Below are 46,448 nucleotides of genomic sequence, written 5' to 3' on the forward strand. Positions count from 1 at the left end.
AGTCCCCTGTGGGAGCTGTCGAGCTTTAGCGAGGCTGCGAAGGCGGTGGCACTGTTGATAGAGGTGTTGGCTGAACCACCGCTTTCGCGGGCAAGCCCGCTCCCACAGGTGATTGGTGTGGATGCGCTGTCGATGTTCGACTGGAGATCCCCGAGGGAGCAAGCTCCCTCGCCACAGGTCCGGTGTTCCAAGCAACGTTATGTCGGAACCTGAGACGCGTCAGGCTGCCAGGCCGCGTCCCGCACGTTCCAAATTGCGCCATAGCCACGGCGGCAACACATCCGGGTCCAGGCTATCGATCAGGTTCTTCAACCCCAACCCCAACTCCGTATCCCCCTCAATCACCAACCGCCGGCGAAAAAACAGCGTATCCGGATCTTCCTGCCGACTGGCCAATAACAAAAACTCACGCCAGTTGCCGCTGATGGTCACCTGGGCCTGGGCCTTGTCGGCAATGCGCAACCCATCCCGCGCCAGGGTCAAGTACCAGCACAACCCCAGGTCGGGGATGCGCAGGCACATCCAGCGCCCGCGCAGCAGGTCGAAGCCACCGTCGCGCAAGGGCTCGGCCAGGCAGCGGTTGAGGCCTTGCTGCAACGCCAGGCGCTGGACCCGGAACGGCACGCGGCGCAGCAGTGGCAACAGACGGTCGGCGCCCTTGAGCAGCCATTGTTTGCGATTCAACATAGCCCCACCTCCTCGACCCGCAACATGCCGGCCTGGCCATGCCAGTAGCCGTTGCAACCGTCGACAAACAACGGCGGCGTGGCGCCCTGGCGCACCTGGTCGTAGGCACGCACCACATCGGCCATGCCTTCGGCCCTGGGGCTCAGACGCAGCAGATCGGCACCGCAGGCGACCAGCCCCGGGTAGTCGGCGAGCAGGTTGGTGACGTCGGCGGACATCGTCTGAATGCCGTTCAAGGTAAACAACGCCTGCCCTTCCTGGCTGGTCAAGGCCATGCCGTCCGGGTAGTTGATGCAGCAGAACTGGCAGTCGTCCTTGGGCCGGTTTTCCGCACGGGCAGTGAAGCAGCGCGCCGAGTAGGCCAGGGGCAGATGACCGTAGGCGAAGATCTCGACCTGGGGCAACGGCCGCCCCAGTTCACGTACTTGCTCCAGCACATCGGCGATCAAGCCGCGGGAGCATTCCACCGGCGGCACCCAGCGTTGCATGCCGGCATCGAGCAATTGCACCAGGGCGTGGCCGTTGTAGAGGTTGAGCGCCGGGCCGCCGACGAAGGGCAGCTTGCGCTCCATCAGCAACTGCACCGCGCCCATGTCGTTGGCTTCCACCAGCAACTGGCCGTTGTCGCACAGGCGACGCAGGCTGGACAGTTCCGAGGCGGCCTCAATCAAGGTAAGGCTCGACAACACGATCTGCGCCGAACTGCACGCCTGCAATTCACGCCCCAGGCCCAGCCATTGATCGAGGTTCAGGGCGCGGCGTTTGGAGCACACGGTCTCGCCCAGGTAAATCACGTCCAGGGGCAAGTCGGCCATGTCCGCATAGAAGCGCCCGAGGTGCTCCTTGTCCCAATAAAACAGCACCGGTCCGAGGCTGAGTTTCATCTGTGGTTCCTCACTGCCATGCACGATGGTAAGCACCCAGGGTGGTCTGGCTGCCTTCGGAAAGCCCCGCCAACACCTGCCGCCATTGGTCCTTGACCACAAAGTGGGCCGGGCTGGCGCGGTGGGCGTCGAGGGCGGCGCGCCAGACGCGGGTGACTTGCTCGACATACGCCGGGCTGCGTTGGCGGCCTTCGATCTTCACTGCTTCCACGCCGATGGCCGTGAGCTCTGGCAGCAGGTCGAGGGTGTCCAGGCTGGTGGGTTCTTCCAGCGCATGGAAGCGCTTGCCGTCCACCAGGAAACGGCCTTTGCACAGGGTCGGATAGCCGGCGGGTTCGTCCGGCGTGTAGCGGTCGATCAGCACCTCGCTGAGGCGCGCACTGAGGCCGTCGGCGTCATCGCTCCAGCGCACGGCCTTGGCCGGTGAGCACACACCGCACAGGTTGGGCGATTCCCCGGTGATGTAGGACGACAAGTGGCAGCGCCCTTCAGCCATGATGCACAGGCTGCCAAAGCCGAACACTTCGATGGGCACCGTGGCGCTGGCCGCCACCTGTTTGACCTGGGCCAGGGACAGCACACGCGGCAGCACCGCACGGCGGATATCGTAGCGTTCGACGTAGAACTTCAGCGCCGCCGCATGGGTGGCCGAGCCCTGCACCGACAAGTGCAAGGCCAGGTGCGGATGACGCTGGGCGGCGTAGCCGAGCACACCGGGGTCGGCGGCGATCAGCGCGTCGATGCCATGATCGGCGGCGCGGTCCACCGCCCGTTGCCAGCGCGGCCAGATCTTGGGTTGCGGGTAGGTGTTGACCGCCACGTAGAGCTTGCGCTGGTGCTGGCGGATATGGGCGACGGCGGCGTCGAACTGTTTGTCGTCCATGTTCAGCCCGGCGAAATGCCGGGCATTGGTGTCATCGCGAAACCCCACGTACACCGCATCGGCGCCTTGGCGCACGGCGGCTTTCAGCGCAGGCAAGTTGCCTGCCGGGCAGACCAGTTGCATGGTGGCTCCTTATTGAAAATCGGCAAAGGACAGGAACGGCACCGCCGCCCCCTTGGGCACCTGCTGTCCGCGTTCGACAATCACCAGGCCGTCGGCCCAACACGCGGGCGCGAGCATCGCCGAGCTTTGCTGCGGGTGCAGGATGGCGCGCAATTGCCCATCGATGCCGGGGCTCAAGCGCGCACGCAGGTATTGGCGGCGCTTGTTCGGCTTGGCCCAGTCAAACCCGGCCACCACGTTGATCGGCACCGGCAACACCCGCTCGGCCCCCTGGGCGCGCAGCAGGAACGGGCGCACCACCACCAACGCGGTGATCAGCGCGGCGGTCGGGTTGCCCGGCAGGCCGATCCACGGTTTGCCCGCGACCTGGCCGAACGCCAAGGGCTTGCCGGGCTGGATCGCCAGGCGCCAGAACTCGACCTTGCCGAGCGCCTGGATCGCCTGCTTGAGGTGGTCCTCCTCGCCCACCGACACACCGCCGGTGGTCAGCAGCAGGTCGCATTCGGAAGACGCCAGCACCAGCGCATCGCGGCTGGCCGCCAGGGCGTCGGCCATCACGCCGTAGTCGTGCACGTCCACGCCCCAACCGCGCAGCAACGCCGCGAGGAGGTGGCGGTTGCTGTTGTAGATCTGCCCGGGTGCGAGCGACTCACCCGGCTCGCGCAATTCATCACCGCTGCTGAGCAGGCACACCCGCAGCGGCCGATAGACCTTGACCCGCGGGATGCCCGCTGCCGCCAGCAGGCCGATCTCCTGGGCACGCAGGCGCTTGCCGGCGCTCAACACCCGTTGCCCGCGTTGCAGCTCTTCGCCGCGCTTGCGCACGTGTTCGCCCAGGCGCACGGGTGGGCACCAGATGCGCGGGCCATACACCCGGCAACGTTCCTGTGGCACCACGCTGTCGGCGCCCGCCGGCAACGGCGCACCCGTAAAGATGCGTACCGCCTGCCCGGCCTGCAACGGCACGTCGCTGCTGTGCCCGGCGGCGATGCGCCCGGCCACTTCGAGGTAACCACCCTGCTCCGGCACGTCAAATGCGCGCAGGGCGTAGCCGTCCATGGCGCTGTTGTCCCAGCTTGGCAGGTCGAGGGGTGAAAACACTTCGTCGGCGACGACCCGCCCAAGGGCCTGGGCCAAGGCAATCACTTCAGTGGAAGGCGGCGGCGGCGCCTGTGCCAGCAACTGTTCGATGGCCTCCTCTACCGGCAGCAGGTCGCCGCTGTCACACACGTTCATGAGCGTGCCTCACAGGCCGCGAGCGCCTGGTCGAGTTGTGGCTTGAGGTGCGGCGCGAAATTGCACGGGCCGGTGCGGCTGTCCAGTTGACCGACGAGAATCTGGTCCCAGGCGGTGCGGCACGCGCCCGGCGAACCTGGCATGCAGCACACCAGCACACCGTTGCTGAAACCGGCCAGGGCACGCGATTGCAGGGTCGACATGCCGATTTCGGCAAGGGACACCTGGCGAAACAGCTCGCCAAAACCGTCGACCTGTTTGTCCAGCAACGGCAGCACGGCCTGGGGCGTGTTATCTCGAGCGGTGAAGCCGGTGCCGCCGGTCATCAGCACCACTTGCACCTGGGGGTCGGCGATCCACTGCGAGACGCGCGCGCGGATCTGGTAGATGTCATCCATCACGATGCCGCGGTCGATCAGCATGTGGCCAGCGGTTTGCAGGCGGTCCACCAGGGTGTCGCCGGAGGTGTCGGTGTCGTAGGTGCGGGTGTCGCTGATGGTCAGCACCGCGATATTCAGGGAGACAAAACTGCGTTGGGTCAGATGGGCCATGATCCAGGCTCCAGGCGTTGAAAAGATGGTTGCAGCCTGCGCCGCAATGGGCGCAGGGCCTATTCCTCGGAGGAGGTATGCCGTTAGGGGGCCAGGCGCGTGCGTTGCCAGTGGCCGTCGTGCAGGCGGAAGTCGAGGCGGTCATGCAAACGATCCGCACGCCCCTGCCAGAACTCGATGCGCTGCGGTTGCAGGCAATAGCCGCCCCATTGCTCCGGCCGTGGCGGTTGGCGCCCGGCGAAACGCTCGGTGACTTCACGCAGGCGGCCTTCCAGCTCGCTGCGATGGGCCAATGGCTGGCTCTGCGGCGAGGCCCAGGAGCCCAGTTGGCTGGCGGCCGGGCGGGCGTCGAAATAGTCGTCGGACAGTTCGGTGTCGGCCTTCATCACCGGGCCTTCGATGCGCACCTGGCGCTCCAGGCCGGGCCAGAAAAACGTCATGGCGGCGTGGGGGTTGCTCGCCAGTTCCTGGCCCTTGGCGCTCTGGTAATGACCGAAAAAGAAAAACCCTTCGGCGCTGAAGCCCTTGAGCAACAAGATGCGGCAATGGGCGTGGCCGCTGCTGTCGACCGTGGCCAGGGCCATGCTGTTGGCCTCGGCGGGCGGCACTTCCGTCTTGCGCGCCTGGGCCAGCCACTGGCCGAACAGCTCCAGCGGGTCGTCCTGCTCGCAGTCATCACGCAGGCCATAAAGGGTGTAGTTGCGGCGCAATTGCGCAAGGGACAGGGGCATGACGCGGTCCTCCGGAAAGTTCGCCACAGTGTGGGAACTGACGCCGAATGATCCCTTGACCGCGATCAACAATTGGCCGTGGCATGACGCCGCATGGCAACTGTGTACAACATCACATTCCTGCACCCTGGCCTTGAACACTCTGTAGTGCGCGGGCTTGCCCCGCGCCGGGTGGCGCAGCCGCCCCAACAAGGACGCCACGGTGTTTCAGACAAACCAAGGTGCCTGGGTTTGGGGCGGCTGCACCACCCAGCGCGGGGCAAGCCCGCTCACTACAAAGGCGGTTGATGCAGGGGTTACCACAGGGATTTGGCGAGGATCACGATCAGCACCATGTGCCCCAGGATGCTGCGCCGTATCCACAGTGCGCGCTTGGCACTCAGGCGCTTATGGGTCAGCCAGTACGCGAGCAGCAGGTAGTGCCCGATGATGCTCAGCGCCAGGCTGACTTTCAGGCTGAACAACAGCGTAAAACGAGCGGTCCACGGCACGTTCCAGTAGTGCCACGCCAGGCCCAGGCCCGCGCCGTACAGCACCACCACGACCCCGTGCAGCACCCGCCGCGATCGCCGGGCGATCGCCTGGTCCGAGGTGAATTGCGCCGACCAGGCCAACTCTTCCCGGGCGCTGTGCCAGATCACCAGTTCAAAAAACAGCGTGCCGATAAACGCGATGGCCGCCAGCAGATGTACGATCAGCAACAGTGAATACATGGCTGCCTCCTACCCTGGATGCCCGTCGACCCGCGCCTGCCAGAGCATCGGGCCATAACGCCACAGGTACAGCCCCAACCCGACGCACCAGCACGCCCCCGCCAGCCACAGCGCCGCCACCGGCCACACCAGCACCAGCAGTACCCGGCACACACACGCCAGGTTCAGCAGCGCAAACGCCAGGCTCATCCCACCTGGCGGTTGCAGCGAGCGGCCAGTGTGGCCGAGGCTGACCCGCGCGATCATCGCCAGGATCAAGCCCCCCATGGCCCCCACCGTCAGCGCATGCACCGCCAGGCTGGGGTTCAACGGCGCGCCGAAATGCCACAGCGCCATGCCCAGGCAGGCCAGCGCCAGCCAGGCGTACGCCAGGTGCAGCGACCACAACAGTGGCACCTGCCACAGGCCGCGCGCGTGCCAACGCACCAGGCGCAGCAGGTGGCCCACGCCAAGTGCGGCAAACAGCACGCCCAGCCAAAGGCGCGGCGACAGGGCCAGCCCGCTGGCATAGAACAGCGCCACCAGGATCGAGCCGCCCAGCAGCAGATGATCCAGCCACGGCCACGGCTTGACCGCCTCGACCCGGCCCAGGCCGCGCTGGGTGAAAAACGGGATCACGCGGCCGCCGATCAAGCCCATCATCGCGGCCACCAGCCATAGCCCGGTGAGCACCGCCTGGCGTTGCAGGCCGAGGTCATACAGCGACAACCCATCCGCCACGGCCAGCAGCACCAGCACCAGCACAATCGGGTAGTTGCGCCGCTGGCGTACCTGCCACAGCGTCCAGCCCATCACCCCGGCCACCGCCAGCGGAAAGCTCAGTTCCAGCAGCGCCAGCAGCGGCCATGGAATATCCAGCAACCAGCCCAGGCGCGCCGCCAGCCACAAACCCGCCAGCGCCGCCAGGGGCGCACCGCTGAGGCCCGGGCGGCCGGTCCAGGTCTGCACCGCCGTCAGCAGGAACCCGGCGATGATCGCCACGCCAAAGCCAAACAGCAGTTCATGCCGATGCCAGACAAGCCAGCCGCCGGCCGGTTGCCAGTTGCCGGTCATGCCTCCCAGGGCCAGCAGCCACAGGGGAACCGCCAACGCCGCCAACAGGCACGCGCCGAGGAAGAACGGCCGGAAGGCCAGGCGAAACAACGGGGTAATCGACAGTGCCTTGCGCCGATCCAGAACTTGCATGCTGCGGCTCCTCAACTCATTTTCTGTGCCGATGGTGCGCCTGCGCGCGCGTCTTGCCCTTGTCGCAGATCAAGCTGTGCCAAGGGTAGTCGGATTAACCTTGAGCCCCCCTTCCCCTTTGTGTCCCGAGGTATTGATGGTGCTCCATCGTGTCCATCACCAGATCCTGCGCAGTCACCACCTGTTCGAGCCCATGGACGAGGCCCAACTGACTGAGCTGATGAGCAACAGCCAACTGCTCAATGTCGACAAGGGCGAGCCGCTGTTCCGCCAGGGCGAACCGGCCGAGGCGTTTTACTTTGTGATTGCCGGCGCGGTGAAAATCTACCGCCTGACCCCGGACGGCCAGGAGAAGGTGTTCGAGGTGATCGGCGAACGCCAGACGTTCGCCGAAGCGATGATGCTGATGGACACGCCCAACTACGTGGCGTGCGCCGAAGCGGTGTGCCCGAGCCAGGTGTATCGGCTGTCCAACGCCACCTACATGCGCCTGTTGCACAGCAACAGCCGCCTGACCTTCGCCCTGCTCGGCACGTTGTGCGTGCGCCTGCACCAGCGGGTCAACGAGATCGAGACACTGTCGCTGAAGAACGCCACCCACCGCGTGGTGCGCTACCTGCTCACACAACTGGTGCGCCAGCAGAACACCGAAACACGCTTCGAACTGCCCATGGCCAAGCAGTTGATCGCCGGGCACCTGTCGATCCAGCCGGAGACGTTCTCGCGGATTATCCGGCGCTTGATCGACGAAAAGATCATCACCCAGGACGGTCGTCATATCGCCATTCTCGACCGCCCGCGCCTGGAGCAATTCGAGTGAAGACCTGCCTGTACTGCCAGCGGCGCAACCCCGAAGCACGCGTCACCTGCGCACACTGCGCCATGCCGCTGCCGGCGTCCGAGGCCAGCAAACAGGCCCTGCGGCTGAGCCGCTTTCAGTGGTTCTGCGTGGGCCTGGCGCTGTTTTGCATCGCGATGTTCTTCTGGCTCCCCCGGGATATTTACTGACCCTCGGTCAACTGCCGGTACAGCTGCGGTAGCCGCTGCGGCAACTGCTGTGGCTGGCGGATCAGGGTGAAGCCGTTCGCGCCGAACATGTACGGCAGGTAGTCACCGGCCTGCTTGTCGATAGTGATGCAGAACGGGATCAAGCCCTGGCGCCGCGCTTCGAGCACCGCCTGGCGGGTGTCTTCCACGCCATAGCGGCCCTCGTACAGATCCAGGTCGTTGGGCTTGCCATCGGTGAGCAGCAACAACAGTTTGCGCCGCTGTGGGCAGGCCCCCAGCAGCCGGGTGGCCTGGCGGATCGCGGCGCCCATGCGCGTGTAGTAACCCGGCTTGAGCGCCTGGATCGCACCGCGGGTGTGGTCGTCATAGGGTTGCTGGAAGGACTTGAGCACCTGCATGCGCACCTGCTGGCGACGCAGGGACGAAAACCCGTACAGCGCAAAGCGGTCCCCCGCGCCGGCCAGGCTTTCGCCGAACAGCAGCAGGCTGTCGCGAATCACGTCGATGACCTTTTGGCTATCGTTCAGGTGCGCATCGGTGGACATCGACAGGTCGGCCAGCAGCAGGCAAGCGAGGTCGCGGTGGCTGTGACGTTGCTCCATGAACAAGCCGCGCTCGGCGCAGGCGCCGTGCTGGCGTTGCACATGAAAATCCAGCCAGGCGTGCAGGTCGAGTTCGCTGCCCTGGGGTTGCTGGCGCTGCCATTGGCGGTCGGTGCGCAGGTGCTGGAACTGGCGACGCAAACGCCGGGCCTCGGCATGCAGGCGCACGGGCAAGGGTTGCGGTGGCGCGTCGCGTAGCTGCATCAGTTGCAGGTTGACGAAGGCGTCTTGCAGGCGCTGCTGGCGGTAGTCCCACTCCGGCAGCTTGATCCCTGCGCCGAGGGGGATGTCATCAACGTCGGCGGGCGGCAGGTCGAGGTGCAGTTTCAGCCCGCCACTTTTGCGCACACGCTGGCGTGACAGGCTCAGTTGGTCGAGGTCTTCGGCCACGCGGGCGGCGTCGGGGTCGTCGCTGTCGTCGCTCCAGCGGTCGAGGTCGACGTGTTCGGTCCAACTGAACAGGTTTTCCAGGCGTACCACCAGCAGGCCGCCGTCGCGGCTCTGGTCATCCAGACGCGTGGCGCGCTTGGGTGCGCCGTGTTGTTCACTGGGCGCTGCTGACAGATCGTCGCCGCTGTCGTCGAGGTCGGCGCTTTGCGGCGTGTCGAGGTGCAGCGGCGGGTACAACCACAACGGCAACGGCCACGGCGCGCGCTCGCTGCGTGGCAGATGGCGCACACTGCCGGGCTCGCGCAGGGCCTTGCGCAGGGCTTTTTCCAGCGCCGCTTCGTCGGGGCGCAGGCTGGCGGGGTCGGGGCGCAAGGCGATGTGCGCATCCACCAGGCGCCGGTAGCTGGGGCCCATGGCGGGGTAGCGTTGCAGCAGCAGCCAGGTCCAGCGCTGGTTGTCCCGCGCCCAGTGGGTCATCGGGCCGGACTGTGCGGCAAGCAGGGCCAACCAGCGGTAAAGCTCCAGGTTGAGGCTGGCGTGGGGGAACACCGCCAGGCGGGACGGCAGGCGCAAACGGTTGCCGTCGCAGGACGCCAGCGGTGCCTGTTTGCAAGTGCCGGCAATACGCATCAACAGGTTACGGCGCAGCAGCAGGTCGCGTTCGCCGGCGGCTTCCAGGGCGATGCCTCCGGCGCCGCCGAGGGCGCGAAACAGCAGCGCCAGGCTGCGTTGGCGGTCACTCAAGTGGACCTGCGCCGCGGGGAAATCCACGCTGGCGCGACGGGTGATAAAGCGGTGCCAGGCGCTGCCGACCCACTCTTCCAGTTCCAGGGTAAAAGCCATGGGCATTGCTCCAAACGTAAAACGGCCCGCTGAATCAGCCGGGCCGCCCTCTTGGGGATTAACGATCAATGCACAATCGGCACCGGTTCACCGGCCACCGCGCGGCGTTGCCGGAAGCTGTACAGGTAGCAGAGCAGTCCGAGCAGGAACACCACGCCGCTGGCCAACCGCGCCCAGAACAACCCGTGCAGATGTTCGGTGGTGGCCATGAACGGCAGCGCCACGCCGTCCACCGGCCAGCGTTGCAGCCACACCTGTACGGCGCCGGCGGCGGTGAGGAACAGGGTGATCATCACCATCGACAGCACCATCAGCCAGAAGCCCCAGACCTCGATGGTCTGCGAGCGGGCATCCGGCGCTTCGCCGAGGCCACGCAGGCGCGGCATGGCGTAGCTGATCAGGGTCATCACGATCATGGCGTAGGCGCCGAAGAACGCCAGGTGACCGTGGGCCGCGGTGAGCTGGGTGCCGTGGGTGTAGAAGTTGACCGGGGCCAAGGTGTGCAGGAACCCCCAGACTCCGGCGCCGAAGAACGCTGTCACCGTGGTGCCCTTGGCCCATAACGTTGCGGCACGGTTGGGGTGCTGGCGCCGACGGCGTTTGACCATGGTGAAGGCGAACATCACCATCGCCAGGAACGGCAGCGGTTCCAGTGCCGAGAAGATCGAACCGACCCACAACCACACCTGCGGCGCGCCGATCCAGAAGAAGTGGTGCCCGGTGCCGATGATCCCGGTGATCAAGGCCATGGCGATGATCACGTACAGCCATTTTTCCACCACCTCACGGTCGACGCCGGTGACCTTGATCAGCACGAACGCGAGCATCGAGCCCATGATCAATTCCCACACGCCTTCAACCCACAGGTGCACCACCCACCACCAGTAGAACTTGTCCCGCGCCAGGTTGCCGGGGTTGTAGAAGGAGAACAGGAAGAACACCGCCAGGCCGATCAGCCCGGTCATCATCACCATGCTGACCGTGGTCTTGCGGCCCTTGAGCAGGGTCATGCCGATGTTGTAGAGAAAGCCCAGGCATACCACGACGATGCCCATCTTGGTGATGGTCGGTTGCTCCAGGAACTCACGGCCCATGGTTGGCAGCAGTTCGTTGTGGGTCAGCTTGGCCAGCGCCGCGTAGGGCACCAACAGGTAGCCAAGGATGGTCAACACCCCGGCCACGGCAAACACCCAGAACAACAGGATCGCCAGTTTCGGACTGTGCAGCTCGCGGTCCGCCTCCTCGGGCACCAGGTAATAGGCGGCGCCCATGAAGCCGAACAGCAGCCATACGATCAACAGGTTGGTGTGGACCATCCGTGCCACGTTGAACGGAATCAGCGGGAACAGGAAGTCACCCACCACGTATTGCAGGCCCATGATCAGGCCGAACAGCACCTGGCCGACAAACAGCATCAGGGCAAACACAAAGTAGGGTTTGGCCACGGCCTGGGATTGGAATTTCAGATAGGGATTGACGCTGCGCATGGCTCAGCCCTCCTTGTTCGGTGGCCAGTTATTGGTGTCGATCTTCAAGCTCCATTTGAGGAACTCGGCCAGATCACCCACCTCCTGGTCACTGAGATTGAATTGCGGCATGGCCCGGCGCCCGGGCACGCCCAGGGGTTGCATCTTCATCCAGGCGTGCAGGAACGGCTTGAACCCTTCTTCACCGCCCCGGCGCTGGAACACATTGCCCAACTCCGGCGCAAAGTACGCGCCCTCGCCCAACAGGGTGTGGCAGCCGACGCAGTTGTTGCGCTCCCACACGCCCTTGCCGCGCACCACCGCTTCGGTGAGCTGGTCGACGTTGCTGCGAGTCGGAAAGGTCTGTTCGGTGTGGTAGGTCAGGGCCAGGAAAATCAGGAAGAAGAACACGCTTCCTCCGAAGTAGATATTCCTGGCCATGCCCTTGGTGAAGGTCTCTGACATGGTCGTCTTCCTCATGGCTTGGCGGGGGCCATGATAGGAAGGCGGGGTGTGAAAAGTGATTGATGGCGATCAAGAAGTGCGGATTGTGGAGGAGCTTGGCCCTCCCACACTCAGTCACCCCATAAACCTGCTACTGACGCGCTTGTAGTGAGCGGGCTTGCCCCGCGCCGGGTGGCGAAGCCGCCCCAAATCCCGGCACCTCGGTATTCCTGAAACACTGCGGCGGACTGTTTGGGGCGGCTTCGCCACCCAGCGCGGGCAAGCCCGCTCACTACAAAGGCGCGCTCAGCAGATCGCGCCGACAAGCAGCGCCAGCACCACGGCCCATCCCAACAGCATCAGCCGCCACCCCCAGGGCGCATGCCGCAATTCCATGAACCCGTCCGCAATCAGCCACGCCTTCGAGACCGCCAACAGCAGCACCGCCCACCACACGCCTGCAGCGCCCGTGAGCACCGTCCCGGCACTCAGCGACACCAACACCGCCCAACACACCAGCAACCCCTGCGACGTGCTCATCGATCCTTCACCCCATCACATACACCACCGGAAACAACACCACCCACACCAGGTCGACCATGTGCCAATACAACACGCCCGACTCCACCCCGCTTATCGCCACCCTTCCCCGCCAGCATCCCACCGCCAGCCACCCGAGGATCACCATGCCCAGCAGCACATGCAGGAAATGAAACCCCGTCAATACCCAGTACAAAGTGAAAAACCGGCTGTATTCCAAGCCCAGCCCAACCCCCGCCAGGTGGGCGTATTCCTCCAGCTTGATGCCCACGTAAATCAACGCTGCCAACAACGCCGCACAAAACCACCCGGCACCGCGCCGCGATGGCTGCCCACGCACTTGCTGCAACCCCAGCGCGGCGCACAATCCGGCGGTCAGCAGGCTCACGGTCATCGCCAGCCCGGTGGAGCTGTCCAGCTGGCTGCGGCCCAGGGCAAACACTTCGGGTTCAAGGCGCTGCGTCACGGCAAACGTCAGGATCAAAATCGCAAACACCGTCAACTCGGCGAGGATGAAAAACCACATCGCCAAGTCGCCCGGCAGGCGCCGTGATTCAAGCAAAGTGCACGTCCACCACGTCCATCAGCGCCGCGACGGTATGCGGGTCGTCGCTCAAGGCCTGGGCCAGGCAGGCCAGGCAGGCTTCACGCGGTGGCATGCCGGCGGCGATGAGGCGGGCGGTGAAGATCAGCAGGCGCGTGGAGGCGACTTCCTCCAGGTCGTGTTGATCGAGACGCCGCAACGCCTGGCCCAGGCGCACCACTTCGGCGGCCAGCGTACTGTCCACCTGGGCCTCCTGGGCGACGATACGCGCTTCATCGGCTGGCGCCGGATAGTCGAAGCGCATCGCCACGAAACGCTGGCGGGTGCTGGGTTTCATACCCTTGAGCAGGTTCTGGTAGCCGGGGTTGTACGACACCACCAGCATGAACGACGGCGGCGCCTTGACCACTTCGCCGGTGCGTTCCAGGTACAGCTCGCGGCGGTCGTCGGCCACCGGGTGCAGGACCACAGTGGTGTCCTGGCGCGCCTCGACCACTTCATCGAGGTAGCAGATGCCACCTTCGCGCACCGCACGGGTCAGCGGGCCGTCCTGCCACCAGGTGCCTTGGGCACCGATCAGGTGGCGGCCGACCAGGTCGGCGGCGCTGAGATCGTCGTGACAGGCCACGGTGTACAGCGGCAACTGCAAGCGGTGCGCCATGTGCTGCACAAAGCGGGTTTTGCCGCAGCCGGTCGGGCCTTTGATCAGCACCGGCATGCGGTGGCGCCAGGCATGTTCGAACAGCAGGCATTCATTGTCGACGGGTTGGTAGAAAGGTTCGCTCATGACACAGGTCCACAGCTGATTTGCGGCCACGCTAAGGGCGCCTGCGACAACCTGGCAAGCGCTACCCAAAGCAAACTTGATCGCCGTCAAGCGAGCATTCCAACACCTCGCCATAGTCTGGCCAGGCACTAAGAACCTGCGCCCGCACCCCGTTGCGCGGCACCGCAAAGGTCTCGCCTGAGGAGTAAATGGAATGCTGACTCGCAACAGAACCACCTTCACCTTGAGCCTCGCCAGCCTGAGCTGCGCACTGGCCCTCGCCCTGCCCTTGAACGCCCATGGCGCGGTCACGCCTGCCGTGGTGAAAACCGCCGGCGCGCCGGACATGAGCCAGGCCGACTTCGACACCTCCAAGCAGATTTACTTCGAACGCTGCGCCGGTTGCCACGGTGTGCTGCGCAAGGGCGCCACCGGCAAACCGCTGACCCCAGACATCACCCAGTCCCGTGGCCAGGCCTACCTCGAAGCGTTGATCACCTACGGCTCCCCCGCCGGCATGCCGAACTGGGGCACCTCCAATGCGCTGACCAAGGCGCAGATCAGCAGCATGGCCAGCTTTATCCAGCACACCGCGCCCACCCCGCCGGAATGGGGCATGGCCGAGACGCTCAAGACCTGGAAAGTCCTGGTCAAACCTGAAGACCGGCCCAAGCACCAGCTGAATAAACTCAACCTGGAAAACCTGTTCTCCGTAACCCTGCGCGACGACGGCAAGATCGCCCTGATCGACGGCGACACCAAGCAGATCGTCAAGCTGATCGACACCGGCTACGCCGTGCACATCTCACGCATCTCCGCCTCGGGTCGCTACCTGCTGGTGATCGGCCGCGACGCCAAGATCGACATGATCGACCTGTGGCCCGCCGAGCCGACCAAGGTCGCCGAGATCAAAGTGGGCATCGAAGCGCGTTCGGTGGAGACCTCCAAGTTCAAGGGTTTCGAGGACAAGTACACCATCGCCGGCTCCTACTGGCCGCCGCAGTTCACCATCATGGACGGCGAAACCCTGGAGCCCAAGCAGATCGTCTCGACCCGTGGCATGACCGTCGACAAGCAGGAGTACCACCCCGAACCGCGGGTGGCGGCAATCATTGCGTCCCACGAATGGCCGGAGTTCATCGTCAACGTCAAGGAAACCGGCAAGGTCATGCTGGTCAATTACCAGGACATCAAGAACCTCACCATCACCACCATCGACGCCGCGCCGTTCCTGCATGACGGCGGTTGGGACAGTACCCACCGCTACTTCCTCACGGCGGCCAACAACTCGAACAAGGTCGCGGTGATCGACTCCAAGCAGCGCACCCTCACCGCCCTGGTCGACGTCGGCAAGACCCCACACCCCGGGCGTGGCGCCAACTTCGTGCACCCGCAATACGGCCCGGTATGGGCCACCAGTCACTTGGGCGACGGCGGGATTTCGGTGATCGGCACCGACCCGGTCAAGCACGCGCAATACGCCTGGAAACAAGTGGCATCGCTCAGCGGCCAGGGTGGTGGTTCGCTGTTTATCAAGACCCACCCCAACTCCCACCACCTGTATGTCGACACCACCCTCAACCCCGACGCCAAGCTGAGCCAGTCGGTCGCCGTGTTCGACATCAACAACCTCGACAAAGGCTACAGCGTGCTGCCGATTGCCGAGTACTCGGGGATCAAGCAAGGCGCGTTGCGCGTGGTGCAACCGGAATACAACAAGGCCGGTGACGAGGTGTGGTTCTCGGTGTGGAACGGCCAGACCGAGGAATCGGCGCTGGTGGTGATCGACGACAAGACCTTGAAGCTCAAACACGTGATCAAGGACAAGCGCCTGATCACACCCACCGGCAAGTTCAACGTGTTCAACACCCAACACGACATTTATTGAGCCTGATCAACAAGGGAATCTGCCATGAAAAATATGCTCCTCGCACTGCTCGCCAGCACCGCGCTTACCGGCCTGCAACCGGCCCTCGCCCAGGACGGCCCGGCGCTGTTCAAGAGCAAACCGTGCGCGGCGTGCCACAGCATCGACAGCAAAGTCGTCGGGCCGGCGCTCAAGGACGTGGCCGCCAAGAACGCGGCGGTAAAAGACGCGGCCACCACCCTTGCCAGCCACATCAAGAACGGCACCCAGGGCAACTGGGGGCCGATCCCGATGCCGCCGAACCAGGTGACGGATGACGAAGCGAAGACGTTGGCCACCTGGATCCTGACCTTGAAATAACCCGAGGAGCGCGCCATGCAAGTTTCGATGATCGGTGCGGCCATGGCGCTGCTGCTACTCATTCCCCTGCCCGTCGGCGCTGCCGTGGATGCACGCCGCCTGGAACACCTGCTGACCGAGGACTGCGGCGCGTGCCACGGCCTGTACCTCACTGGCGGCCTCGGCCCGCCGCTGACGCCCCAGGCCTTGGCCGGTAAAAGCCGCGACAGCCTGATCGCCACCGTGGCCTACGGCCGCCCTACCCGCGCCATGCCCGGTTGGGCGCCGCTGCTCAACGCCAGTGAAATCGCCTGGCTGGTCGACCGTCTCTTGAGAGGAAGCCTCGCGCCATGATCCGTCCGTTGAGCTTGTCCCTGTGCCTGTTGCTTGGCGCCTGCACCCAGCCCGCCGTGCGCGGCAGCGGTGACCTGGGCCTGGTGATCGAACGCGCCAGCGCCAGTGTGCAAATCATTGAAACCAGCGGCATCACCGCCCTGGCGCGCATCGACGGCCTGGGCGACCTGTCCCACGCCTCGGTGGTGTTCTCCCGCGACCAGCGCTATGCCTACATCTTTGGCCGCGACGGCGGGCTGACCAAGGTTGACTTGCTGGGCCAGCGCATCGATAAACGCATCCTCCAGGGCGGCAACAGCATCGGCGGTGCGATCAGCCAGGATGGGCGCCTGATTGCCGTGTCCAACTACCAGCCCGGCGGGGTCAAGGTGTTCGACGCCGCGACCCTGGCCCTGGTCGCCGACATCCCCGCCACCCCGTTGCCCGACGGCAAGCGCTCACGGGTCGTGGGCCTGGTGGATGCGCCCGGCCAGCGCTTCGTATTCAGCCTGTTCGACACGGGCGAGATCTGGAGCGCGGATTTCAGTCATGGCACCGTGCCCACCATCCGCCGCTTCAAAGACATCGGTGAGCAACCCTACGACGCGCTGATCACCGCCGACGGCCGCTACTACATGGCCGGGCTGTTCGGCGAGGACGGCATGGCCCAACTCGACCTGTGGCACCCGGAACAAGGCGTCAAGCGCGTGCTCGCCGACTACGGCCGTGGCCAGGCCAAATTGCCGGTGTACAAGATGCCCCACCTCGAAGGCTGGGCCGTGGCCGACAACCAGGCCTTCGTGCCTGCCGTGGGTCGCCACCAGGTGCTGGTGATGGACGCACGCAACTGGCAGCAGACCGCCGCCATCGCCGTGGCCGGCCAGCCGATCTTCGTGACGGCGCGGCCGGACGGGCGCCAGCTGTGGGTCAACTTCGCCTACCCGGACAACGACCGCGTGCAGGTACTTGACAGCCAAACCCACCAGATCGTTGCCGACCTGCGCCCCGGTCCCGGTGTGCTGCACATGGAGTTCACCGGGCGTGGCGAGCAACTGTGGTTGTCGGTGCGTGACGGTGAGCAGGTGCAGGTCTGGGACCCGTATCGCCTAACCTTGCTCAAGACCTTGCCGGCCTTGAGCCCCAGCGGAATTTTCTTCAGCAGCCGTGCGCAAAAAATGGGGTATTGAGATGGACCTTGATCTGCTCAGCCAGCAATTGATCGAACGCTACCAGCACGGCATGCCGCTGTGCGCCGAACCCTACCGGGAAATGGCCCAGGTGCTGGGCTGTCGCGAAGCCGAGGTGATGGCCTGCCTGCAACGCCTGGAACTGGCCGGCGCGCTGTCGCGCATCGGCCCGGTGTTCGAACACACCCGCGCCGGCGCCAGCACGCTGGCCGCCCTGGCGGTGCCGCTTGAGCGGCTGGAACAGGTGGCCCATCGGGTCAGCCAGTACCCGGAGGTCAATCACAACTACGCACGCGAGCACCATTACAACCTGTGGTTCGTGCTCACCGGGCCGCACCGCCAGCACTTGGAACAGATCCTCGACGAGCTGGAGAAAGACACCGGCCTGCGCCCCCTGGATTTGCCGATGCTCACTGCCTACCGCATCGACCTCGGGTTCTCCCTGGGAGCGCACCCGTGATCACGCCCCTGAACCACGAACAAATGCTCGACCTGCGCCAATGCCTGGAACGGGGTTTGCCAGTGGTGCCACGGCCCTACGATGCCCTCGCCGAACGCATCGGCGCCCATCACGATCAGGTGCTGCAACAGATGCAGCAATGGCAGGAGCAAGGCCTGTTCCGCCGTGTTGGCCTGGTACTCAACCACCGTGCCCTGGGCTTTGTCGCCAATGCCATGCTGGTGCTCGATGTCCCGGACGCGCTGGTGGATGAAATCGGTGCCCGCCTGGGCCGCGCACCGCGTATCAACCTGTGCTACCAACGCCCGCGCCGCCTGCCGCTGTGGCGCTACAACCTGTTCTGCATGGTGCACGGCCGCGAGCGCGAAGAGGTCGCGGCGCATATCCAGGCGGTGCTGGAGCAGCAACAACTGAGTGACCTGCCCCACCACCTGCTGTTCAGCACCCGCGCCTACAAACAATGCGGCGGGCGTTTTGCGCCGCCACCGTCGCAGGTGTGGGCCCATGGATGACTTCGACCGCCGCCTGATCAACCGCCTGCAACGTGGCCTGCCGCTGGTGCGCCAGCCATGGCAACACGTCGCCGAGGAGCTGCAGAGCCGGCCCTGCGAGGTGCTCGACCGCCTGCATGATCTGCTCGAGGACGGCGTGCTCACGCGCTTCGGCCCGATGTTCGACATCGAGCAGTTCGGCGGCGCCTTCACCCTCGCCGCCCTGGCGGTACCCGAGGCGCGCTTCGAGACGGTGGCCGCGCAACTCAACGCGCTAGTGCAAGTGGCCCACAACTACCGCCGCGAACACCAGTGGAACATGTGGTTCGTGTTGGCCTGCGCCAGCGCGACGGAGCTGGCCGCGACCCTGTCCCGCATCGAAGCCCTGACGGGGCTGACGGTGCTCAACCTGCCGAAGGAGCACACCTACCATGTCGGTCTGTATTTCCCGGTCTGACAACGCCCTGGCCCTGCGCCTGGTCACCCTGACCCAAAGCGGCCTGCCGCTGGTGGAAGACCCCTGGGCATGGCTCGCCGAGCAATTGGGCATCAGCGTCGAATCGACCCTGGATCTGCTCAAGCGCCTGCAAGCCGAAGGCGCGATCCGCCGCATCGCCGCCGTGCCCAACCATTACCGCCTCGGCTATCGGCACAACGGCATGACCGTGTGGGACGTCGTCGACACGCAGATGCCACGCCTGGGCGAACTGCTCGGCGCGCAGCCCTTCGTCAGCCATTGCTACCGTCGCCCGCGCCGCCCGGATTGGCCGTACAACCTGTTCGCCATGGTGCATGGGCGCAGCCGCGAAGAAATCGACAGCTACCGCGATCACCTGCGCTACCTGCTGGGCGATGCCTGCCGTGCCGACGAGATGCTGGTAAGCAGCCGCATCCTGAAAAAAACCGGCCTGCGCCTGAGCCCCTCGCACTGACAAGGAATGCCCCATGCTGCGAATCAGTCAGTACCTGCGCACCTTGGCCGGCCAATGCCCGCCGCCCCGCGCTTCTACCCCAGGCAGCGACCGCCCGCCGGTGGTGATCTGGAACCTGTTGCGGCGCTGCAACCTCACCTGCAAGCACTGCTACGCCACCAGCGCCGACAGCGTATTTCGCGATGAGCTGGACACTGCCACGGCACTGCGGGTGATCGACGACCTGCACGCCGCCGGGGTGCGCGTGTTGATCCTGTCCGGCGGCGAGCCCCTGCTGCGCGAGGATCTGTTCCAGCTCAGCGCCTATGCGCGGGACAAAGGTTTTTTCGTTGCACTGTCCACCAACGGCACGCTGATCGACGAGCAGAACATCCAGCAGATCGCCGATGCCCGCTACGACTACGTGGGCATCAGCATCGACGGCCTCGAAGCGACCCACGACGCATTCCGCCAGCTGCAAGGCAGTTTCCAGCGTTCGCTGCACGCCATTCGCCTGTGCCGCGAGGCCGGGATTCGCGTGGGCCTGCGCACCACGCTGACCCAGGCCAACCACGCGCAACTCCCGCAGTTGCTGGAGCTGATGCGTGAATACGATGTGCAGAAATTCTATCTGTCACACCTCAACTACAGCGGGCGCGGCAAGCGCAGCCGCCAGCTGGACGCACACCGCCAGATGAGCCGCGACGCCATGACGCTGATTTTCCAGCAGGCCTGGCACGACATCGAACACGGCGTGGCCAGCGACTTTGTCAGCGGCAACAACGACGCCGACGCCATCCTGTTGCTGCAATGGGTGCACCGCCACCTGCCCGAGCACTACCCGCAGCTGGAACACCTGCTGCACGGCTGGGGCGGCAATGCGTCGGGCAGCGGCATCGCGAATATCGACAACACCGGCGAAGTGCACCCGGACACCTACTGGTGGCAGCACTCGGTGGGCAATGTGCGCAACCGCACCTTTCGCCACCTCTGGCTGGAGCAGCCCGACCCGTTGCTGTTGCGCCTGCGCGAGCACCCGCGCCAGATCGGCGGGCGCTGCACCGACTGCCGCTGGCTGCCAATCTGCAACGGCAATACGCGCACCCGCGCCTGGGCCGATGGCGACCTGTGGGGCCCGGACCCCGGGTGCTATCTCAGCGATGCCGAGATCGCCCGGCAGTCACCCAGCCTGATCCCGTGCGCCACCCGGTGACACAACCGGGGGCGCCTGCCTGATGATGAACAGAGGACGTCCCATGCACCTTCCGACTGCCATACCCGCGAGCCTGCACAGCCCCTTCCACCCCGGCGAAGTCGCGCTGGTGGGCGCCGGCCCCGGCGACCCGCGCCTGTTGACCCTGCGCGCCTGGAGCCTGTTGATGCAGGCCGACGCAGTGGTGTTCGACCGCCTGATCAGCGCCGAGCTGCTGAGCCTGATCCCCCTGACTTGCGCCCGCCATTACGTGGGCAAGGCCAGCGGTTACCACAGCCTGCCCCAGGATCAACTCAACGCCCTGCTCGCCGAGTTGGCCGAACAGGGTCAGCGCGTGGTCCGCCTCAAGGGCGGCGACCCGTTTATCTTCGGGCGCGGCGCCGAGGAGCTGGAATACCTGCTCGCGCGCGACATCCCGTGCCAGGTGGTGCCAGGCATTACCGCCGCGTCCGGGTGCAGCGCCTACGCGGGCATCCCATTGACCCACCGCGACCTGGTCAACTCCTGCCGCTTCGTCACCGGGCACTTGCAGCGCGACGGCGCCTTGAAACTGCCGTGGGCCAGCCTCGCCGAGCCGAGCCAGACCCTGGTGTTCTACATGGGCCTGTCGAACCTGGCGCTGATCGCCGAACACCTGGTGGCCGCCGGTTTACCGGGCGATACCCCGGCAGCGTTGATCAGCAATGGCGCGCGGGCCGACCAGCACGTGGCCCATGGCACCTTGCGCCAGTTGCCGACCCTGGCGGCCGACTGCGAACCCGGCGTGCCGACCCTGACGGTGATCGGTGCGGTGGTGAACCTGTTTGCCGACGCCGCCCTGCACTACCCCGCGAGCCTGTCGGCGCCCCGCGTCCCGGTGGCGTCGTGAAGCGCCTGTGGTTGCTGCCATTGCTATGGGCCGGCGGCGCCCACGGTACGCCGGCCGAGGACTACCACCAGTATTGCGAGAGCTGCCACGGCCTCAATCGCATCGGCGCCAGCGGCCCGGCGTTACTCCCCGAAAGCCTCGGGCGGATCAAGCCGGACGAGGTGCGCAAGGTCATCACGCAAGGCCGTCCCGCCAGCCAGATGGCCGCCTTCGGGGCCCAATTGAGCGCAGCGCAGATCGACGGGCTGGCGGACTTCCTGCAACAACCGCCCGCCACACCGGCAACCTGGAGCGTGCAGGACATCCGCGACAGCCACCGCTTGCTGGCCGACCTGACGCAGTTGCCAACCACCGCGCAACACCACGCCGACCCGCTCAACCTGTTTGTGGTGGTGGAGTCCGGCGACCATCACATCGACATCCTCGACGGCGATCGCTTCACTGTGCTGGACCGTTTTGCCAGCCACTTTGCCGTACACGGCGGGCCCAAGTTCTCGCCGGACGGACGCTTCGTGTACTTCGCCTCGCGGGACGGCTGGATCAGCCTGTATGACCTGCACAACCTCAAGCTGATCGCCGAGATCCGCGCCGGACTCAACACGCGCAACCTGGCAGTGAGCAAGGACGGGCGCTGGGTGCTGGTGGGCAACTACCTGCCGGGCAACCTGGTGGTGCTCGATGCGCGTGACCTGTCGCTGGTCAAGCTGCTGCCGACCGGGTCGCGGGTCAGCGCCGTGTACACCGCGCCGCCGCGTGACAGTTTTGTGGTGGCGCTCAAGGATGTGAACGAGGTTTGGGAGCTGTCCTATGCCGCCCCACAACCCAGCTTCGAACCCCGGCGCATCGCGGCCCGCGACGTACTGGATGACTTCTCGTTCACCCCCGATTACCGCCAGTTGCTCGCCACATCACGCAAGGCCGGTGGCGGCCAGGTGATCGACCTGGATTCGGGAGACGTGGTCACCGATATTCCACTGGCCGGCATGCCTCACCTGGGCTCGGGCACCTATTGGCGGCGCAATGGCCAGTGGGTGTTCGCCACACCGAATATCAGCCAGGGACAAATCAGCGTGCTCGACCCCGCCACCTGGAAGCCGATCAAGCAGATCCCCACCCTCGGCCCGGGCTTCTTCATGCGCAGCCATGTCAACTCGCGCTATGTATGGAGCGATGTGTTTTTCGGGCCGGACAACGATGCCATCCACTTGATCGACAAACAGACCCTGGAGATCGCCCATACCCTGCGCCCGGTGCCGGGCAAGACCGCCGCCCATGTGGAATTCACCCGCGACGGGCGTTACGTGCTGCTGAGCATCTGGGCCACCGACGGCGCGCTGATCGTGTACGACAGCCAGACGCTTGAGGAGATCAAGCGCCTGCCGATGAACAAGCCGTCGGGCAAGTACAACGTGGGTAACAAGATCGAGTTTGCCGAAGGTACGTCGCACTGAAGCACCGAATTACAGGCTCGGTCTCTCACCACAGGAGTGTGTCGCCCAGGCTGATATGGTCGCAGTCACCATGCACGGTGAACCCTTCGCCGGTTCGGCGCAGTTTGCCGCGCTCCTGGGCCTGGGTGAAATCGTCGTCGCCCCGGGCAAACTGACCCTGGCCGATGTAGTGGTAACCCGCCGCCGCCAGGCGTTCGAAGCTCAGTTGACGCATCGCACCGCTATGGGCCTGGGTGGGTTGCGCGCGATAGCGCCGAGGGGGATCGGCGTAGTCGAACACTTGCAGGCGGTCCGGCTCCAGGGCGATCAGGCTGGCCAGCTTGGCGTCGAAACTGGCCAGGGTCTGCCAGGCGGCGCCGTAGCCCAGGTCGACACTCACCGAGCGGAAATCAAAGGTGCGGGCCGCATCGATCAACGACTGGATCGGTGCCGGGTTGCGGTAGCACGCCTGGGCGGGCTCGGCCGCGGCACGGGCATCCGGCACGCTGATGCAGACGTGGTTGAAACCCAGCTCACGCAGCAAACCCACGCTCGCCCAATCAGTGTGCCGGGGGTCGAGGTCGATGGCGTAGTCGCCACGGTCTTGCTCGAAGAAATTGAAGCGCGCGTGCAGGGCGTGCATCAGGGCCTGTACCTCGGCAATCGCCGCCGCCCCGCGCCACTGGAAATGCTCCACGGGTTGCCGATGGTCAAGGTGACGGCCGACCCATTCGATCTCCCGGATCAGTCGGCGCCGGCAGTCGTCATTCGCCGGGCCGGGCGGCCAGTGCAAGGTCAACGCCAGCGGGCGCTGCCACTGGCGGCTGGTGCGTAGCGCACGCACCACATCGAGGGAAATCACGCTGCACATGAGGGGCTCCGGGTCCGTGGGCGGTGAGCCATTGTCCGGTGCGACAACACGACACCCGTTGATATGCATCAAGGGCTTTACCACGAGAGGTAAAACATGCCCTTGGCCAACAGCACAATCGCGACCATATGCCCGAACAGGCTCAGGTGAATAAAGCGCAGATACCGCGCACTGACACGCCCACGGCGCATGCGCAGCATCGTCAGCAAAAAGTGCAGCAGCACGCTGGTGGCGAGTATCAGTTTGAGGCTGAGCAAGGTGCCGAATGACGTCGCCAGTGGCGCGGCCAGCAGCGGCCGATAACGCAGCCAGACCATGCCGATACCGGCGCCGAACAGCACCAGCAACACCCACGGCATCAGCCTGCGGGCACGCTGGCCGACGCCTTGTTCGACCTGCACCATCACCCGCGCCGGCAAGTGCCGATGCAGGTGGGCCAGGATCAGCACTTCGAAAAACACCGTGCCGATAAAGATCAGCGCAGCGAACAGATGGGCCAGGAGAAACAACAGGTAGAGCATGGAGGCCTCGCAGGTCGCGCCGGGCCTCCAGTGTCGCGTGCTGGAGACGGGCACACCTTGATGCCGGTCAAGCCGTTACATCAGCGGGATGCTGTAGCTGACGATCAGGCGCGTCTCGTCCTTGTCCGCCGTGTCGTTGCCGCGCAGCACCGCGCCACGCCAGGTAAACCCCAGCCCCTTGAGGGTGCCGGTGGGGATTACGTAGTCAACGCGCAGGTCGCGTTCCCACTCACTGTTGTCGCGACTTTTGGTGCGGATATGGCTGCCGTGGATATACGTCACGCTGGAGCGCAGGCCCGGCAAGCCAAGGCTGGCGAAGTCATAGGCATAGCTGCCGACCGTGGCTTGTTCCCCGGCATTCACAAATTTCAGCGACTGCGAATTGGTGATCAGGTAGAGCGAGCGGCCTTGCCCCTGGTTGATGTGGGGGAAGTCACTTTCGCCGGTGGTCTTCTGGTAGCCGAGGCTGAGCGAGTGCCCGCTCAAGGCATAGGTAAACAGCGCGCTCCACAGGCGGTTGTCGACCTTGCCGGTGTTGACGCCGGGCCCGTAGTAACCGGCGCTGACATAGCCCTCGTCACGCCCGGCCGCGCTGGCGTTCTTGCCGTCGGCGGTGCTGTAGAAGTAGCGCAGGTCGCTTTTGAATTGCCCCACCGGCAACTGCCAGTTGTGCACCAGGCCGAGGAAGTGTTGCTGGTAGAAGTTCTCCAGGTTGGCGTAGTAGTACTGCAATTGCAGTTGCTTGCTGACGGTGTAATCCACGCCGCCATAGTAGAACTGGTTGCTGCTCTTGCCCTTGATCGGGTCGTTGGCGCCGGCAATCGACAGGCCCTGGCCGTTGCTGGAGTTACGGTCGACCACTTGTTCAAGCTTGCCGGCGATCAGGCTGACGTCCTTGAAATCCTGGGAGTCCAGTTGGTAACCCCGGAAGGTCTGGGGCAGCAGGCGGCCGTCTTCGGTGGTCAGTACTGGCAACTTGGGTTGCAGGTTGCCGACTTTCATTTGGGTCTGGGCGATGCGCAGCTTGCCGGTGACGCCGGTCTTGCTGAAGTCATGGGCGGCCTTGCCATCGTCCAGCGGGAAGACGCTGCCGGGGGTGTTGTCCTCACCGGCCTTGCCCGCGCGGCCGGAGGCATCCAGGCGCAGGCCGAGCATCTGCTGCAGATCCAGGCCGAAGCCGACGGTACCCTCGGTGAAGCCGGACCTGTAGTTGAACATGAACGCCTGGCCCCATTCCTTGTCCGAGGCGCCCCGGGCGTTGCGGGTGTCCTGGTTGTAGTAGAAGTTGCGCAGATCGAGGCTGGCTTTGCTGTCGTCGATAAAACCCGACGCAGCAACTTGCTGCGCGGCGCCCAGGGAAACGGCGAGGGCCAGGCAAGTCTTGTGATTCATGAAGGCTCCGTAAAGTAAATGAGGCGATCCCGTCGCAGCCCAGCCCTGTTCTGTGAGGCGCGGGTGGTGCTGCATATAACGGGAGCGCGCACGGTATAGGCTCGGCCGCGTGGGAAAAAGCCATGAAAACCGTCATTCACTTTTACCAGTTGCGTAACAATCTCAAGGCACTGGCAGCCAGCGACTGAACTCGCCGCGGGCGTTCAATGGGCACCAGGCGAAGTCCCATTCGGTGCCGGGCAACGCCTGGTGTTCGGCGCTGGCTGAGGGCGCATCCTTCCAATCGAACACCGTCGCGCCTTGCCAGGTCACGACCACACCCTGGGCCCCGCTGGTATCGGTATTGATCCAGCAGGCCGCCGCTGCGGCCATGAACGCCTCGATGGGTTCATCGTCGATTTGCGCGCGGTACGGCGAGGCCAGCAACCAGCGGCACACGTTCAGGTGGTAGGTCCAGTCCAGCGGGGGCCGGTGGCGGTAGGCCCAGGTCATGAAGCTGCGAAACAGGTTCAGGCCCTCGGGCGGGTCCAGTTTGAGCAGCGCCGGGCAGATGTCGAACAAGGTGTGCCAATGGGGCAGCAGGCGTGCATCGAGGTGCACGAAGCAACGGGAATTGCTCGGGTAGTCGGGCAGCGCCGGCTCCATGCGCAGGCGCCGGGACGCCTTGCTGACCAGGCGGCTGGCGCCGGCAGGCAATAGGTGATTCATGAAACGCACTCACAGTCGTGACGATAGAACGCTGCCTGATCACAGGCAGCCCAGGGCACACGTCAGAATGCGGGGGATGCGCGGGGGTTGGCCGAGGGCCAGGAGTCGCGTGGCGGCGCCTTGTTGCGCCGCTCATGGGCCGGGCGCGGGGTTTGCCCAAGGCCGAGCAGCCAGGCCAGACCGATCAGGAACACCAGCGCGACGGTCAACGCGTTGCAGACCGGGCAGGCAAAGTAGTTCGAGATGTTGCTGGAAGCCGTGCTTCCCAACCCTTTGTCGGAAATCGGCTGGCTGCCTTCGACCGAACAGAACTGCCCACCGATACCATTGAGCTCCAGGCCCATCATCTGCCCATGGCCCAAACCGCACACGAACAGGTTCATCAGCACGCAGAAGTACAGGGTCCAGGCGATCAGCGAACGGTCGGAGGGGCGCAATTTCATGGCGGCGACTCTACCACCACAGGCGCACCGAGATGAAGCACGGTGCGCCCCTGTGGCAGAACGTCGCACATTACGCGGGCTGGCTGGGGTTGGTAGACTTGGCGCCCTCCTCCTTACTCCTTTTCAAAGCCTGATGTGTAGATCCAGAGCAATGCAGGCGATTCACAGGATGCGCAGTTGATGAGTACGTTATTCACCCGCCGCAAAGTGCTGACCGGCATGGGCCTGTTAGGCCTGGGCAGCCTGCTGGGCGGCTGTGACTACAGCCCCAAGCTGAACTTCAAGTACGGCAAGGACCTCAGTGACAAGATCATGGGCCGTACCTTCAAGCTCAAGAACACCGACGGCGAGACCGTCACCCTGAGTTCGTTCCGTGGCCTGATGCCGGTGGTGTTCTTCGGCTTCACCCAGTGCCCGGCCGTGTGCCCGACCACCCTGGCCCGCGCCGCCCAGGCCAAGAAGCTGATGGGCCGCGACGGTGAGATCATGCAAGTGGTGTTCATCACCCTCGACCCCGAACGCGACACCCCAGAGATCCTCGACAAGTACGTCAAGGCCTTCGACCCCAGCTTCGAAGCGCTCTACGGCACCCCGGAAGAAATCGCCGTGGCCGCCAAGGAATTCGGGATCTTTTATGAAAAGATCCCCGCCGGCGACACCTATACCCTGTCCCACACCGCCACCAGTTTCGTCTTCGACACCCGTGGCAACCTGCGCCTGGGCCTGCAGGCATCCCTTACCGCTAAAGAGTGCGCAGAAGACCTGCTCACCGTCATGGAGGTCTGCTAATGACTGCCGTTCAACACCTCAAGCGCCTGACATTGGGCCTCACCCTGCTGACCCTCGCGGCACACGCCAGTGCCCAGGTGCAAGTCACCGACGCCTGGGTGCGCGCCACCGTGCCGGGCCAGCCGTCGAGCGGCGCGTTCATGACCGTCACCGCCGACAGCGACAGCAAGCTGCTCAGCGTTGCCTCGCCGGTGGCCAAAGACGTGCAGATCCATGAGATGAGCATGAAGGACGACGTGATGCACATGGGCCCGGTGGACTCGCTGGCGCTGCCCGCCGGCAAGGCTGTCACCCTCGACCCCAATGGCTACCACGTGATGCTGATGGGCCTCACCGGCCAGATCAAGGAAGGCGACCACGTGCCGCTGACCCTGACCGTGGAGAACGCCAAGGGCGAAAAGCAGACCCTGGAGGTGCACGCCCCGGCGCGTGGCCTGGATGGGATGGACCACAGCAAGATGCACTAAGCGCTAGTCCACAATAAACAGCTTCGCGCCGCTGGCGGTGAAAGAGCGGTGCGCCTCCATGTTGTTGCCAACCTGGTAACTCATCCCGGCCGTCAGTGTGAATCGACGGCCGTCCTCCAACTCCGTGTGCAACTCGCCTTCCAGGCACAACAGTACATGGCCACGCCTGCACCAATGATCCGCCAGATAGCCGGGGGTGTAGTCCACCATGCGCACGCGGGTCGTGCCGAAGTGGCAGGTGCGCCATACGGCGCTGCCGGTTTCGCCTGGGTAGGTGACGGGGTCGAGGGTTGACCAGTCGGTAGTGCCAAAGGGTACGGCGGTGAGGTTCATGGGGAGGCTCGGTCGTCAGTTAACGTGGGCAAGGCTAACGAGTGCAAGGCTCGGTCGATAGACACAGATCCTAGGCTTTCGGGGCATACAGAACCGCCTTCGCAGCCTCGCTAAAGCTCGACAGCTCCTACAAACCGTTCGCTCAACACACCAGTCGCTTGGTCATCGGTATACACGCCAACGCCAACCCCGACGGCGAATGGTAAACCGCCTGCTCATCCCCCACGTATCCGCGCGCCCGGTAGAAACTCGCGGCATTCAACGTCGCATCCAGCACCAGCGTGTCAATCGCCAGTTGCCGAGCCAGGTTTTCCAGGTGATCGAGCATGGCCTTGGCATACCCACGCCCGGTGAATTCAGGCAGGACAAATAGCGCTCCCACTTCGTTGTTTTCCTGGTCAAGCATCCCGGTGACGACCGGTTCGCCCTGCACCCACCCCAGGTAAAACGCTTTGTCCATCAGCGCGTTGTAGCCGTCAGCGGCGCTGCCACGGGTCCAGGACATCATCTGCTCGCGCGTATACGCACCGATGCACTGGCTACGAATGGCCAACAGGCGAATGTCGAACGCCGCTTGGGCGTCTTCCGGGGTTGCGGGTTTTATTTGCAGCATTTCAGCCTCCATGGCTTAACAGTTGGACACACCCGCCCCTCTTGCGGATGGAACCCGGTACTTGGCGTTCATCACAACGAGAAACATCCAATTAGGACGTCAAATCGAGGGTTTTTACTATGCAAGGTGTTCAATCTTCTTATTCAGCCCAGCGTTGCAGATGAGGATCAGCGATTTTCAGCGGGAATTCCAGGAACAACCGAGTAAGGCCGGCGTCAGGAACTACGAGCCAGTGGAGTAAGCAACCCCTTCAAGGGCGCCGCAATGGAGCTGGGGACGATAATTATCTAGAATGTCGCCTTCCGCTTTGTCCCCAGGAACACCCATGCCCGCCCTCACCCTGCGCAATGCCCTGCCCGCCGACGCCGCCCGCTGCTTTGAAATCGAAATCGGCGCCTACGAAGGCGATGAAGCCGCGACCCTGGAAAAAATCGCCACGCGCATTGCGCTGTACCCACAAGGTTTTCTGATTTTGGAGGCCGCTGGCGAAGCAGTGGGTTTCATCAATAGCGGCTGCGCCGATGAAGTGGTGATGTCTGACGAGGCGTTCAAGGAACTGGTGGGGCATTCGGCCGAGGCGCCAAATGTGGTGATCATGTCGGTGGTGGTTGACCCGGCACACCAGGGCAAAGGGTACTCCACGACGTTGATGAACGCGTTTGTGCAACGCATGCGCGACATGGGCAAAAAGACCATTCACTTGATGTGCAAGGACCGCCATGTAGCGTTGTACACGCGCATGGGCTATCGCTATGTGCAGCCGTCCGCGTCGGACCATGGCGGGATGGCGTGGCATGAGATGGTCATGGAGCTCTAATTCAGCGCCAATCCCGGACACAGCAGCCGGTAACGCGATTCGATCCACGGAAGGAACCACCTCGTGCCCAACGCAACACCCTTGACCTTTCAACAGGCGTTAAAAAAGAATCTCAAGCGGATACTGAATTTCTGGGCGCCCCTGAGCGTTATCTTCGCGGGACTGGGTACGCTGCTGGGGTTTTACACCCTGTCGACCTACGCATCGGCAATCGGCCGCCCGGACCTGCTGGCCGCAGCGCTGGAGGCCAAGTCAGCCCTGATCCCCTGGCTCGCCAGCGTAATGGGTATGCTGGGCGCGTACTTGCTGACACTGTTGGCGAGCACTGTCCTGTTCGGGCTCACGGTGTCGTTTTTCAATGACTCCCCGTCCCTGCAGCACAAGTTGGTGGGTATTCTCTGCGTACCTGTGCTGTCAGGCATCGTTGCCATGCTCTGGTATAGCTTCGAAGGACCTGAACGGAACGCCCTATGGGAAGTGCTCTATGTTGCGCTTTGGCTTGTGCTCAGCCTGATTGCAATGCTGGCAACCACCACCTTCCGATTTGCCGTCGATGTCTGTGCAACCATGGCGAGCCCCGGCCACCCCAGGAGCTGGCGGCTGCGCGGCTTCTTTGTACTGATGGTGTCATTGCTGCTGTTCAGCACCGTGCTCTCTGCCGTATTCCCCGCCAGCCTGATTCTGAAAGCCTATACCGGGGAAGACACCCCCGAAGCGGTGAGCCGCTTGATGTATATCTCGATGTTCGCCGCATGCGTCACGTTGATGCCTGTGGTGGTGTTCTACGTCAGCAAGGCCGACCTGTTCAAGCGCCTGGCCCTGGGCCTGTTGGCCGTCGCTGTGGCGGGGGGGATGATTATTGCAATTTCGCCGGGAAGCCCGGCAGCGATCGTTTACGCTGCAGCCGGGGTGATGAACGTGCGTGCCCCCGTAGAAGCGCGCTACTGGCTGACGAAAACCTACGCCAGGGAAGATTTCGAGAGCGCCACCTGGGGCGACGTGCAGATATTGCGTGGCAAGCCTGTAGTGTCCGCGTTCCCGTTGTTTTCCTTCGGCGATGTGTTGTTGCTGTGCCCGACCAGCCGGGTCAAAACGACACTCAAGGATTGGCCGCAACAATCGGCCTACTGTGTACTGACCCAAAGCAGCAACGCCATCCGGATGCCAAAGAACTCGGACACCATAAGCCCTCCCAAGCCGACCACAGACAACAAAACCAAAAAACCAGGCCCCTCGACATGACCCAACCCCTGATCGAAATCGGCGACCAGATTGATCTCCAGGCACAACAGATCATCGGCGATGGCCTTGCCGCCTTCAACAAACACGCCACTGGCTATCACGACCGACGGCCGCTGACGGTGCTGATCAAAGACCCACACACCGGGCAAACCCTCGGTGGCATCACTGGTCGCAGCGCGTTTGGCATGGCTTTTCTCGACCTGTTCCACCTGCCCGAGCCCCTGCGCGGTTCGGGCCTGGGCAGCCGATTGTTGCAGGCCTTTGAAGATGAAGCGCGGCGCCGCGGTTGTAGCAGTGCCGTGCTGTACACCATCAGCTTCCAGGCGCCGGGGTTTTATGAGAAGCGCGGCTGGATGCGCTTTGGTGAAATCCCGTGCGAGCCCCAGGGCAGCAGCCGGGTGTTTCTGAGCAAGGCGTTGTAGCTGGGCGCTTCACCAACTCCCCGAAACGCCCCCACCACCGCTCGAACCACCGCCCCCCGACGAACTGCTGCTGGAGCTGGAGCTTGAACGACTGGAGCCCGAGCTTGAGCCACCGCTGGACCCCGAGCCGCCACCGGTCTTGCCAAAGATAAACAGCGCCGCAAACGAGGCAATCGGGAAAGCAAACAGCCAGTCGTTGCGCCCCAACTCCATCAGCAACCCCGCCGCCACGTACACCGCCACGGCCGCCAGCAACCGTGCGACGAAGCCTGCCCGGCTGCGCGTCCAGGCGTCTTTCATGATGACGAACAGGATCAGGTACAAGCCCAGCACCAGCAGACCCAGCAGCGGGAATGCCAGCCAGTGCAGGAAGTTCACATCGGTGTATTGGTTCGCCGCGAGCAGGATCGCGATGTAGCCCAACAGGCCCAGCACGCAATAAAACACCGTGCGTGCCTGCCACAACGCGCCGAACGTGGCGCCGCCAATCAGCAAGGTCAGCGGCAGTATCAGCAGGTACACCGCCCACTCCCGGCCGCCAGCCAGCACCGCAAGCAGCAGCGTGATCGTCACTGCGGCCACCAATGCCTTGCGCCAGCGCAGCTTGCCGGCTGCCAGCAGTACACCGCCGCCGCCACCGAGCACAAATGCCAGCAACACCGCGATCGCCCCTGGCCCTACCGCGAGCCCCGCCACCGCAGGCAAGTCACCGCCATCCACCAACAGCACCAGATCGTCTACGCCTTGGGCGACACCTCCCGCGAAATCGCCCTGGCGAAACGCCGGGGTGATGTGTTCTTCGATGATGCGATGGCTCAGCAAGTCGGTGACGACGCCTTCAAGGCCGTAGCCCACTTCGATGCGCACCTTGCGATCATCCTTGGCCACCAGCAGCAGGATGCCGTCATTGATGTCCTTGCGCCCCAGCTTCCAGGCGCGGAACAGTTGGTTGGCGTAGTCCTCGATGCTCGCATCGCCGGTGGTGGGCACCAGCAACACCGCCACCTGCGCGCCTTTGCGTTGCTCCAGGGCAGCGAGTTGCGCCTTCAGACGGGCGGTGGTGCCAGCATCCAGGGTGTTGGTGAGGTCGATGACCCGCTGATCGAGGGCAACCCCAATCGGTGAATTGTCAGCCTGGGCGGTGACAAACACACTGGCCAACACCAGCACCCACAGACCCAAGACCGCTTGCCGCACGCACCGCATCATGTTTGTTACCTGAAGTTTCTTCCTGAAGGCCGCGACTTTACCTTATCGCGGCTATAACACGTGACCCCACGCGATTGACTATCTAAACTCCGCCCACACACAGCAAAACGCCATAACCGAGAAGCCCATGAACCTTCGCCTCCGCAACAACGTCAGTGTGATGGGCAACGGCCGCTCGACCCTGGTGTTCTCCCACGGTTTTGGCTGCAACCAGGCCATGTGGCACTACTTGGCGCCGCCATTCACCGAACACTTTCGCGTGGTGATGTATGACCTGGTCGGCGCCGGCCTGTCGGACCTCAGCGCGTTCGACAAGCACAAGTACAGCACGCTGGACGGCTATGCCCGCGACTTGAACGAGCTGATTGACGCCTTCACCGTCGGCCCGGTGATTCTGGTGAGCCACTCGGTCAGCGCGATGATTGCCACCCTCGCCGACCGCCGGGCCCCCGGACGCATCGCCGCCCACGTGATGATTGGCCCGTCGCCGCGCTACATCGATGCCGATGGCTATGTCGGTGGTTTCAAGCGCAGCGACATCGATGACCTGCTCGACACCCTCGACAGCAACTACCTCGGCTGGTCCAGCGCCATGGCCCCAGTGATCATGGGCGCGCCTGAACAGCCCGCGTTGAGCGAGGCCCTGCGCGACAGTTTCTGCCGCACCGAACCGGAGATCGCCAAGCAATTTGCGCGGGTGACGTTTATGTCCGACAACCGCAAGGACATCGCCCGCCTGGCTACCCCGGTGTTGATCCTGCAATCGAGCGACGACCTGATCGCCCCCGTGGCCGTCGGCGAATACCTGCACGGCGTGTTGCCCAACAGCACCTATTGCCTGGTGGACAACGTCGGCCATTGCCCACACATGAGCGCGTCGCAGGCGTGTGCGGCAGCGATGGAGAGTTTCCTCGCACCCTGGACCGTCGCCCATGCCGACTAAGCTGTTCGACAACGCCGCCTGTGCCCTGGCCGCAACGGCGGAGGACGGCACGCTCCTGCACACCAACGCACGGTTCAGCGAATGGCTCGGGTTCAGCGCCGTGGAGTTGTGCGGGCGGCGTTTCCAGGACCTGCTGACCATGGGCGGGCGGATCTTCCACCAGACCCACCTGGCGCCAATGCTGCGCCTGCGTGGCAGTGTCACCGAAGTGAAGCTGGACATGCTGCACCGCGACGGGCACAAGGTCACCGTGCTGCTCAATGGCACCCGGCGTGAACAAGCCGACGGCGCGGTGTACGACCTGGCGTTGTTCGGCACCACCGACCGCGACAAGTACGAGCGCGAACTGCTCAACGCACGCAAGCTGGCCGAAGCACTGTTGCAGGAAAAAACCACGACGGAACTTGCCCTCAAGCAAGCCCAGGCCGAACTCGGCGAGGCATACGCCATCGCCCAGCGGCGCGCGCTGTTTGCCGAGCAGATGGTGGCGATCGTCAGCCATGACCTGAAAAACCCGCTCACGGCGATCCGCATGGCTTCGGATTTCCTCAGCCGTAGCGAACGCAGCGCCAAGGAGCGCCAGTTGCTGGGGCACATCGGCCAGTCCTCCGAACGCGCCCAGCGCATGATCGCCGACCTGCTGGACTTCACCCAGGCCCGGGTCGGCCACGGCATCAGCATCAAGGCCGCACCGCTGGACCTGCACGCAGTGACCCGCCAGGCGGTGGATGAACTGCGCGTGGCATTCCCCAAGGCGATCCTCGCGCATCACACCATTGGCAGCGGCGATGCCAGCCTCGACGCCGACCGCGTGCAACAGATCATCGGCAATCTGGTGGCCAACAGCGTGGCCTATGGCGACCTGCAACAACCGATCAGCATCACCTCGCGGCTGGGGGCTGGGCAGTGTGAAGTGGCGGTACACAACCACGGCGCCGTGATCCCCGCAACCCTGCTGGCCGGGCTGTTCGAGCCCATGACCCGCGGCACCGACCAGGGCAGCGACGTGCGCAGCGTCGGCCTGGGCCTGTACATCGTGCGGGAATTGGCCAGGGTCCATGGTGGGGATGTGGCGGTGAGCTCTACTGAGGGCGGCGGCACCACGTTCAGTGTGCGCTTTGTGGGAGATGGGGGTGGACCCGTCAATGTTGCCGGTGACTGACTTCAGCCAATACTGAACACCGTCCCCTGCATCACCGGCTCCACACTCCCCGTCAACACCACACCGCCCTCGCCCGCCCACTGCACGGTCACCGTGCCGCCGTCGCACTGCACCTGCACCGTGGCATCCAGCAAGCCACGACGGATGCCATTGACCACCGCTCCGCAACAGCACGAACCGGAGCCCAATGGCACACCGCCGCCGCGCTCCCAGATGCGCAGGCGGATGTGCCCACGGTCGAGCACTTGCACAAAATGCACATTGGTCTTGGCCGGAAACAGCGGGTGAATTTCCAACGCAGCACCTACGGCGGCCACATCGACGGCGGCAAGATCCGCCACAAAAAACGTGCAATGCGGGTTGCCCATGCTGCAGGCCGCCGGCTCGCCCTCAAGGGGCAACCTCAGCGTATCCAGGGCCTCGGCCAAGGGCACGGCGGCCCAGTCCAGGGACGGCTCGCCCATGTTCACCGAGACTTGCCGCCCCGCCTGCCGCACACACGTCAGCAAACCGCGGTCGGTGCGCAACACGATGGAATCGCTGCCCGCCTCCAGCATCAAGCGATCTGCCACGCCACGGGTCGCGCTGCCGCAGGCCTGCAGCGGCGTGCCGTTGGGGTTCCAGAACTTGATCCGCGCCGCTGCATCATCGCAGTCGAGCACCACGGCGAGCTGGTTGAAACCGATACCGGTATGGCGGTTGCCCAGGCGGCGTGCGACTTGCGCGGTGATCGGGTCGTCGCGCCCACGGCGGTCAACGATGATGAAGTCATCGCCGTGGGCGTGCATTTTTACGAACTGCAAGGGCATGGGTGGTCCTTATTCGAGCCGGGAGATGAGTTGCAGGGTGGGTCAGAGCGTGGTGCCCATGGCCTTCATCAGCACCAGATCCCGCGCATAAATATCCGGCGCGTAGACCAAGCCACCCTGGCGGTCGACTTCCACCGTCCAGTACCCCAACAGCACCGGCACCGGCGTGGCCAGGCGGAATTCGTGGGTTACCCCAGTGGCCAGCAGTTCATCGGTGCGCGCACGTTCGGCCGGGCTCACCAGCAGGTCACGCAGCATCAGCGGCTGTTCGACGCGCACACACCCGGAGCTGAACGCCCGTGGGCCCTTGCTGAACAGCGGCTGGCTCGGCGTGTCGTGCAGGTACACCGAATACGGGTTGGGAAAGCGCATCACGATCTTGCCCAGCGGGTTGCGCGGGCCGGCTTCCTGGCGCAGCAGGATGTTGCCGGGGCGCGCCCAATCGATCTGTTCGGGTGCCAGCGGACGACCTTCGGGGTCGAGCACCTGCAGGTTTTGCTGGCGCAGGTACTCGGGGTTGAGGCGGATGGCCGGGAGTTTGTCCTCGCGCATGATGGTCGGCGGGATGGTCCACGTGGGGTTGAGGGTCAGCCGGGTGATGCGCGACTTGAGCAACGGCGTCTGGCGCTCGGCGCGGCCGACTTGCAGGCGGGTTTGCCACACCGGGATGCCACTTTGGTACACGCTCAGTTGCGCGGCGGCGACGTTGACCAGCACGCCCTCGGGTTCCAGGTCCTGGGCCAGCCAGCGGAAGCGTTCGAGGTTGATGCGCAGCTGTTCGCGGCGAATTGCCGGGCTGATGTTCAGCTCGGCCACGGTGCCGGCCCCGATCACACCGTCAGCCTGCAGGGAGTGGCTGAGCTGGAAGGCCTTGACTGCCTTGACCAGTTCGTCGCGGTACAGCTTGCCGGCGGGCGCGGTGGCCAGGTAGCCGCCACTGACCAGGCGCCGCGCCAGTTCCGGCACGCGGGGGTCGTCCATGCCGGGACGCAATAAAGGACCGCTGGCGACCGCGTCCCAGTGCGGCAATGGTTGCTGACGCACAGTGGAATAGGCGTTGCGCAGGCTGCGGTACAAATCGGCGCTGGGCCGCGCCTGATCGAAGGCTTGGGCCATGTCGCGCAGGCCGGTGGCGGCAAAGGCCAGCACTTCGGTGTTCGGGTCGCGGGTTGGCGGCTGGGCATGCCATAGCGGTTCGTAGCGCGATTGTTGCAGGCGGCCGTAGTGCAAATCCTGCAAGGCTTGCAGGTAGTGGCGGCTGCCATCGATGTCGCTGCACAGCACATTGGCCGTGGCATCCGGCGTGGGTTGGCTATAGTGGGTGGGGTCCAGGCCGTCGTCGGCGAGCAGCAACAGTTGGGTGTGCAGTGCTTGGCGTTGTTCGGCGGACCACAACGGAACGTCGCCTTGCTGCTGGTAGAACGCTTGCAGGCGCACCAGCGCGGCGGCGTCAATCTGCGGCGCGAGGCTGGGGCAAACACCGGGCAGTGCCGCCAGGGCTTGTTGAATCGGGCTGGGTGAAACAATTGGCACAGGTTCGGCCGCCAGCTCATCGGCTGTCGCGACCAGTGGTGCAACGAGCAAGCAAATGCTCAAGTAACATGCGTGTTTTTTGAACAATTGGCTTAACTCCAATCCACAGTGGGGGGATGTACTGTAGATGCTAACTTTTTTGTGCCGCCTGGGTTTGATCACCATGAGCCTGGCCGCGTTGGGCAATTATGCACTCGCCGCCAATGGCAACCCTCCTTCCTTGTATAGCAGCCTGGCGCGCTCGGCTCCAGAACTCAATCCCACTGTACTGAAAAGCGCCCTGAGCGCGATGCAATGTGCGGTCAACAATGGCGAGGAACGCTCCGAGCGCCTGGCCGTGATCGACTACTCCCAGCCCTCGACCGCACGTCGGCTATGGATCTTCGACCTGCGCAAAAAGACCCTGGTGCTGCGCGACCTGGTGGCCCATGGCGCCAAGTCCGGGGAAAACTTCGCCACGCAGTTCTCCAATCGCGAGGGCAGCCATCAATCCAGCCTGGGCCTGTTCCGCACCCAGGAAAGTTATCTGGGCACCCACGGCTACTCGTTGCGCATGGATGGCCTGGAACCGGGCTTCAATGATCAGGCCCGCGACCGTGCGCTGGTGATCCATGCGGCCGATTACGTCAGCCCCCTGTGGAGCAAGCGCGAAGGCCGTATCGGCCGCAGCCAGGGCTGTCCCGCCGTGCGCCCGCAGGTGGCACGCCAGGTGGTAGACAAACTCAAGGATGGGCAGTTCATGTTTTCCTGGTATCCGGACCAGCACTGGCTGAAGTCGTCGACCTACCTCAACTGCAAACCCCAACAGGTGGCGAGTAGTCGTACAATCCGTGGCGGATAGCCTGTCCCCATCGATAAAAGAGAGCATCGCATGCTGCTACATACGTCCACCTGGATCGAAGTCGGGCAGTTCCTGGAACGCAGCCGCACGGTGGTGATCCCCATCGGCTCCAACGAACAGCACGGCCCCACCGGCCTGCTGGGCACCGATTGGATGTGCCCGGAAATCATCGCCCATGAGGCGCAGAAAAATGCCGACATCCTGATCGGCCCGACTTTCAATATCGGCATGGCCCAGCATCACCTGGGCTTTCCCGGCACCATCTCGCTGCGCCCTTCCACCTTTATTGCTGCGATTGGCGATTGGGTGCGCTCGCTGGCCGGGCATGGTTTCGACAAGATCCTGTTCCTGAACGGCCACGGCGGCAACATCGCCACGATTGAGGCGGCGTTTTCCGAGCTGTATGCCGAAGCGAGCTTCGCCCGCCGTCCGGCCGGGTTTGCGCTGAAGCTAGTCAACTGGTGGGACCTGGAAGGCGTCAACGACCTGGCCCAGAAGCAGTTTCCGGTCGGCCATGGCAGCCATGCCACGCCATCGGAGATTGCAGTGACGCAGTGGGCGTACCCGCAGTCGATCAAGGTCGCCGAGTACTCGCCGCAGATCGCCAACACCGGGCCGATCCGCGAAGCGCTGGACTTCCGCGCACGTTTCCCCGACGGACGCATGGGCTCGGACCCGGCGCTGGCGACAGTGGAGAAAGGTGGGGAGTTGGTGGCGTTGGCGGCGCTAGGTTTGGTCAAGACGGTCAACGCGTTCAGCAACGAAGCCAAGCCCTAGGTCACACACAGATCAAAAATGTGGGAGCCCGCTCCCACACAAACCCAGCTCAACAGTGGATTGGTGCTGTGCAGACTACTTGCACTCCTGCGCCACCAACTCCAACCGCGACGGCGTCAGCGTCGATGCCAACGGCTTGCGCTCATACAAGAACACCTTGGTTCCGTCCTGGGTCTTGTAGGCCTCCAGCACATCATCCGCCGCAATCTTGCTGGTCAACACCACCTTGGCGTGACGCGAGTTCTGCGTGACGGTCGAGGTGATGCCGTGTTTTTCAAGCTTTGGCAGCACACACTGGGCATAGCCTTCAGGGGTCTTGGCGGTGAGCAGGGTCAATGTCGGCGCATTCGGGGCAGACACACAACCGGCCAGCCACAGTGAAGCAAAGGCCAGGGCCGGGGCGAAAAAATAACGCATATAAATTCCTGAAAAAATAACAAAAAAGTTCACATCAACCGGCTTGGACCAACGCCTTGAGCGATGCATCAAACCGTTGCAAGGCCGCTTGCTGGACATCCCGCTGCTGTTCGATCTGCGCGGCAATTTCCGGCGCCGCCTTGTCATGCACCCACACCGACGGTACTTGCCGACGCACAGCACCTTCGGCCTTGGCGATGTATTGCAGGTTCGCGTTGTAGAACCGTGCGATAAAACGTGCCTCGACCTGATCGTTCCGCGGAGTCAGCAGTTGATTGTGGGTATCGAGCATCACCACCACATCGGGGTGTGCCTGCACCAGGGCATCCAGGTTGTCGTAGACGGTGACCGACAAAAAGGTGCCTTGCAGCGAGTTTATCAACCAGTCGATAGCCAGTTCCGGGTCGGAACTGTTGACGAACGCCTGGCGGATACGCTCGTCGAGGGCATCCCTGGCGCCGTTCAAGGCCATGTCATGGTAGCGTACAAGGTAACTGAGGTTGTCGCGGGTATTGTCGCTTAACAACACCCCTACCGACTGCGCATGTTGCAGGGAGTCTACGCTAGCGTCGATAGGTAGCAAATGGCTACTATCCAAATCATCGGCGATGGCCGCGTTGTTCATGGCCACCGAGCCCAGCATCACCAGCATCAAACCCAGCTGAATTATCGTCCTCATCGCGCGTTTCCTTGAACAGCGTTTCGATGGGACAATTTTGCGCTTTTCCTGAAAAAACAGAACTTGCGATCCGTGATGGTGACTATTATCTGAACCAATAGTGCCTAGATAAAAATAGATAAGGACCCGCCATGAAGCCCCACCAGAAAACCTTCGACCGTATCCGCGATGCCGTACTGCCGGAGTTTCGCGAGCGGATCGCCGACTACCTGGTCGACTATGAGACGGTACTGCAGGACGAAACGGCCGACGCCGAGCAACGTTGCGCCAGCGCCCAGCAATTGCGCGGTTACCTGCGTGGTTTGAACACCACACGGGTACTGGGCATGGCCGACTGGGAAGACCTGGACCGCCGCGTGGCCCAGGAATGGCTTTAAACCGCTAGAGCGCAGGCCGCTGCAGGTTGACCCAGGCTTGTACCGACGGCCGCTGCCATTGGCGTTGCGCATAGGCGACCAACTCGGCGGGCACGTTGTCGCCATTGAGAATCAGGCGATTGAGCATCACGGCCAGGTCCACATCGGCAATCGACCACGTGCCAAACAGAAAGTCCGGGTTACCCGCCAACAGCGCCTGTGCCGCACTGATCAACTTCTGCGCGGCAGCCTGGGCCGCAGGCGAAAAGGGCGGCATCTTTTGCCCGTAGAACACCACCAGCGTCGAACGTTCCTGGCGGATGGGCAGCAAATCGCTGCGCAACCACGCCTGGACCTGCCGCGCCCTCGCCCGCTGCTTGGGGTCGACGGGGTACACCACCGTCGCGGGGTACGCCTCGTCCAGATACTCGGTGATTGCCGAGGATTCCGACAGGGCAAAGTCACCGTCCACCAGGGTTGGCACGCGTTGGGTCAGGGACAATTGGGTGAAATCCGCAGCCTGCTGTTGCGCCGAGTCCAAGTCCAGGGTCTGCGTATCAAACGCCAAGCCCTTCTCGCGCAGCGCGACAAATACCGACATCGCGTAGGGGCTGGTGAACTGGGCATCAACGTACAGGCGCAACGAGGGTGAGTTCATGACAGGGCTCCTTGGGTGAAAGCCCACGTTACGAGATGGCTGGCAAGAAAGACAATGGCAGCTTTTTATAGGGGCATTCCTGGCGGGAATGCTGGGACCTATCCGGCGAACCCGCCCTTGTCCAAAAAGGCCTGCTCGTGCTCAGTGCTGACGCGGGCCAACACCCTGTTGCGATGAGGAAACCGCCCGAAGCGCTGAATAATCTCGGCATGTTCCTTGGCCCAGTGGTAGGTGTTGGCGTCCAGCGCCTGGTTGAGCACCAGGGAACGCTGCTGGTCCACCGGGTCTTCAGAATGTTCGAACGGTAGGTAGCAGAACGCACGCAAGGCAGGCTCGATCAACTGGTCCAACCCGGCCTCGACCATGCGCCCGGCATACAAGCGCGCCAACGGGTCGGTGGCGAACATATGGGCAGTGCCGCGAAAGGCATTGCGCGGGTATTGGTCGAGCAGGATCAGCAGGGCCAGGGCGCCCTCTGCCGAGTCCAGCCAGCTTTCCAGCTCACGGCGGGCGGCTTGCAGGTGGGCGCTTTGGAAGGTGTCGCGGAAGCTGGCGTCGAAGGCCTCGTCCTTGGCGAACCAGCGTTTGGGGCCGGCGTGTTGCCAGAAGTCGATGACGGTTTTCGGGGTGGTCATGGTGAAGGCCTGCGAAAGCGGTTTGGCAGACCTTAGCAGAATCCAAGGCACGACGAAGCTCGCTCCCACAGGTTAGAAACCGACAGCGGGCAGATTAATGTTATAGAATAACACCCGCCTTCCCCCCTACCCTGCGACCCTTGCCCATGACCGACGCTGTCCCCCTGCGCCAACGCCTGCTTTCCATCGACGCCCTGCGGGGCCTGGTGATCCTGTTCATGCTGCTGGACCACGTGCGCGAAACCTTCCTGCTGCACCGTCAAGTCAGCGACCCGATGAGCATCGACAGCACCGAACCCAGCCTGTTTATCAGTCGCACCCTCGCCCACCTGTGTGCGCCGGTGTTTGTCTTGCTCACCGGCTTGTCGGCGTGGCTGTACGGCCAGAAATACCAGGGCCGCCGCGATGTGTCGGCGTTTCTGTTCAAGCGCGGGCTGTTTCTAGTGGTGCTGGAATTCACCCTGGTCAACTTCGCCTGGACCTTCCAGATGCCGCCAGCAGTGATCTACCTGCAAGTCATCTGGGCAATTGGCGTGAGCATGCTCGCCCTCGCCGCCTTGGTGTGGTTGCCGCGGCCGCTGTTGATCGCCGTGGCGATTGGGATTATCGCCGGGCACAACCTGCTGGATGGCCTGCACTTCGGGCCGGGCTCGATGCTGCAGAACGGTTGGGCGATCCTGCATGAGCGCAGTTGGATCGAGGTCGGCGACAACCTGCGCCTGCGCATCACCTACCCGGTGCTGCCGTGGATCGGCGTGATTGCCTTGGGCTACGGCCTCGGCCCGTGGTTCGCCAACGGCTCACCGCCGCTGCTGCGTCAGCGCTATTTGGCGCTGGCGGGCGTGACTGGGTTGGTCGGCTTTGTGCTGTTGCGTGCGTTCAATGGTTACGGGGAGAAGCCTTGGCAGAGCTATGACAGTGGCGTGCAGACGTTGATGAGCTTTTTCAACGTGACCAAATATCCGCCTTCGCTGCTGTTCCTGGCGCTGACCTTGGGCATCGGTCTGCTGCTGTTGCTGGCGTTTGAACGGGCCGGGCACGCACGTTGGATCGGCCTACTGGCCACGTTTGGCGCGGCGCCGATGTTCTTTTATCTGCTGCATTTGTATGTGCTGAAAGTGTTCTATGTGGCTTGCATTGCGCTGTTTGGCCTGAATCATGGCAGTTATTTCGGCGTCGACGGTATGGGCGCAATTTGGCTGGTAGCGCTGTTGCTGCCGTTGGTGCTGTATCCGCCCGTGCGTTGGTTTGCGGGGCTCAAAGCACGGCGTCGTGACTTGGCCTGGCTCAAATACCTCTGACTCTGCGCAGGCCAAATGTGGGAGTGGGCTTGCTCGCGAATGCGCTGAATCAGCCAGTGAATCCGTTGACTGACACACTGCATTCGCGAGCAAGCCCGCTCCCACATTTTTTTGAACCGTGTACTGCTCAGGAATCAGGCCAGTTCAGCACGCAGCTGGCGGGCGGCCGTGACCATGTGAATCAACGCCGCTTCGGTCTCCGGCCAGCCACGGGTTTTCAAGCCGCAATCCGGGTTCACCCACAAACGCTCGGCCGGAATCCGCTTGGCCGCCTTGCGCAACAAATTGGCCATCTCCGACGCATCCGGCACCCGTGGCGAGTGGATGTCGTACACGCCCGGACCGATTTCGTTCGGGTAAGCGAAGGCTTCAAACGCCTCCAGCAACTCCATGTCCGAGCGCGACGTTTCGATGGTAATCACATCGGCATCCATCGCCGCAATGCTCTCGATCACATCGTTGAACTCGCTGTAGCACATGTGGGTGTGGATCTGGGTTTCGTCGCGCACACCCGAGGCGCACAGGCGGAATACTTCGGTGGCCCAGTCCAGGTAGTGCTGCCACTGCGCCTGGCGCAACGGCAAACCTTCACGGAACGCCGCTTCGTCGATCTGCACGATCTTGATGCCGGCCGCCTCCAGGTCCACCACTTCGTCACGAATCGCCAGGGCCAATTGCCGTGCCTGCACTTCGCGGCTCACGTCTTCGCGGGGGAATGACCACATCAGCATGGTCACCGGGCCGGTCAGCATGCCCTTCATCACTTTGTGGGTGAGGCCTTGGGCGTAGCGGATCCACTCCACGGTCATGGCTTTCGGGCGGCTCAGGTCACCAAAAATCACCGCCGGTTTCACGCAACGTGAACCGTAGCTCTGCACCCAACCGAACCGGGTGAACACATAGCCGTCGAGTTGCTCGGCGAAGTACTCAACCATGTCATTACGTTCGGCTTCACCGTGCACCAGCACGTCCAGGCCGAGGTTTTCCTGCACTTCCACGGCGTGCTTGATCTCGCTGTGCATGGCTTCGACGTATTCGGCTTCGCTCAACTTGCCGGCCTTGTACGACTGGCGCGCCAGGCGGATCGACGCGGTCTGCGGGAACGAACCGATGGTGGTGGTCGGAAACAGTGGCAGGTTCAGGCCCGCGCGCTGCTGCTCGATACGCTGGGCAAACGGCGACTGGCGCTGGCTGTCCCTGGCAGTGATCGCCGCAACCCGCGCTTGCACCGCAGGCTTGTGGATACGCGGCGACGCGGCGCGGGCGGCTTGCACGGCACGGCTTTGTGCCAAGGCCGCGACAACATTCGCTGCCTCGGGTTGATTGACCGCCTGGGCCAGCACCGCCACTTCGGCGCATTTCTGTACGGCGAATGCCAGCCAGCTTTTCAGCTCCCCATCCAGCTGGTCTTCACGCCCCAGGTCCACCGGGCTGTGCAGCAGCGAGCAGGACGGCGCCACCCACAGGCGGTCACCCAACTTGTCATGGGCGTGCTGCAGCGTCGCCAGGGCTTTTTCCAGGTCGCAGCGCCACACGTTACGGCCGTTGACCACGCCCAGGGACAGCACTTTGTAAGCCGGCAGGCGGTCGAGAATGGTCGGGTACTGCTCCGGCGCCCGCACCAGGTCGATATGCAAACCATCCACCGGCAGGTTCGCCGCCAAACCGAGGTTCTCTTCCAGCCCACCAAAATAGGTGGCCACCAGCTTTTTCAGCGGGTCGCGCTGGATCAGGTTGTAGGCACGCTCAAACGCGTTTTTCCAGTCCTGCGGCAGGTCCAGCATCAGGATCGGTTCGTCGATCTGTACCCACTCAACCCCCAATTCGGCGAGGCGCTGGAAGATCTGGCCGTACAGCGGCAGCAGGCGATCGAGCAGGTCGAGCTTGTCGAAGTCGCCGCCCTTGGCCTTGCCCAGCCACAGGTAAGTCAGCGGGCCGATGATGACTGGCTTGACGTTGTGGCCCAGCTCGCGGGCTTCCTGCACCTCTTCGAACAGTTGATCCCAGCCCAGGTGGAACTGCTGGTCAGCGCTGAATTCAGGCACCAGGTAGTGGTAGTTGGTGTCGAACCACTTGGTCATCTCCTGGGCGTGGGCGCCGCCGCAGCAGCTGTCGCTGACGCCACGGGCCATGCCGAACAGGGTGTGCAAGGTGGCTTTGCCATCGGCTGGGCGGAAGCGCTCGGGGATCACGCCAAACATCAGCGAGTGGGTCAGCACCTGGTCATACCAGGCGAAATCCCCGGCGGGCAGCAATTCGAGACCGGCCTGTTTTTGCAGGTCCCAGTGGGTTTTGCGCAGGTCACGGCCCACGGCGCGCAAGCCAGCTTCATCGAGCTCACCCTTCCAGAACGCTTCCTGCGCTTTTTTCAGTTCACGATCGCGTCCAATGCGCGGAAATCCCAGGGAATGAGCGACTGCCATGACTAACAACTCCAATGTCGATATTTATGGCAGCCATTGTCGACAGTCAGCGATAGTGAGACAAACTCATATTATTCTAGATGATCACAAGATCTACTCATGTTGAGATCAGGTGTACATAGAACGCGTGGAACATGAAATACGCACACACCGCCAGTGCCACGCCCATGCAGCGATTGAACACGGTGAACGCCGACGAGCCATTGATCCGCCGTCCGAGCACTGCACCCAGCAGTGAATAAACCCACGGCGCGCCGAACGCACCAACCGCCAGCACCGCCGACACAAGCGCGATGGACACCCCGGTGATGTGCGCCGCCGGCAGCATCACACTGGTGATCGGCAACACCGCCATGATGCCCTTGGGGTTGAGCAACTGGATCACCAGGCCATTCCAGAACGTGAGGGTTTTGACGGGTGCGGTTGCAGTCGTTTCATCCACGACCGTGCGCGCAGTGAATACCTGATAGGCGAGATACAACGTGTACGCCCCGCCAATCAACGAGATGTACGGCAACGCGGCCTGGGAAATGATCGCCTCGCCGGTGTAGCCAAACAGCACAAACAACAGCAGCATCGCGCACCCCACACCGATGAAAAACCCGGTGGAACGGCGAAACTGCCCGGTGAGCCCGGCGTTGAGGCCCATGAAATTCACAGGGCCGGGGCTGTACATGACGCTGAAGGCGTAGAGGAAGATGTCCATGGAAAACCTGTAGTAGAAGAAGTCTGGCGAGTCTACTGAGGCGTGTTCGGGGAATTCTTGAACGTTTGTGGTGCGCCCTCAACGGGAGCAAGCTCCCTCGCCACAGGTATAGTGTTTGCCTGCAACTTTCAGGAACGAAAGCAACATGGATGCCATCACCCACTGCCATTGCCGCAAATGCCAGAAAAGCCATGGCGCGGCGCCCGCTGAGACAGGCGCACAGCTGCGTTGAATCGAAGGCGACATGGGCTGAATGAAGATCAAAGGTGGGTCAGGCGACATCTCTACCAGCAGTGCCGCCGCCTTCGCAGCCTCGCCAAAGCTCGACAGCTCCCACAGGGAATAGGGTTTGCAGGCTGTGTCAGGTGTACACAGTTAAAAAATGTGGGAGCTGGCTTGCCTGCGAAGGCGGCGGATCAGGCGACATCTCTGCCTGCCGTGCCGCCGCTTTCGCAGCCTCGCCTAAGCTCGACAGCTCCCACAGGGAATAGGGTTTGCAGGCTGTGTCAGGTGTACACAGTTAAAAAATGTGGGAGCTGGCTTGCCTGCGAAGGCGGCGGATCAGGCGACATCTCTGCCTGCCGTGCCGCCGCTTTCGCAGCCTCGCCAAAGCTCGACAGCTCCCACAGGGAATAGGGTTTGCAGGCTGTGTCAGGTGTACACAGTTAAAAAATGTGGGAGCTGGC

The 46,448-nt window shown here is 63.6% G+C and carries 55 protein-coding genes; 25 read left to right on the top strand and 30 right to left on the bottom strand.

Translation table 11 applies throughout. The annotated features are described in order from the left end of the window. Window positions 1–213 (top strand): hypothetical protein (locus OPU96_RS26530; protein ID WP_498559983.1); only part of this gene is annotated, 213 nt, incomplete at its 5' end. A 6-nt stretch (window positions 214–219) separates the two neighbouring features. Here the strand turns inward: OPU96_RS26530 and ubiT are convergent. From ubiT to OPU96_RS26570, 8 genes are all read right to left on the bottom strand, one after another. Then, the gene (gene ubiT / locus OPU96_RS26535; RefSeq protein WP_192300745.1) at window positions 220–687 is read right to left on the bottom strand and encodes a ubiquinone anaerobic biosynthesis accessory factor UbiT; all 468 of its coding nucleotides are present in this window, start codon (window positions 685–687) and stop codon (window positions 220–222) included. After that, a complete protein-coding gene (locus OPU96_RS26540; protein WP_192300746.1) occupies window positions 681–1,571 on the bottom strand; it encodes a U32 family peptidase in 891 nt (296 codons plus the stop codon). The genes ubiT and OPU96_RS26540 overlap by 7 nt, the downstream gene beginning before the upstream one ends. Before the next feature lie 10 nt (window positions 1,572–1,581). Continuing rightward, entirely contained in the window at window positions 1,582–2,577 is a 996-nt protein-coding gene (gene ubiU / locus OPU96_RS26545; protein ID WP_498559984.1) for a ubiquinone anaerobic biosynthesis protein UbiU, read from the bottom strand. Between the two features lie 9 nt (window positions 2,578–2,586). After that, window positions 2,587–3,813, bottom strand: a complete 1,227-nt coding sequence (locus OPU96_RS26550) for a molybdopterin molybdotransferase MoeA (RefSeq protein WP_498559985.1) — start codon at window positions 3,811–3,813, stop codon at window positions 2,587–2,589. After that, window positions 3,810–4,364, bottom strand: coding sequence for a molybdenum cofactor biosynthesis protein B (gene moaB / locus OPU96_RS26555; RefSeq protein WP_226457529.1), 555 nt, complete (start codon window positions 4,362–4,364; stop codon window positions 3,810–3,812). The genes OPU96_RS26550 and moaB overlap by 4 nt, the downstream gene beginning before the upstream one ends. Before the next feature lie 83 nt (window positions 4,365–4,447). Then, window positions 4,448–5,095, bottom strand: coding sequence for a pyridoxamine 5'-phosphate oxidase (pdxH, locus tag OPU96_RS26560; protein ID WP_305391005.1), 648 nt, complete (start codon window positions 5,093–5,095; stop codon window positions 4,448–4,450). 296 nt (window positions 5,096–5,391) lie between these two features. Continuing rightward, entirely contained in the window at window positions 5,392–5,808 is a 417-nt protein-coding gene (locus OPU96_RS26565) for a hypothetical protein (RefSeq protein ID WP_192300751.1), read from the bottom strand. A 9-nt stretch (window positions 5,809–5,817) separates the two neighbouring features. Continuing rightward, on the bottom strand, window positions 5,818–6,993 hold the full coding sequence (locus OPU96_RS26570; RefSeq protein ID WP_192300752.1) for an NnrS family protein: 1,176 nt from the start codon (window positions 6,991–6,993) through the stop codon (window positions 5,818–5,820). Window positions 6,994–7,129: 136 nt separating this feature from the next. Here OPU96_RS26570 and OPU96_RS26575 point away from each other — a divergent pair, with 136 nt between their 5' ends. Beyond that, entirely contained in the window at window positions 7,130–7,813 is a 684-nt protein-coding gene (locus OPU96_RS26575; protein WP_226457527.1) for a Crp/Fnr family transcriptional regulator, read from the top strand. Next, on the top strand, window positions 7,810–8,001 hold the full coding sequence (locus tag OPU96_RS26580) for a protein DnrP (protein ID WP_192300754.1): 192 nt from the start codon (window positions 7,810–7,812) through the stop codon (window positions 7,999–8,001). The genes OPU96_RS26575 and OPU96_RS26580 overlap by 4 nt, the downstream gene beginning before the upstream one ends. Here OPU96_RS26580 and OPU96_RS26585 read toward each other — a convergent pair. The 6 genes from OPU96_RS26585 to OPU96_RS26610 all read right to left on the bottom strand — a co-directional run bounded on the left by OPU96_RS26585 (window position 7,995) and on the right by OPU96_RS26610 (window position 13,617). Further along, window positions 7,995–9,836: a nitric oxide reductase activation protein NorD gene (locus OPU96_RS26585; RefSeq protein ID WP_498559986.1), complete on the bottom strand. Its 1,842-nt coding sequence runs from the start codon at window positions 9,834–9,836 to the stop codon at window positions 7,995–7,997. The two genes, OPU96_RS26580 and OPU96_RS26585, sit on opposite strands and share 7 nt — an antisense overlap. A 65-nt stretch (window positions 9,837–9,901) precedes the next feature. Then, the gene (locus tag OPU96_RS26590) at window positions 9,902–11,323 is read right to left on the bottom strand and encodes a cbb3-type cytochrome c oxidase subunit I (RefSeq protein WP_226457525.1); all 1,422 of its coding nucleotides are present in this window, start codon (window positions 11,321–11,323) and stop codon (window positions 9,902–9,904) included. A 3-nt stretch (window positions 11,324–11,326) separates the two neighbouring features. Continuing rightward, the gene (locus OPU96_RS26595) at window positions 11,327–11,767 is read right to left on the bottom strand and encodes a c-type cytochrome (protein ID WP_498559987.1); all 441 of its coding nucleotides are present in this window, start codon (window positions 11,765–11,767) and stop codon (window positions 11,327–11,329) included. Window positions 11,768–12,052: 285 nt separating this feature from the next. Next, on the bottom strand, window positions 12,053–12,286 hold the full coding sequence (locus tag OPU96_RS26600; RefSeq protein WP_305391010.1) for a cytochrome C oxidase subunit IV family protein: 234 nt from the start codon (window positions 12,284–12,286) through the stop codon (window positions 12,053–12,055). A 7-nt stretch (window positions 12,287–12,293) separates the two neighbouring features. Further along, on the bottom strand, window positions 12,294–12,812 hold the full coding sequence (locus OPU96_RS26605) for a cytochrome c oxidase subunit 3 (RefSeq protein WP_192300804.1): 519 nt from the start codon (window positions 12,810–12,812) through the stop codon (window positions 12,294–12,296). A gap of 28 nt (window positions 12,813–12,840) precedes the next feature. After that, window positions 12,841–13,617, bottom strand: a complete 777-nt coding sequence (locus tag OPU96_RS26610; RefSeq protein WP_498559988.1) for a CbbQ/NirQ/NorQ/GpvN family protein — start codon at window positions 13,615–13,617, stop codon at window positions 12,841–12,843. Between the two features lie 193 nt (window positions 13,618–13,810). On the opposite strand from OPU96_RS26610, the gene nirS reads away from it, so the two are divergent. The 11 genes from nirS to OPU96_RS26665 are packed head-to-tail and all read left to right on the top strand — an operon-like array spanning window position 13,811 to window position 22,716. Beyond that, entirely contained in the window at window positions 13,811–15,484 is a 1,674-nt protein-coding gene (gene nirS, locus OPU96_RS26615; RefSeq protein WP_192300762.1) for a nitrite reductase, read from the top strand. Between the two features lie 24 nt (window positions 15,485–15,508). Next, a complete protein-coding gene (locus OPU96_RS26620; protein WP_498559989.1) occupies window positions 15,509–15,823 on the top strand; it encodes a c-type cytochrome in 315 nt (104 codons plus the stop codon). A gap of 15 nt (window positions 15,824–15,838) precedes the next feature. Next, window positions 15,839–16,156, top strand: a complete 318-nt coding sequence (locus tag OPU96_RS26625) for a c-type cytochrome (protein ID WP_498559990.1) — start codon at window positions 15,839–15,841, stop codon at window positions 16,154–16,156. Next, the gene (locus OPU96_RS26630; protein WP_498559991.1) at window positions 16,153–17,322 is read left to right on the top strand and encodes a cytochrome D1 domain-containing protein; all 1,170 of its coding nucleotides are present in this window, start codon (window positions 16,153–16,155) and stop codon (window positions 17,320–17,322) included. The genes OPU96_RS26625 and OPU96_RS26630 overlap by 4 nt, the downstream gene beginning before the upstream one ends. Before the next feature lies 1 nt (window position 17,323). Further along, window positions 17,324–17,782 (top strand): Lrp/AsnC family transcriptional regulator, encoded by a 459-nt coding sequence (locus OPU96_RS26635; RefSeq protein ID WP_192300766.1) that lies wholly within the window; start codon window positions 17,324–17,326, stop codon window positions 17,780–17,782. 23 nt (window positions 17,783–17,805) lie between these two features. Beyond that, complete coding sequence (ahbB, locus tag OPU96_RS26640; protein ID WP_225595712.1) at window positions 17,806–18,294, top strand: siroheme decarboxylase subunit beta; 489 nt, start codon at window positions 17,806–17,808, stop codon at window positions 18,292–18,294. After that, window positions 18,287–18,730, top strand: a complete 444-nt coding sequence (locus OPU96_RS26645) for an Lrp/AsnC family transcriptional regulator (RefSeq protein ID WP_305391011.1) — start codon at window positions 18,287–18,289, stop codon at window positions 18,728–18,730. The genes ahbB (OPU96_RS26640) and OPU96_RS26645 overlap by 8 nt, the downstream gene beginning before the upstream one ends. Further along, window positions 18,705–19,205: a siroheme decarboxylase subunit beta gene (gene ahbB, locus OPU96_RS26650; RefSeq protein ID WP_226457518.1), complete on the top strand. Its 501-nt coding sequence runs from the start codon at window positions 18,705–18,707 to the stop codon at window positions 19,203–19,205. Before OPU96_RS26645 ends, ahbB (OPU96_RS26650) begins: the two co-directional genes overlap by 26 nt. A gap of 13 nt (window positions 19,206–19,218) precedes the next feature. Next, window positions 19,219–20,397 carry a heme d1 biosynthesis radical SAM protein NirJ gene (gene nirJ, locus OPU96_RS26655; protein ID WP_305391012.1) on the top strand — a complete coding sequence of 393 codons (1,179 nt, stop codon included), beginning with the start codon at window positions 19,219–19,221 and terminating at the stop codon, window positions 20,395–20,397. 43 nt (window positions 20,398–20,440) lie between these two features. Beyond that, entirely contained in the window at window positions 20,441–21,265 is an 825-nt protein-coding gene (gene cobA / locus OPU96_RS26660; RefSeq protein WP_498559992.1) for a uroporphyrinogen-III C-methyltransferase, read from the top strand. Next, window positions 21,262–22,716, top strand: a complete 1,455-nt coding sequence (locus tag OPU96_RS26665; protein ID WP_329959632.1) for a cytochrome D1 domain-containing protein — start codon at window positions 21,262–21,264, stop codon at window positions 22,714–22,716. Before cobA ends, OPU96_RS26665 begins: the two co-directional genes overlap by 4 nt. Before the next feature lie 25 nt (window positions 22,717–22,741). Here the strand turns inward: OPU96_RS26665 and OPU96_RS26670 are convergent, their stop codons facing one another. The 5 genes from OPU96_RS26670 to OPU96_RS26690 form a co-directional block, all read right to left on the bottom strand. Beyond that, window positions 22,742–23,566 carry an oxygen-independent coproporphyrinogen III oxidase gene (locus OPU96_RS26670; protein WP_305391014.1) on the bottom strand — a complete coding sequence of 275 codons (825 nt, stop codon included), beginning with the start codon at window positions 23,564–23,566 and terminating at the stop codon, window positions 22,742–22,744. A gap of 77 nt (window positions 23,567–23,643) precedes the next feature. Further along, on the bottom strand, window positions 23,644–24,087 hold the full coding sequence (locus tag OPU96_RS26675) for a CopD family copper resistance protein (RefSeq protein WP_192300773.1): 444 nt from the start codon (window positions 24,085–24,087) through the stop codon (window positions 23,644–23,646). A gap of 75 nt (window positions 24,088–24,162) precedes the next feature. Beyond that, window positions 24,163–25,479 carry an OprD family porin gene (locus OPU96_RS26680; protein WP_498559993.1) on the bottom strand — a complete coding sequence of 439 codons (1,317 nt, stop codon included), beginning with the start codon at window positions 25,477–25,479 and terminating at the stop codon, window positions 24,163–24,165. 162 nt (window positions 25,480–25,641) lie between these two features. Beyond that, the gene (locus OPU96_RS26685; RefSeq protein ID WP_498559994.1) at window positions 25,642–26,187 is read right to left on the bottom strand and encodes a putative natural product biosynthesis protein; all 546 of its coding nucleotides are present in this window, start codon (window positions 26,185–26,187) and stop codon (window positions 25,642–25,644) included. Window positions 26,188–26,249: 62 nt separating this feature from the next. Beyond that, window positions 26,250–26,630: a DUF2946 domain-containing protein gene (locus OPU96_RS26690; protein ID WP_192300776.1), complete on the bottom strand. Its 381-nt coding sequence runs from the start codon at window positions 26,628–26,630 to the stop codon at window positions 26,250–26,252. 180 nt (window positions 26,631–26,810) lie between these two features. On the opposite strand from OPU96_RS26690, the gene OPU96_RS26695 reads away from it, so the two are divergent. Beyond that, window positions 26,811–27,419 carry an SCO family protein gene (locus OPU96_RS26695; RefSeq protein WP_016976099.1) on the top strand — a complete coding sequence of 203 codons (609 nt, stop codon included), beginning with the start codon at window positions 26,811–26,813 and terminating at the stop codon, window positions 27,417–27,419. Further along, window positions 27,419–27,886, top strand: a complete 468-nt coding sequence (locus OPU96_RS26700; RefSeq protein ID WP_192300777.1) for a copper chaperone PCu(A)C — start codon at window positions 27,419–27,421, stop codon at window positions 27,884–27,886. Before OPU96_RS26695 ends, OPU96_RS26700 begins: the two co-directional genes overlap by 1 nt. Window positions 27,887–27,889: 3 nt before the next feature. On the opposite strand, the gene OPU96_RS26705 is transcribed toward OPU96_RS26700, so the two are convergent. Beyond that, window positions 27,890–28,219: a DHCW motif cupin fold protein gene (locus OPU96_RS26705; protein WP_226457514.1), complete on the bottom strand. Its 330-nt coding sequence runs from the start codon at window positions 28,217–28,219 to the stop codon at window positions 27,890–27,892. A 142-nt stretch (window positions 28,220–28,361) separates the two neighbouring features. Beyond that, window positions 28,362–28,832, bottom strand: coding sequence for a GNAT family N-acetyltransferase (locus tag OPU96_RS26710; protein WP_498559995.1), 471 nt, complete (start codon window positions 28,830–28,832; stop codon window positions 28,362–28,364). A gap of 325 nt (window positions 28,833–29,157) precedes the next feature. Between OPU96_RS26710 and OPU96_RS26715 the strand changes: the two genes are divergently transcribed. From OPU96_RS26715 to OPU96_RS26725, 3 genes are all read left to right on the top strand, one after another. After that, window positions 29,158–29,649: a GNAT family N-acetyltransferase gene (locus OPU96_RS26715; RefSeq protein WP_498559996.1), complete on the top strand. Its 492-nt coding sequence runs from the start codon at window positions 29,158–29,160 to the stop codon at window positions 29,647–29,649. Window positions 29,650–29,712: 63 nt separating this feature from the next. Then, window positions 29,713–30,891, top strand: coding sequence for a hypothetical protein (locus OPU96_RS26720; RefSeq protein ID WP_498559997.1), 1,179 nt, complete (start codon window positions 29,713–29,715; stop codon window positions 30,889–30,891). Then, window positions 30,888–31,313 (top strand): GNAT family N-acetyltransferase, encoded by a 426-nt coding sequence (locus OPU96_RS26725; protein ID WP_498559998.1) that lies wholly within the window; start codon window positions 30,888–30,890, stop codon window positions 31,311–31,313. The genes OPU96_RS26720 and OPU96_RS26725 overlap by 4 nt, the downstream gene beginning before the upstream one ends. A 9-nt stretch (window positions 31,314–31,322) precedes the next feature. Here the strand turns inward: OPU96_RS26725 and OPU96_RS26730 are convergent, their stop codons facing one another. Further along, window positions 31,323–32,522 (bottom strand): TPM domain-containing protein, encoded by a 1,200-nt coding sequence (locus tag OPU96_RS26730; RefSeq protein WP_498559999.1) that lies wholly within the window; start codon window positions 32,520–32,522, stop codon window positions 31,323–31,325. Between the two features lie 127 nt (window positions 32,523–32,649). Here OPU96_RS26730 and OPU96_RS26735 point away from each other — a divergent pair, with 127 nt between their 5' ends. Next, on the top strand, window positions 32,650–33,465 hold the full coding sequence (locus OPU96_RS26735; RefSeq protein WP_498560000.1) for an alpha/beta fold hydrolase: 816 nt from the start codon (window positions 32,650–32,652) through the stop codon (window positions 33,463–33,465). After that, window positions 33,455–34,627: a PAS domain-containing sensor histidine kinase gene (locus OPU96_RS26740; protein WP_498560001.1), complete on the top strand. Its 1,173-nt coding sequence runs from the start codon at window positions 33,455–33,457 to the stop codon at window positions 34,625–34,627. Before OPU96_RS26735 ends, OPU96_RS26740 begins: the two co-directional genes overlap by 11 nt. Window positions 34,628–34,629: 2 nt before the next feature. On the opposite strand, the gene dapF is transcribed toward OPU96_RS26740, so the two are convergent. After that, window positions 34,630–35,436, bottom strand: coding sequence for a diaminopimelate epimerase (dapF, locus tag OPU96_RS26745; RefSeq protein WP_498560002.1), 807 nt, complete (start codon window positions 35,434–35,436; stop codon window positions 34,630–34,632). 42 nt (window positions 35,437–35,478) lie between these two features. Then, window positions 35,479–37,056 carry a L,D-transpeptidase family protein gene (locus OPU96_RS26750; RefSeq protein WP_226457505.1) on the bottom strand — a complete coding sequence of 526 codons (1,578 nt, stop codon included), beginning with the start codon at window positions 37,054–37,056 and terminating at the stop codon, window positions 35,479–35,481. Between the two features lie 40 nt (window positions 37,057–37,096). On the opposite strand from OPU96_RS26750, the gene OPU96_RS26755 reads away from it, so the two are divergent. Continuing rightward, window positions 37,097–37,810: a murein L,D-transpeptidase catalytic domain family protein gene (locus OPU96_RS26755; RefSeq protein ID WP_192300789.1), complete on the top strand. Its 714-nt coding sequence runs from the start codon at window positions 37,097–37,099 to the stop codon at window positions 37,808–37,810. A 30-nt stretch (window positions 37,811–37,840) separates the two neighbouring features. Next, window positions 37,841–38,587 (top strand): creatininase family protein, encoded by a 747-nt coding sequence (locus OPU96_RS26760; protein WP_226457504.1) that lies wholly within the window; start codon window positions 37,841–37,843, stop codon window positions 38,585–38,587. A 75-nt stretch (window positions 38,588–38,662) separates the two neighbouring features. On the opposite strand, the gene OPU96_RS26765 is transcribed toward OPU96_RS26760, so the two are convergent. Together OPU96_RS26765 and OPU96_RS26770 are read right to left on the bottom strand one after the other, a co-directional pair. Further along, the gene (locus OPU96_RS26765) at window positions 38,663–39,004 is read right to left on the bottom strand and encodes a hypothetical protein (RefSeq protein ID WP_192300791.1); all 342 of its coding nucleotides are present in this window, start codon (window positions 39,002–39,004) and stop codon (window positions 38,663–38,665) included. A gap of 34 nt (window positions 39,005–39,038) precedes the next feature. Next, on the bottom strand, window positions 39,039–39,683 hold the full coding sequence (locus OPU96_RS26770; protein WP_498560003.1) for an ATPase: 645 nt from the start codon (window positions 39,681–39,683) through the stop codon (window positions 39,039–39,041). A 131-nt stretch (window positions 39,684–39,814) separates the two neighbouring features. Here OPU96_RS26770 and OPU96_RS26775 point away from each other — a divergent pair, with 131 nt between their 5' ends. Next, entirely contained in the window at window positions 39,815–40,060 is a 246-nt protein-coding gene (locus tag OPU96_RS26775; protein WP_192300793.1) for a hypothetical protein, read from the top strand. Between the two features lie 4 nt (window positions 40,061–40,064). Here OPU96_RS26775 and yfcF read toward each other — a convergent pair whose 3' ends face one another. Then, window positions 40,065–40,697, bottom strand: a complete 633-nt coding sequence (gene yfcF / locus OPU96_RS26780) for a glutathione transferase (RefSeq protein WP_498560004.1) — start codon at window positions 40,695–40,697, stop codon at window positions 40,065–40,067. 98 nt (window positions 40,698–40,795) lie between these two features. Then, window positions 40,796–41,332 (bottom strand): DUF924 family protein, encoded by a 537-nt coding sequence (locus tag OPU96_RS26785; protein ID WP_498560005.1) that lies wholly within the window; start codon window positions 41,330–41,332, stop codon window positions 40,796–40,798. Between the two features lie 146 nt (window positions 41,333–41,478). Between OPU96_RS26785 and OPU96_RS26790 the strand changes: the two genes are divergently transcribed. Further along, the gene (locus tag OPU96_RS26790) at window positions 41,479–42,633 is read left to right on the top strand and encodes an acetyltransferase domain-containing protein (RefSeq protein WP_226457500.1); all 1,155 of its coding nucleotides are present in this window, start codon (window positions 41,479–41,481) and stop codon (window positions 42,631–42,633) included. Between the two features lie 134 nt (window positions 42,634–42,767). On the opposite strand, the gene metE is transcribed toward OPU96_RS26790, so the two are convergent. Both metE and OPU96_RS26800 read right to left on the bottom strand, forming a co-directional pair. After that, entirely contained in the window at window positions 42,768–45,056 is a 2,289-nt protein-coding gene (gene metE, locus OPU96_RS26795) for a 5-methyltetrahydropteroyltriglutamate--homocysteine S-methyltransferase (protein WP_498560006.1), read from the bottom strand. A 97-nt stretch (window positions 45,057–45,153) separates the two neighbouring features. Then, on the bottom strand, window positions 45,154–45,762 hold the full coding sequence (locus tag OPU96_RS26800) for a LysE family translocator (protein ID WP_192300798.1): 609 nt from the start codon (window positions 45,760–45,762) through the stop codon (window positions 45,154–45,156). Between the last annotated feature and the right edge of the window lie 686 nt (window positions 45,763–46,448).

Source organism: Pseudomonas sp. RP-B7, from assembly GCF_059803535.1.

Coding starts and splice junctions, on each gene's coding strand:
- OPU96_RS26735 (WP_498560000.1), top strand. CDS start 32,650: ATGAACCTTCGCCTCCGCAACAACGTCAGTGTGATGGGCAACGGCCGC.
- OPU96_RS26625 (WP_498559990.1), top strand. CDS start 15,839: ATGCAAGTTTCGATGATCGGTGCGGCCATGGCGCTGCTGCTACTCATT.
- OPU96_RS26630 (WP_498559991.1), top strand. CDS start 16,153: ATGATCCGTCCGTTGAGCTTGTCCCTGTGCCTGTTGCTTGGCGCCTGC.
- OPU96_RS26590 (WP_226457525.1), bottom strand. CDS start 11,323: ATGCGCAGCGTCAATCCCTATCTGAAATTCCAATCCCAGGCCGTGGCC.
- yfcF (WP_498560004.1), bottom strand. CDS start 40,697: ATGAACTCACCCTCGTTGCGCCTGTACGTTGATGCCCAGTTCACCAGC.
- OPU96_RS26635 (WP_192300766.1), top strand. CDS start 17,324: ATGGACCTTGATCTGCTCAGCCAGCAATTGATCGAACGCTACCAGCAC.
- ubiU (WP_498559984.1), bottom strand. CDS start 2,577: ATGCAACTGGTCTGCCCGGCAGGCAACTTGCCTGCGCTGAAAGCCGCC.
- OPU96_RS26740 (WP_498560001.1), top strand. CDS start 33,455: ATGCCGACTAAGCTGTTCGACAACGCCGCCTGTGCCCTGGCCGCAACG.
- ubiT (WP_192300745.1), bottom strand. CDS start 687: ATGTTGAATCGCAAACAATGGCTGCTCAAGGGCGCCGACCGTCTGTTG.
- OPU96_RS26565 (WP_192300751.1), bottom strand. CDS start 5,808: ATGTATTCACTGTTGCTGATCGTACATCTGCTGGCGGCCATCGCGTTT.
- moaB (WP_226457529.1), bottom strand. CDS start 4,364: ATGGCCCATCTGACCCAACGCAGTTTTGTCTCCCTGAATATCGCGGTG.
- OPU96_RS26790 (WP_226457500.1), top strand. CDS start 41,479: ATGACCGACGCTGTCCCCCTGCGCCAACGCCTGCTTTCCATCGACGCC.
- OPU96_RS26775 (WP_192300793.1), top strand. CDS start 39,815: ATGAAGCCCCACCAGAAAACCTTCGACCGTATCCGCGATGCCGTACTG.
- OPU96_RS26800 (WP_192300798.1), bottom strand. CDS start 45,762: ATGGACATCTTCCTCTACGCCTTCAGCGTCATGTACAGCCCCGGCCCT.
- OPU96_RS26605 (WP_192300804.1), bottom strand. CDS start 12,812: ATGTGGTTTTTCATCCTCGCCGAGTTGACGGTGTTTGCGATTTTGATC.
- OPU96_RS26620 (WP_498559989.1), top strand. CDS start 15,509: ATGAAAAATATGCTCCTCGCACTGCTCGCCAGCACCGCGCTTACCGGC.
- nirS (WP_192300762.1), top strand. CDS start 13,811: ATGCTGACTCGCAACAGAACCACCTTCACCTTGAGCCTCGCCAGCCTG.
- OPU96_RS26670 (WP_305391014.1), bottom strand. CDS start 23,566: ATGTGCAGCGTGATTTCCCTCGATGTGGTGCGTGCGCTACGCACCAGC.
- OPU96_RS26785 (WP_498560005.1), bottom strand. CDS start 41,332: ATGACCACCCCGAAAACCGTCATCGACTTCTGGCAACACGCCGGCCCC.
- cobA (WP_498559992.1), top strand. CDS start 20,441: ATGCACCTTCCGACTGCCATACCCGCGAGCCTGCACAGCCCCTTCCAC.
- OPU96_RS26570 (WP_192300752.1), bottom strand. CDS start 6,993: ATGCAAGTTCTGGATCGGCGCAAGGCACTGTCGATTACCCCGTTGTTT.
- nirJ (WP_305391012.1), top strand. CDS start 19,219: ATGCTGCGAATCAGTCAGTACCTGCGCACCTTGGCCGGCCAATGCCCG.
- OPU96_RS26705 (WP_226457514.1), bottom strand. CDS start 28,219: ATGAACCTCACCGCCGTACCCTTTGGCACTACCGACTGGTCAACCCTC.
- OPU96_RS26610 (WP_498559988.1), bottom strand. CDS start 13,617: ATGAGCGAACCTTTCTACCAACCCGTCGACAATGAATGCCTGCTGTTC.
- OPU96_RS26700 (WP_192300777.1), top strand. CDS start 27,419: ATGACTGCCGTTCAACACCTCAAGCGCCTGACATTGGGCCTCACCCTG.
- OPU96_RS26645 (WP_305391011.1), top strand. CDS start 18,287: ATGGATGACTTCGACCGCCGCCTGATCAACCGCCTGCAACGTGGCCTG.
- OPU96_RS26760 (WP_226457504.1), top strand. CDS start 37,841: ATGCTGCTACATACGTCCACCTGGATCGAAGTCGGGCAGTTCCTGGAA.
- OPU96_RS26685 (WP_498559994.1), bottom strand. CDS start 26,187: ATGAATCACCTATTGCCTGCCGGCGCCAGCCGCCTGGTCAGCAAGGCG.
- OPU96_RS26770 (WP_498560003.1), bottom strand. CDS start 39,683: ATGAGGACGATAATTCAGCTGGGTTTGATGCTGGTGATGCTGGGCTCG.
- OPU96_RS26765 (WP_192300791.1), bottom strand. CDS start 39,004: ATGCGTTATTTTTTCGCCCCGGCCCTGGCCTTTGCTTCACTGTGGCTG.
- OPU96_RS26710 (WP_498559995.1), bottom strand. CDS start 28,832: ATGCTGCAAATAAAACCCGCAACCCCGGAAGACGCCCAAGCGGCGTTC.
- pdxH (WP_305391005.1), bottom strand. CDS start 5,095: ATGCCCCTGTCCCTTGCGCAATTGCGCCGCAACTACACCCTTTATGGC.
- OPU96_RS26585 (WP_498559986.1), bottom strand. CDS start 9,836: ATGGCTTTTACCCTGGAACTGGAAGAGTGGGTCGGCAGCGCCTGGCAC.
- OPU96_RS26595 (WP_498559987.1), bottom strand. CDS start 11,767: ATGTCAGAGACCTTCACCAAGGGCATGGCCAGGAATATCTACTTCGGA.
- OPU96_RS26755 (WP_192300789.1), top strand. CDS start 37,097: ATGCTAACTTTTTTGTGCCGCCTGGGTTTGATCACCATGAGCCTGGCC.
- OPU96_RS26600 (WP_305391010.1), bottom strand. CDS start 12,286: ATGAGCACGTCGCAGGGGTTGCTGGTGTGTTGGGCGGTGTTGGTGTCG.
- OPU96_RS26690 (WP_192300776.1), bottom strand. CDS start 26,630: ATGAAATTGCGCCCCTCCGACCGTTCGCTGATCGCCTGGACCCTGTAC.
- OPU96_RS26550 (WP_498559985.1), bottom strand. CDS start 3,813: ATGAACGTGTGTGACAGCGGCGACCTGCTGCCGGTAGAGGAGGCCATC.
- OPU96_RS26680 (WP_498559993.1), bottom strand. CDS start 25,479: ATGAATCACAAGACTTGCCTGGCCCTCGCCGTTTCCCTGGGCGCCGCG.
- OPU96_RS26725 (WP_498559998.1), top strand. CDS start 30,888: ATGACCCAACCCCTGATCGAAATCGGCGACCAGATTGATCTCCAGGCA.
- dapF (WP_498560002.1), bottom strand. CDS start 35,436: ATGCCCTTGCAGTTCGTAAAAATGCACGCCCACGGCGATGACTTCATC.
- OPU96_RS26540 (WP_192300746.1), bottom strand. CDS start 1,571: ATGAAACTCAGCCTCGGACCGGTGCTGTTTTATTGGGACAAGGAGCAC.
- OPU96_RS26730 (WP_498559999.1), bottom strand. CDS start 32,522: ATGATGCGGTGCGTGCGGCAAGCGGTCTTGGGTCTGTGGGTGCTGGTG.
- ahbB (WP_226457518.1), top strand. CDS start 18,705: ATGTCGGTCTGTATTTCCCGGTCTGACAACGCCCTGGCCCTGCGCCTG.
- metE (WP_498560006.1), bottom strand. CDS start 45,056: ATGGCAGTCGCTCATTCCCTGGGATTTCCGCGCATTGGACGCGATCGT.
- OPU96_RS26695 (WP_016976099.1), top strand. CDS start 26,811: ATGAGTACGTTATTCACCCGCCGCAAAGTGCTGACCGGCATGGGCCTG.
- ahbB (WP_225595712.1), top strand. CDS start 17,806: ATGCTCGACCTGCGCCAATGCCTGGAACGGGGTTTGCCAGTGGTGCCA.
- OPU96_RS26575 (WP_226457527.1), top strand. CDS start 7,130: ATGGTGCTCCATCGTGTCCATCACCAGATCCTGCGCAGTCACCACCTG.
- OPU96_RS26715 (WP_498559996.1), top strand. CDS start 29,158: ATGCCCGCCCTCACCCTGCGCAATGCCCTGCCCGCCGACGCCGCCCGC.
- OPU96_RS26675 (WP_192300773.1), bottom strand. CDS start 24,087: ATGCTCTACCTGTTGTTTCTCCTGGCCCATCTGTTCGCTGCGCTGATC.